Source organism: Pseudomonas sp. BT76 TE3572 (assembly GCF_050435365.1).
Lineage (GTDB): Bacteria > Pseudomonadota > Gammaproteobacteria > Pseudomonadales > Pseudomonadaceae > Aquipseudomonas > Aquipseudomonas fluorescens_W.
Map to the genome: position 1 here is coordinate 2,450,935 of NZ_JBNDKE010000001.1, position 57,671 is coordinate 2,508,605.

Annotated in this window: 27 protein-coding genes and 1 pseudogene (2 of these 28 only partly in view); 13 read left to right on the plus strand and 15 right to left on the minus strand. The window is 61.6% G+C overall.

The features are described 5' to 3' along the window. The 3 genes from ABH912_RS11345 to ABH912_RS11355 all read right to left on the minus strand — a co-directional run. On the minus strand, positions 1-299 hold the beginning of the coding sequence (locus ABH912_RS11345) for a mechanosensitive ion channel domain-containing protein (protein WP_429510689.1). The gene continues 1,144 nt to the left of window position 1, outside the view; the window shows 299 of its 1,443 coding nt (coding positions 1-299); it begins with the start codon at positions 297-299; the stop codon falls past the left edge of the window. Positions 300-480: 181 nt separating this feature from the next. Further along, a complete protein-coding gene (ycaC, locus tag ABH912_RS11350) occupies positions 481-1,107 on the minus strand; it encodes an isochorismate family cysteine hydrolase YcaC (RefSeq protein ID WP_033061120.1) in 627 nt (208 codons plus the stop codon). A gap of 131 nt (positions 1,108-1,238) precedes the next feature. After that, positions 1,239-2,102: a pirin family protein gene (locus tag ABH912_RS11355; RefSeq protein WP_429510690.1), complete on the minus strand. Its 864-nt coding sequence runs from the start codon at positions 2,100-2,102 to the stop codon at positions 1,239-1,241. Between the two features lie 104 nt (positions 2,103-2,206). Here ABH912_RS11355 and ABH912_RS11360 point away from each other — a divergent pair, with 104 nt between their 5' ends. The 3 genes from ABH912_RS11360 (at position 2,207) to dkgB (ending at position 4,914) form a co-directional block, all read left to right on the plus strand. Further along, positions 2,207-3,115: a LysR family transcriptional regulator gene (locus ABH912_RS11360; RefSeq protein WP_429510691.1), complete on the plus strand. Its 909-nt coding sequence runs from the start codon at positions 2,207-2,209 to the stop codon at positions 3,113-3,115. Positions 3,116-3,362: 247 nt separating this feature from the next. Continuing rightward, positions 3,363-3,902: a PaaI family thioesterase gene (locus ABH912_RS11365; protein WP_033061124.1), complete on the plus strand. Its 540-nt coding sequence runs from the start codon at positions 3,363-3,365 to the stop codon at positions 3,900-3,902. Positions 3,903-4,110: 208 nt separating this feature from the next. Then, positions 4,111-4,914: a 2,5-didehydrogluconate reductase DkgB gene (gene dkgB, locus ABH912_RS11370; RefSeq protein WP_429510692.1), complete on the plus strand. Its 804-nt coding sequence runs from the start codon at positions 4,111-4,113 to the stop codon at positions 4,912-4,914. Here the strand turns inward: dkgB and ABH912_RS11375 are convergent. From ABH912_RS11375 to ABH912_RS11400, 6 genes are all read right to left on the minus strand, one after another. Continuing rightward, on the minus strand, positions 4,911-8,135 hold the full coding sequence (locus ABH912_RS11375) for a transporter substrate-binding domain-containing protein (RefSeq protein WP_429510693.1): 3,225 nt from the start codon (positions 8,133-8,135) through the stop codon (positions 4,911-4,913). The genes dkgB and ABH912_RS11375 overlap by 4 nt on opposite strands. A 12-nt stretch (positions 8,136-8,147) precedes the next feature. Next, entirely contained in the window at positions 8,148-8,774 is a 627-nt protein-coding gene (locus ABH912_RS11380; RefSeq protein WP_033061130.1) for a response regulator transcription factor, read from the minus strand. A 108-nt stretch (positions 8,775-8,882) separates the two neighbouring features. Further along, positions 8,883-9,296, minus strand: a complete 414-nt coding sequence (locus ABH912_RS11385; protein ID WP_429510694.1) for a response regulator — start codon at positions 9,294-9,296, stop codon at positions 8,883-8,885. Positions 9,297-9,390: 94 nt separating this feature from the next. Continuing rightward, positions 9,391-12,093 (minus strand): magnesium-translocating P-type ATPase, encoded by a 2,703-nt coding sequence (gene mgtA, locus ABH912_RS11390; protein ID WP_429510695.1) that lies wholly within the window; start codon positions 12,091-12,093, stop codon positions 9,391-9,393. Between the two features lie 520 nt (positions 12,094-12,613). Continuing rightward, positions 12,614-13,951, minus strand: coding sequence for a lysine N(6)-hydroxylase/L-ornithine N(5)-oxygenase family protein (locus tag ABH912_RS11395; protein ID WP_033061133.1), 1,338 nt, complete (start codon positions 13,949-13,951; stop codon positions 12,614-12,616). 145 nt (positions 13,952-14,096) lie between these two features. After that, positions 14,097-14,579 (minus strand): sigma-70 family RNA polymerase sigma factor, encoded by a 483-nt coding sequence (locus ABH912_RS11400; protein ID WP_429510696.1) that lies wholly within the window; start codon positions 14,577-14,579, stop codon positions 14,097-14,099. A gap of 292 nt (positions 14,580-14,871) precedes the next feature. Between ABH912_RS11400 and ABH912_RS11405 the strand changes: the two genes are divergently transcribed. Genes ABH912_RS11405 through ABH912_RS11415 form a run of 3 tightly spaced genes read left to right on the plus strand, consistent with a single transcriptional unit; the run spans position 14,872 to position 19,420 of the window. Beyond that, complete coding sequence (locus tag ABH912_RS11405) at positions 14,872-16,044, plus strand: efflux RND transporter periplasmic adaptor subunit (RefSeq protein WP_429510697.1); 1,173 nt, start codon at positions 14,872-14,874, stop codon at positions 16,042-16,044. Continuing rightward, a complete protein-coding gene (locus tag ABH912_RS11410; protein ID WP_429510698.1) occupies positions 16,045-18,018 on the plus strand; it encodes a MacB family efflux pump subunit in 1,974 nt (657 codons plus the stop codon). 7 nt (positions 18,019-18,025) lie between these two features. Then, entirely contained in the window at positions 18,026-19,420 is a 1,395-nt protein-coding gene (locus ABH912_RS11415; RefSeq protein ID WP_033061139.1) for an efflux transporter outer membrane subunit, read from the plus strand. 113 nt (positions 19,421-19,533) lie between these two features. On the opposite strand, the gene ABH912_RS11420 is transcribed toward ABH912_RS11415, so the two are convergent. Then, positions 19,534-21,153, minus strand: coding sequence for a hypothetical protein (locus tag ABH912_RS11420; RefSeq protein ID WP_033061140.1), 1,620 nt, complete (start codon positions 21,151-21,153; stop codon positions 19,534-19,536). Positions 21,154-21,420: 267 nt separating this feature from the next. Between ABH912_RS11420 and pvdM the strand changes: the two genes are divergently transcribed. The 5 genes from pvdM (at position 21,421) to ABH912_RS11445 (ending at position 29,605) form a co-directional block, all read left to right on the plus strand. Then, positions 21,421-22,770, plus strand: a complete 1,350-nt coding sequence (gene pvdM / locus ABH912_RS11425; RefSeq protein ID WP_033061142.1) for a pyoverdine-tailoring dipeptidase-like protein PvdM — start codon at positions 21,421-21,423, stop codon at positions 22,768-22,770. A gap of 30 nt (positions 22,771-22,800) precedes the next feature. After that, on the plus strand, positions 22,801-24,081 hold the full coding sequence (locus tag ABH912_RS11430) for an aminotransferase class V-fold PLP-dependent enzyme (RefSeq protein WP_033061144.1): 1,281 nt from the start codon (positions 22,801-22,803) through the stop codon (positions 24,079-24,081). Positions 24,082-24,226: 145 nt separating this feature from the next. Further along, positions 24,227-25,105, plus strand: a complete 879-nt coding sequence (locus ABH912_RS11435) for a formylglycine-generating enzyme family protein (RefSeq protein WP_429510699.1) — start codon at positions 24,227-24,229, stop codon at positions 25,103-25,105. Between the two features lie 105 nt (positions 25,106-25,210). Continuing rightward, positions 25,211-26,860: a cyclic peptide export ABC transporter gene (locus ABH912_RS11440; RefSeq protein ID WP_033061147.1), complete on the plus strand. Its 1,650-nt coding sequence runs from the start codon at positions 25,211-25,213 to the stop codon at positions 26,858-26,860. Positions 26,861-27,127: 267 nt separating this feature from the next. Beyond that, the gene (locus ABH912_RS11445; RefSeq protein WP_429510700.1) at positions 27,128-29,605 is read left to right on the plus strand and encodes a TonB-dependent siderophore receptor; all 2,478 of its coding nucleotides are present in this window, start codon (positions 27,128-27,130) and stop codon (positions 29,603-29,605) included. A gap of 55 nt (positions 29,606-29,660) precedes the next feature. Here the strand turns inward: ABH912_RS11445 and ABH912_RS11450 are convergent, their stop codons facing one another. The 5 genes from ABH912_RS11450 to ABH912_RS11470 form a co-directional block, all read right to left on the minus strand. Continuing rightward, complete coding sequence (locus ABH912_RS11450; RefSeq protein ID WP_429510701.1) at positions 29,661-30,617, minus strand: alpha/beta hydrolase; 957 nt, start codon at positions 30,615-30,617, stop codon at positions 29,661-29,663. A gap of 168 nt (positions 30,618-30,785) precedes the next feature. Continuing rightward, entirely contained in the window at positions 30,786-42,548 is an 11,763-nt protein-coding gene (locus ABH912_RS11455; RefSeq protein ID WP_429510702.1) for an amino acid adenylation domain-containing protein, read from the minus strand. Continuing rightward, positions 42,548-53,521 carry an amino acid adenylation domain-containing protein gene (locus ABH912_RS11460; protein ID WP_429510703.1) on the minus strand — a complete coding sequence of 3,658 codons (10,974 nt, stop codon included), beginning with the start codon at positions 53,519-53,521 and terminating at the stop codon, positions 42,548-42,550. The genes ABH912_RS11455 and ABH912_RS11460 overlap by 1 nt, the downstream gene beginning before the upstream one ends. Before the next feature lie 254 nt (positions 53,522-53,775). After that, positions 53,776-54,510: a thioesterase II family protein gene (locus ABH912_RS11465; RefSeq protein WP_429510704.1), complete on the minus strand. Its 735-nt coding sequence runs from the start codon at positions 54,508-54,510 to the stop codon at positions 53,776-53,778. 81 nt (positions 54,511-54,591) lie between these two features. Continuing rightward, positions 54,592-55,764, minus strand: a complete 1,173-nt coding sequence (locus tag ABH912_RS11470; protein WP_429510705.1) for an MFS transporter — start codon at positions 55,762-55,764, stop codon at positions 54,592-54,594. A 129-nt stretch (positions 55,765-55,893) separates the two neighbouring features. Here ABH912_RS11470 and ABH912_RS11475 point away from each other — a divergent pair, with 129 nt between their 5' ends. Both ABH912_RS11475 and ABH912_RS11480 read left to right on the plus strand, forming a co-directional pair. Further along, entirely contained in the window at positions 55,894-56,028 is a 135-nt protein-coding gene (locus ABH912_RS11475; RefSeq protein ID WP_269434510.1) for a hypothetical protein, read from the plus strand. Continuing rightward, positions 56,021-57,671: pseudogene (locus ABH912_RS11480) on the plus strand (glycoside hydrolase family 15 protein); it runs 175 nt beyond the window's last position. The gene ABH912_RS11475 and the pseudogene ABH912_RS11480 overlap by 8 nt, the downstream one beginning before the upstream one ends.

Sequence of the window (57,671 nt, forward strand, 5' to 3'; positions counted from 1 at the left end):
ACCCGTTGCATCATCACCGCGCCGATCAGCACCGTCAGGGTGCGCGCGCCGAACAGCCACCAGCCGATCTGCAATCCTGTCGCCGCCAGGTGCAGCGGGACGTTGTCGGCCCATGGCGCCGTCTCCATGGGGTTCAGGCCTTCGTTGAACAGCAGGACACTGAACAACGAAAAAATCACCAACCGCACAAACAGTTTCCAGTTGCTGCCATTGGCACTGAGCAGGCGCCACAGCCCCAGGTCGATAAGGATCAAAGCCATCGCGCAGATCAATGGGTGATCGGTAAGCAGTGACAGCATCAAGCAACTCCAGCCATGTACGGATGGGCACAGTGTAGGAGCAATTGGTGGCCTGAGAACAACACAAAACACTGTGGGAGCGGGCTTGCCCGCGATGGCGGCCTTTCAGTCAACATTGCAGTGACTGATCGATCGCTATCGCGGGCAAGCCCGCTCCCACAGGTGATGTGTGTTGTCAGGGTTACTTGCTGTTAGTCAGCGCGTTGTAGCTGGTAAACAGGTTGCGGTAGTCCGGGATGTGGTTGGAGAACAAGGTGCCCAAGCCTTCCACATCGTTGCGCCAGTCGCGATGCAGCTCACAGGCCAGGCCGAACCAGGTCATCAACTGTGCGCCGGAGGCCGACATGCGGTCCCAGGCCGATTGACGGGTCAGTTCGTTGAAGGTGCCGGAAGCGTCAGTCACCACGAACACCTCGAAGCCTTCAGCCAGTGCCGACAGCGCCGGGAACGCCACGCACACTTCGGTTACCACGCCGGCGATGATCAGTTGTTTCTTGCCGGTGGCCTTGATCGCCTTGACGAAATCTTCGTTGTCCCAGGCATTGATCTGGCCAGGACGAGCGATGTACGGCGCGTCCGGGAACAGCGCCTTGAGCTCGGGCACCAGCGGACCGTTAGGGCCGGTTTCGAAACTGGTGGTGAGGATGGTCGGCAACTTGAAGTACTTGGCCAGGTCAGCCAGGGCCAACACGTTGTTCTTGAAACGGTCCGGCTCGATGTCGCGCACCAGAGAAAGCAGACCCGCCTGGTGATCAACCAACAGAACGGCGGCGTTATCCTTGTCGAGACGTTTGTAAGAGGTAGTCATGGGAGTAATCCTCGCTTTTTATCGATGCCGAACGGGCCGGCGTGAGAGAAACCTGATAGTTCGTTAAAACGCGGCCAAGCAAGGGTAGTCGCCCACACCCGACACGCCACAGCGTTACAACAATGAGTTCATCAGCTCATCCGACCAAACCGGCCTGACTGGAAGTCAGCGAAGGCCTGGTGGATTTCCTGCTCGTTGTTCATCACGAACGGACCGTGACCGACGATGGGTTCGTCGATCGGCTCGCCACTGAGCAGCAACACGACGGCATCGTTATTGGCTTCCAGGCTGAGCTGCTGGCCATTGCGTTCGAACAACGCCAACTGCCCTTCGCGCACCAGTTCCACACCGTTGACCTGAACCGTGCCTCGCAACACTACCAGTGCCGTGTTACGACCTTCGTGCAGGTCCAGGGTCAGCAACTTGCCGCCGTTGAGGCGCAGGTCCCAGACGTCAATCGGGGTAAACGTACGCGCCGGGCCGGTGTGGCCATCGAACTCACCGGCGATCAAGCGCAGGCTGCCGGCCTGGTCCTTGAGCGGGATGCTCGGGATGTCGCCATCGAGAATCGTCTGGTAACCGGCGTCGGCCATTTTGTCCTTGGCCGGCAGGTTGACCCACAGCTGCACCATTTCCAGGGTGCCGCCGGTTTTGGCGAAACCTTCCGAGTGGAACTCTTCGTGGAGAATCCCGGAGGCTGCGGTCATCCATTGCACGTCGCCTGGGCCGATCTTGCCGCCGCTGCCGGTGGAGTCGCGGTGCTCCAGTTCGCCCTTATAAACGATAGTCACGGTTTCGAAACCGCGGTGTGGATGCTGACCAACGCCACGACGCTCGGTGGTCGGGGTGAATTCAGCGGGACCGGCGTGATCGAGCAGCAAGAACGGGCTGATGTGCTTGCCCAGGTTGTCGTAGGAAAACAGCGTGCGAACCGGAAAACCGTCGCCGACCCAATGGGTCCGTGGGCTGGTGTAGATGCCGATGATACTTTTCATTCCGCCTCCGAATCTGGTGTGTGACGCGATGGACAAAGCTTAAAACTGAACCCTTTGATGCACTAGACTGCAAAAATCAGCCTTAGCGTTCTATATGGAGAACGATGGTGGAAGACCTCAACACCCTCTACTACTTCACCCAAGTGGTGGAACACCACGGTTTCGCCCCGGCCGGTCGGGCGCTGGACATGCCCAAATCGAAGCTCAGCCGGCGGATTGCCGAGCTCGAAGAGCGCCTCGGTGTACGCCTGCTGCACCGCACCAGCCGGCACTGTTCACTGACGGAAATCGGCCAGGCCTATTACCAGCGTTGCCTGGCGATGCGCGTGGAAGCGGAAAGCGCTGCCGAACTGATCGAACGCAACCGCTCCGAACCCCAGGGCCTGGTGCGCATCAGTTGCCCGACCGCGCTGCTCAACTCCTGGGTCGGGCCGATGCTGACCCGCTACATGCTCAAGTATCCGCTGGTGGAGTTGTTCATCGAGAGCACCAACCGCCGGGTCGACTTGATCCACGAGGGGTTCGACATCGCCCTGCGGGTGCGCTTTCCGCCACTGGAAAACACCGACATGGTGATGAAGGTACTGGGCAACAGCACCCAGTGCCTGGTGGGCAGTCCGGCCTTCGTGTCGCGCCTGTCATCACCGGCCTCCCCGGCCGACCTCAGCGGGTTGCCGAGCCTGCATTGGGGCGCGGCGCAGCGTGAATATCAGTGGGAATTGTTTGGGCCCGATGGCGCCAGCGCGGTGATCCGGCATGCGCCACGAATGGTCACCGATGACCTGTTGGCGTTGCGTCACGCCGTGGTGGCCGGAATCGGCATCGCTCACCTGCCCAGCGTGGTGGTGCGCGATGACATTGCCGCGGGCCGGCTGGTGGAACTGGTGCCGGGTTGGGCACCGAAATGCGGGATCGTGCATGCCATCTTCCCTTCACGCCGTGGGCTGCTGCCGTCGGTGCGCGCATTGATCGACTTTCTGGGTGAGGAATTCAGCCACAGCGATATTGCTTAGAAGCCCGTACACACTCCATGTAGCAGCTGGCGAAGCCTGCGTTCGGCTGCGCAGCAGTCGTAAATCCGGAGCACGCGGTGTGCCTGATACAACGCGCTGTCTGATTTTACGACTGCTGCGCAGCCGAACGCAGGCTTCGCCAGCTGCTACAAGTCCCGTAACGACAGGGGTAGCGGAGTTTTTATTTCGGACATAATATTGTCCGGGATTACAACCATAATATCCATTCCAGCCCGAGGACATGCCCATGCAAAGCCCGAACCGCGAAGCCACGCTCGCCCAATGGATCGCCCAGGAACAAGCTATGCGCGATCGCCTCGCCGGCCCGGGCAGTCTGTCCATGGCCGAGGTCAGCGCCCTGTCACCCGCCGAGTTTTTCGAAGGCATCGGCAACGGTGAACTGCCCTCCCCACCTATCGGCACGCTGATGGACTTCATCCCGATCGAATGGTCCGCCGGAATGTTCATCTTTCAGGGCACGCCGGATTCGCGGCATTACAACCCGTTGGGCAGCGTGCATGGCGGCTATGCCGCGACTTTGCTGGATTCGTGCATGGGCTGTGCGATTCATACGCAACTGAAAAAGGGTCAGGGTTACACGACGCTGGATTTGCGGATCAGCTATGTTCGTGCGTTGAACCATGCCAGCGGACCGGTGCGGGCCGAGGGCAAGATTATTCATCTGGGGCGTTCGACGGCGTTGGCCGAGGGGCGGATTTATGACGTGGATGGGCGGTTGTATGCGACGGGGTCGACCACCTGCATGATTCTTGAGAATCGGGGATAGCGCTCAAGATCACAAAATCGCAGCCTCGTTTCACTCGACAGCTGCTACAGGGGATTGCGTACGCTGTAGCAGCTGTCGAGTGAAACGAGGCTGCGATCTTTCGATTCATGACTTGCGGTAAACATTGCTTTGCCGATCCAGCGGTTTTTCTCATGGGTGCGGGCGCGGATACTCCTGCCCATTCCCACTGCAACCCCTGGAGTCATTGATGTCTATTCCCGCATTCGGCCTTGGTACGTTTCGCTTGCAAGGCCAGGTGGTCATCGATTCGGTGAGCACTGGCCTGGAACTGGGCTATCGAGTCATCGATACCGCGCAAATCTACGAGAACGAAGCCGAGGTCGGCGAGGCCATTGCCGCCAGCGGCATTGCCCGTGACGAGTTGTTCATCACCAGCAAGATCTGGGTCGCCAACTTCGCCGGGGACCGCCTGATCGACAGCCTCAAGGAAAGCCTGCAAAAGTTGCAAACCGACTACCTGGACCTGACGCTGATCCATTGGCCGTCCCCGGAAGATCAGGTGCCGGTCGAGGAATTCATGGGCGCCCTGCTCGAAGCCAAACAACTGGGCCTGACCCGGCAGATCGGTGTGTCCAACTTCACCGTCGACCTGATGAAACAGGCGATCGCCGCGGTCGGTGCCGAACACATCGCAACCAACCAGATCGAATTGCACCCCTACCTGCAAAACCGCAAGGTCGTCGAATTCGCGCAGAGCCAGGGCATCCAGATCACCTCGTACATGACCCTCGCGTACGGCGAAGTGCTGAAAGACCCGGTGATCCAGCAGATCGCCGATCGCCTTCAAGCGACACCGGCACACGTCACCCTGGCCTGGGCCATGCAACTGGGTTACGCCGTGATCCCTTCATCGACCAAACGCGCCAACCTCGCCAGCAACCTGAAAGCTTGCGCCATGACCTTGAGCGACGCCGACATGGCGCTGATCGCGGGTCTGGATCGTGGTCATCGTCTGACCAGCCCCAAAGGCATCGCGCCCCGCTGGGATTAAGCTTCGCCTTTCTGGAGGAGCAGATCCAGGCGTGCCATGGCGTGCTGCAATTGATCGACGGCCTCGTCGATCAACGCCGCGCGCCCCTCGGCGCAGGCACGCTCCAGATGTTCGCAGCACTCGATCAAACGTTTTGCACGAACCATCCGCGCGCCCCCTTTGATGCGGTGCGCCAGGTCTTGCAGCCGGTGGCGATTGCCACTGATGTGCGCTGCAAGCAGATCATCGCGATCGTAGAGGTTGGTTACGGCCAGTTCGCGCAACAACTGATTGATCAGCGTCCGGTCTTCACCGACGTAGAGCTCCAGGCCGGTCAAGTCGATCTCGGACGTTGCTTGCTCTTCAACCGGCGCTGGCGGCTCATTCACAAATCGGGACGCCAGCCAGGCACTCAGATCTGCCAACCGGATCGGTTTGAACAGACAGTCGTCCATGCCCGCTTCAAGGCAACGGATCTTTTCCTCCGGCTGCGCATTGGCGCTAAACCCAAGAATCAGCGTGGGTGGCAAGCCATTAGCGCGCTCTTCATCGCGTATCGCACCCGCCAATTCATAACCATTGACCACCGGCATGTTGCAATCGGTGATGACCAGATCGAGCTCATGCTCGCGCCACGTCACAAGACCACGCTCACCATTCTCAACCTCCCGCACCTGATGCCCCAGGTAGCTCAGCTGCCGTGAGAGCAACAATCGATTGGCCGGGTAATCGTCGACCACCAGAATCGTCAGCAGCCGAGTGGCCACCGGCAATCCGCTATCGGCCCACTCGCCGCAGGTCAACGGTTGCAACGCAATCAGATCAAAACTGATGTCGACCTGCGTACCCAGTCCGAGGACGCTATCGAACTGCAATCGGCCGCCCATCATTTCGCACAGCGTGCGGCTGATCACCAGTCCCAGGCCGGAGCCCGTGTGGCCTGACTGCTGGCTGTTACCGGCCTGCACAAACGGGCTGAACAGACGTTGCTGATCGGCCACACTGACACCGATGCCGCTGTCCTCGATACGTACACTGACGGCCAGATGCCCCGACATACCGGGCTCTACTCGCAGTGTCAGACTCACTTCACCTTCACGGGTGAACTTGATCGCGTTGCTCAGCAGATTGGACAGCACCTGCTTGAAGCGCGTGGGGTCGACTAACACGTCACGATCGCTGTGTTCGGCCAATTCGACCCGCCAGTGCAAGTTCTTCTGCCGTGCCAGGCCTTCGAAAACCCGGCACACCGACTCCACCAGCGTGCGTAGATTGGCCCGCTCAGGGGTCAGCGACAAATGCCCGGACTCGATGCGCGCGATGTCCAGGATGTCGCCGATCAACGCCAGCAATTGTTGCGCGGCATTGGAGGCCACTTCGATGGCGGAGCGATCAGTGAAGCCCTCTTCCGCTCGCTTCAGCGCCAGTTCGAGCATGCCGATCAGGGCATTCATCGGTGTGCGGATTTCATGGCTCATGGTCGCCAGAAAGGTGGTTTTGGCACGGTTGGCATCGTCGGCGGCGTTCTTGGCCTCCTGCAATTGCCCGAGCAGTTGTTGGCGTTGAGTGATCTGCCGACGCTGCCAGGCAATCCAGGCCAGTGCGAGCAACAGCAAAGCGCCCGCAGCGGCAAACGCCTGGAGAATGCCTTGGCGATGACGCAGCCAGTAGCTGTCATCGACCACCACGTCATTGCTCCAGCGGGCTAACAGCTCATCCATCTCCCGAGGCGAAATGCTCAGCAGTGCCTTGTTCAGAATCGAGTGCAACTCCAGCGCACCACGACTGGTGGCCAGAGCGATACGCGCCGGTTCATCGCCCACGGTGCTGCTGATGCGCAGACGCTCGCGGTATTGCCGGGTGATCAGATACCGAGCCACGATCAATGAGCTGACGGCCCCGTCGGCCTGGCCCTTGATCACCCATTCCATACCCTGCGCCGGACTCTGCACTTCGACCAGACGTACATTGGGCGCCCGAGCGCGAATGAACCCGAGCAACGGATGACCGCGATAAATCGCCAGGCGTTTACCGGCCATGTCCTCCAGGGTCCTGGGGCTTCCCGGGGTGGTCGCACTGACCAGTACAAACGGATTGTTCAAGTAGGCCCGAGTGAAACGCAGATCGACTTCGCGTTCGATACCGGGCGTGACCACAGGCAACACGTCGATCTTGCCGTCCTTGAGTTGCTGGATCTGCTGATCGAGGGAGTTACCCCGCTGCACTTTGAAGGTCAAGCCGCTGCGCTGGCTGATCAGCGTCAGCAATTGCGCGGTCAACCCGCTGAGTTGTCCCTGCGCATCGTAAAAAGTCAGCGGTGCAAAGTTTTCGACGGCTCCCACTTCCACCGTCGGATGTTGATCCAGCCAACGTTGTTCACTGGCGCTCAAACGTACCCGCTCTTGACCCGCCATGTTGGCTCTTCCGGCACTCCAGCGCTGCTCGATGGCCGTGCGCTGATCCATGGGAATCGCCGCCAGCGTCCTATCGACAATGCTCTTCAAACGAGGGTTGCCCCGGCTGAAAGCAAAGCCGAACGGATTGGCGTCCAGGCCGGAAGGCCCCACCAGGCGTACGTTACTGAGGTAGTTGTTATTGATGAGGTAATTGGCGCTGATGAAGTCCCCGAGGTACACATCATCCTGCCCGAACGCCACCGCCCCGATCGCGTCGAGTGCCGAGGGGTAGCGTTGCAAGCTCGCATCGGGATAGAAGGCTTCGACAGTCTGCGCCTGCAGGTAGTCATCGACCATGGCGATGCGCTTGCCCGCGAGATCGACGGGCATCCCGTCGTCCAGGCGGGTCACCAGCATCGGCTGATCTTCGGCATAGGCGCTGGATCGGGTCAGTTCGGGGTCAGCCGCCTCGAAGTTGTTGGACGTGCCGAGCAGGTCCAGATCATCGCGTTTGAGCGCATCCATGGCCGCCTCGCGCGTGCGATAACGAAGCACGTCGATTTTCACGTGCAGCAATTGCCCCAGCAGTGCGGCATAGTCGGCGGTGATGCCTTCCAGCTCATCAACGTTGCGCGTGATCTCGAACGGCGGGTAATCCGGCCCCGACACCCCGAGGCGCAAGACTCGTTTGTCACGCAACCATTCCCAGTCTTTTTCATCCAGCTGGACCTGATAACCCTCCACCGCGGAATGCCCCAGCACATGCAAAAGCTTTGGTTCATCGGCCGCCGTCACCGGTCCTCCCAGTACCCAGAACAGCAACAGAGCCCACAAACAATCGCGCATGACCGGGCTCACTCAGATCAGATGATTACGCTTGGCAAAATCCCTCAGGTACACCGCTGATTCCACGTTGAGTTTTCCAACCAGACGGGTCTTGTAGGTGCTGACGGTCTTGTGACTCAAGTGCATGACTTCAGCGATCGCCTTGTTACTGATGCCCCGGGCCAGATGCTGAAAGATCGTCAGTTCCCGGTCGGAAAGTTTATCGATCATCTGTTTTTCACTCAGTTGTATCGAGTTCAGCGACACCGACGCCGAGGGTAGCTGGGCGAAATAGGTGTAACCGGCCATCACGGCGTGCACGGCTCTGTGCAAGTGCTGCAGGTCATTGGACTTGGCGACATAGCCTGCGGCGCCGGCGTGCATGCAACGATCCTGATAAAACATGGGTTCCTGGGACGTGAAGACCAGTACTCGGCAGGGCACCCCACTGGTCTTGATCCGCGCCAGTACATCCAGCCCGTCGAGCGAGGGCATCACCAGGTCCAGTACCACCAGATCAGGCTTGTGTTCGCGGATCTTCGGCAAAACCTCACTACCACTCGCCGCTTCGTGTACTCGCTTGAAACCCTCCTGCACCAGTACGATTTTGACTGCGGCGCGAACCACCGGATGATCGTCCACAATCAGCACTGACTTCATGGCAACTCCCTGCAAAAAACACGACGATTGAGCAATCAATGCCCATGAGCCCGCCCCGGTTGAACGCAGCGACTGCGCAAAGACTCTTGCATGGAAAACCGGGCGCAACTACCTGACAGAAATGACAGTGCCGACGAACGGTAGACGAGGGTCGATGATCGCCATCAGCCGCTGAATGCACGCCTGATCAGGCAGCATTGCGTGGCTCACCTCAACCGTCTGTTGAACACACGCAGGAATGGGCGGCAGTTGCGCCTGCTGACCGTCATAGATCAAGGCGTGATGAACCTGTTGGTTATCAAGGAAAAAATCGAACAGGTTCAACGCCCCGCCCGCCAGCGAGGCGTTGATGACCACCAGATCAAATGGCTCGCAACCGTATTCGATCAGGGTCAACAGCTCTTCAAGGCTGTGTACCGGTGCTATCCGGTAGTAGTCGAGTTGATTGAACAGTCGCTCGACCTTCATGCGGTGAAAATGCAACTCGTCGGCGATCAGGATACGTAAGGCTTTGTTCGACAACGTGGGCCCCCAGGAGAGTGTCAGATTCGTGAGGGCGCAAGGCTACGGAAGACCCGTCGAGCTTTCTGTAGGACTTTTCCTAAATATGCACGCTTTATTGCCAGCCAAACCGGCGGATATAGAACCCTTTCACCGCCTGAGTCAGCGCCATGTATGCCAGCAGAATCACCGGCAGGAACACGAAGTACAGTGACGGCAGCGCCTGTAATTTGAAGTAGTGCGCCAGCGGTCCCATCGGCAGGAAGATGCCGACAGCCATGATGATTCCAGTCATCACCATCAGCGGCATCGCTGCGCGGCTTTGCAGGAACGGGATTTTCGGCGTGCGGATCATGTGCACGATCAGCGTTTGGGTCAGCAGCCCGACCACGAACCAGCCGGACTGGAACAGGGTTTGATGGTCCGGGGTATTGGCGTCGAAGACGTACCACATCAAGGCAAACGTGGTGATGTCGAAGATCGAGCTGATCGGTCCGAAAAACAGCATGAAACGCCCGACGTCCGCAGGCTGCCAGCGTTGTGGTGTTTTCAGCATGTCCTCGTCGACGTTATCGAACGGGATGGCGATCTGCGAAATGTCATAGAGCAGGTTCTGCACCAGCAGGTGCATCGGCAGCATTGGCAGGAACGGGATGAACGCACTGGCCACCAGCACCGAGAACACGTTGCCGAAGTTCGAGCTGGCGGTCATTTTGATGTACTTGAGCATGTTGGCGAAGGTCCGACGCCCTTCCAGCACGCCCTCCTCCAGCACCATCAGGCTTTTCTCCAGCAGGATGATGTCCGCCGCTTCCTTGGCGATGTCGACGGCGCTGTCCACCGAAATGCCGATGTCGGCGGTGCGCAGCGCGGGCGCGTCGTTGATGCCATCGCCCATGAAACCGACCACATGGCCGTTGCCCTTGAGCAAACGCACGATGCGTTCCTTGTGCGACGGGGTGAGTTTGGCGAAGACGTTGGTGGTCTCCACCGCTACCGCCAGTTCGGCGTCGCTCATGCGCTCGATGTCGTTGCCCATCAGCAGGCCTTGTTGCTCCAGGCCGACTTCGCGGCAAATCTTCGCGGTCACCAATTCGTTGTCGCCGGTCAGCACTTTTACGGCCACGCCGTGAGCGGCCAATGCCTTGAGGGCTGGTGCGGTGCTTTCCTTGGGTGGGTCGAGAAACGCCACGTAACCGATCAGCGTCAGCGCCTGTTCATCCGCCAGGCTGTAGGTATCGCGCCCTTCAATTATCGGCCGCGCTGCAACCGCTACCACGCGCAAGCCTTCGGCATTGAACGTGGCAGTGACCTGACGAATCCGCGCCAGCAATTCATCGCTCAGCGCTTCATCGACCTCGCCGTGACGCACCCGCGTGCACACCGCCAGCACTTCTTCCACCGCGCCTTTGCAGATCAGCAGGTGCGAATGATCACGCTCGGCGACCACCACCGACATCCGCCGACGGGTGAAGTCGAACGGGATCTCGTCGACCTTGCGAAACGCGGTGCCGACTTTCAGTTCACGGTGGATTTCCACGTGTTCGAGCACCGCCACGTCCAGCAGGTTTTTCAGGCCGGTCTGGTAGTAGCTGTTGAGGTAGGCCATTTCCAGAACGTCATCGGAATCGTTGCCCCAGACATCGACATTGCGCGCCAGGAAGATCTTGTCCTGAGTCAGGGTGCCGGTCTTGTCGGTGCACAGCACGTCCATGGCGCCAAAGTTCTGGATCGCGTCGAGGCGTTTGACGATGACTTTTTTACGCGACAGGAACACCGCGCCCTTGGCCAGGGTGGAGGTGACGATCATCGGCAACATTTCCGGGGTCAGGCCCACGGCAATCGACAGCGCAAACAGCAGTGCTTCGGTCCAGTCGCCCTTGGTGAAGCCGTTGATGAACAGCACCAACGGCGCCATCACGAACATGAACCGGATGAGCAGCCAGCTGACTTTGTTGACCCCGGTCTGGAACGAGGTGGGTGCGCGATCCGTAGCGCCAACCCGCTGGGCGAGTGCACCGAAATAGGTGTTGTTGCCGGTGGTGAGAATCACCGCCATGGCCGTGCCGGACACCACGTTGGTGCCCATGAACAGAATGTTGTCCAGGTCCAGCGGGTTGCGAGTGTCACTGTCCTGCTGACGACGGAATTTTTCCACCGGCATCGATTCGCCGGTCATCGCGGCCTGGCTGACGAACAAATCCTTGGCGCCGATCACCCGGCAATCGGCAGGAATCATGTCGCCGGCCGAGAGCACGATCAGGTCGCCTGGCACCAGTTGCTTGATCGGCAGTTCGGTACGTTGCGCATCCCGGCGCAATACCGTGGCGGTGTTGCTGACCATCGCTTTGAGCGCGTCGGCGGCCTGGTTGGATTTGGTTTCCTGCCAGAAGCGCAGCAAGGTCGAGAGCACCACCATGGAGAAAATCACGATGGCGGCTTTCATGTCTTCGGTCAGCCAGGAGATGACCGCGAGCAAGGTCAGCAGCAGGTTGAACGGGTTTTTGTAGCAGTGCCACAAGTGTGTCCACCACGGCAACGGCTGTTCGTGCTCGACTTCGTTGAGGCCGTACTGCACGCGCAGTGCATCGGCTTCGAGTTCACTCAAGCCATCGGTGTGGCTGCCGAGGTTGTTCAGCAGTTGGCCGGTGTCGCTGTTGGCAGCGCTCACCAGGGTTTGCGCCAGGGTGGGCGGCACCTCGCGGCTGACCGTGGTGTCGGTGAAGTTTTCCAGCAGCGCCAGGCGACGGAAGTGTCGGGCGATGTGGCGCGTGCGCAGGAATCCGGCGAAGAATTCTTTGAGCAGGGTCAGGTTCATGGCAGTTCCCCCAGGGTCAGCCGGGAAACCGTCGAGCAGGCGTGTCGATACGCCGCGATGACGACACAAAGTCGAACATCACGCACGGTTCAGCGTCGATGAGAGGGACGTCGGGACACGGACCAGGACTGGCCGCGATCGGGATGCCGCTGCTCGCTTTTCGGCGAGACAACGGCACAAACAGTGGCGCGTTATCTTGCCGGGAAGGTGCCGGTTATCGAAACCGGCCGACTACTGTCACTCGAACAAGTACCCACTGTGGGTCTCCGCTATTGATTGAAAACGCGCAAAGCTTACGCCCCGATTTCTGCAGAGTAAACGAAGCAAAGGCGTGTGACGGGGGAATCGCGGGGTTCTTCAGGAAGGGTTCAGCTTTCAACATTTGTGGTGCCTGTGAGGGCTCTATCCCGAGCAGGCTCGCTCCCACCTTTGGTCTCTGTCATACACAAAATCTGTGTTCACTGAAGATCCACTGTGGGAGCGAGCCTGCTCGCGATGACGGCCTTACAAACTCCGCAAATTAGCTGGCAGTCGCCAACAGTAAATCCATCACCGACCGACCATGCCCACGAGCCTTGCCATGGTCATACAACGAACCGGCAATTTCATCAGCGCGAATCGGCAGGATCGACAACAGCGTGTCGCTCAAGCCATGGCTGGCCTGGCAGAAGCCCTGCATATAGATGCCGGCCTTGCAGCGCTCGTCGGTGATCAGTTTGTAATTACGGTCGACCTCGAAATCGCCCAGGTACTGCTCCAGCGGCGCCAGCAGCTTGCGGTGCATCTGACGCTCGTAACCGGTGGCCAACACCACGGCGTCGTAATGACGGACGCTGACTTCACCCGTGGCGTTGTTGCGCACGGCCAACTCGATGCCGCGCTCGGTGGCGGTGGCTTTTTCGATAGTGGTCAGGGTACGGAATGCATGGCGCGCGATGCCCGAGACTTTTTGGCGATAGAAGATGCCGTAGATGCGCTCGATCAGGTCGATGTCCACCACCGAATAGTTGGTGTTGTGGTACTCGTTGACCAGACGCTCGCGCTCGCTGCTCGCCTGCTGGAACACCAGATCAGTGAACTCCGGCGAGAACACTTCGTTGACGAACGGGCTATCGTCCGCCGGCTTCAGGGCCGAGCCCCGCAGGATCATGTCCACCTGCACCGACGGGAAGCTGTCGTTCAAATCGATGAACGCTTCCGCCGCACTCTGCCCGCCACCGATGATCGCGATGCTCATCGGCTGGTTGTTCACGCACGGCTGCTTGGCCATCTGCGCCAGGTACTGGGAGTGGTGGAACACCCGGCTGTCCCCCTTGAGCGCCTTGAACGCTTCGGGAATACGCGGTGTGCCGCCGGCACTGACCACCACCGAACGGGCGGTGCGAACGTGCTGCTGACCGTGGGTATCGCGCGAGATCACCCGCAGCGCTTCGACCTGTTGATTGTGCAGCACCGGTTCGATGGTCAGCACTTCTTCGCCGTAGCGGCTCTGCGCTTCGAATTGCCCGGCGACCCAACGCAGGTAATCGTTGTACTCCATGCGGCACGGATAAAAGGTGCCCAGGTTGATGAAGTCCACCAGACGACCGTGGTGCTTGAGGTAGTTGACGAAGGAGTACGGGCTGGTCGGGTTGCGCAGGGTCACCAGGTCCTTGAGGAAGGAAATCTGCAACTCGCTCTGGGTCACCAGGGTGTTGCCGTGCCAGCGGTAGTCGGCCTGCTTGTCGAGAAACAGAACATCCAGCTCGCCCTGACTCGGCCCGCGCTCTTGCAGAGCGATGGCCAGCGCCAGGTTCGAAGGGCCGAAACCGACGCCGATCAGGTCGTGAACGATGGGCGATGCAATTGCCTGTGTCATTTCCAGTGTCCTCTGGATGAACCCCCGAAGCAGCGGGAGTAAGCCTAAGTGACCTGACCGGCCTTGAGCAGGACAGCAGATCGTCTGTTGAAGGGAACGAGGACAATGAAAAAAAATTTAATGCAGCTTGATTGATCGGGTCGGATCAGTGCGCATCCCATTGCCGCATCCGCACCCGGCAATGCTTCATCGCATTGACGATGTGTTTCTCCACCAGGGCCCGGGAAATGCCCAGGTGTTCGGCGATCTCTGGGTGCGACAGGCCATCGATCTTGCGCAGCAGGAAACTCTCGCGGCACAGCCGTGGCAATTCCGCCAATGCGCGCTGGAGCATTTCCAGGCGTTGACCGTGATCGAGGCTGTGATGAGGGGATGGGGTGAAGTAGCGCTCTTCGTTGTCGAGCACTTCCAGCGATTCGACCTGGCGCAGGGCATTGCGCCGATGGTCGTCGATCACCAGGTTGAGCGCGGTGCGATACAGAAACGCCCGAGGCTGCTCGATCGGCGTGTCGCTGGAGCGCTCCAATACCCGCAGATAAGCGTCATGCACCACATCCTCGGCCACCTGACGGTTGCCCAGCCTGGCGTTCAAAAAACACACCAGCTCGCGATAGTAGTTTTCCAACATGACTCCCGACCGCAGGGGTGCGGTTTCTGTCCTTGAGCCAGACCGGCAACCGCCGAAACAGGCAGTGGCACGATAGTGGCAGTTCAAGGTGCGTAATTTATAGTAATTCTCATATAGATTTAAAGTATTGCTTCACCTTGCCCGACAAATAGTCCTGCTCGAGTACCTGCCCCCCCCTTCACCTGTGTTGCGCCATATGTCCCCGGCTAAATTCCCCGCCACTTTCATCGTTTACAGGACAGCTCCCCGTCCCTTTGAACGACGGGCCGATATTCATAGGCCGGAACCCTGCATGAAACGTCCCCGACAGACCCGACGCGCCCTGCTTGTAGCACTTTGCCTGATCCCCGTTATCGCCATGGCCGCCTGGCAGATCATCCCGCCCGGCCGCGACCAGTTCGCCACCGTTCAGGTCACCCGCGCCGACATCGAAAGCAGCGTCACGGCCTTGGGCACCCTGCAACCTCGACGTTATGTCGACGTCGGTGCCCAGGCGTCCGGGCAGATCCACAAGATCCACGTGGAAGTCGGCGATGGGGTGAAGGAAGGCCAGTTGCTGGTGGAGATCGATCCGTCCACGCAACAGGCCAAACTCGACGCCGGGCGTTTCTCCATCGAAAACCTCAAGGCGCAGCTGCAGGAGCAACGGGCGCAGCACGACCTCGCCCGGCAGAAATTCCAGCGTCAGCAAAACCTCAAGGCCGGTGGCGCCACCCGCGAAGAAGACGTGCAGACCGCCGAGGCCGAACTGCGTGCCACCCAGGCCCGCATCGACATGTTCCAGGCGCAGATCCGCCAGGCCCAGGCCAGCCTGCGCAGTGATCAGGCGGAACTGGGTTACACCCGCATCTATGCGCCCATGAGCGGAACCGTCGTCGCACTTGACGCCCGGGAAGGCCAGACCCTCAACGCCCAGCAACAAACGCCCCTGATTCTGCGCATCGCCAAGTTGTCGCCGATGACCGTCTGGGCCGAGGTGTCGGAAGCCGACATCGGTCACGTCAAACCCGGCATGACGGCCTGGTTCACCACCCTCAGCGGCGGCAACCGTCGCTGGAACAGCACGGTGCGACAGATTCTGCCGGTGCCGCCCAAGCCGCTGGACCAGACCAGCCAGGGTGGCGGCAGCCCGGCCAGTTCGAGCAAAAGCGGCAGCGCTCGCGTGGTGCTGTACACCGTACTGCTCGACGTCGACAACGCCGACAACGCGCTGATGGCGGAAATGACCACGCAAGTCTTCTTCGTCGCCGAGCAGGCGAAAAACGTCCTCACCGCACCTATCGCAGCCCTGCAAGCCGGCACTGGAGCGGACAATCAGACCGCGCAAGTCGTCGCCAAAAACGGCCGCATCGAGCCGCGTGACGTGCGCACCGGCATCAGCGATCGCCTGCGGGTGCAGATCCTCGACGGCTTGCAGGAAGGCGATCACCTGCTGATCGGCCCGACTGATGGGAGTGGCGGCTGAATGCTGACGCCCCTGATCGACCTGCACGACATCCGCAAAGCCTACGGCGGCGGCGATTCACCGGAAGTCCACGTGTTGCGCGGTATCGACCTGTCGATCCATGCCGGGGAGTTCGTGGCGATCGTCGGTGCCTCCGGCTCCGGCAAGTCGACGCTGATGAACATCCTCGGCTGCCTTGACCGTCCGACCTCAGGCGAATATCGCTTCGCCGGGGAAAACGTCGCCGCACTCGACAGCGACGAACTGGCCTGGCTGCGCCGCGAAGCCTTCGGCTTTGTGTTCCAGGGTTATCACCTGATCCCGTCCGGTTCGGCCCAGGAAAACGTCGAGATGCCGGCCATCTACGCAGGCTTGCCGGCCACCGAACGCCACGCCCGCGCCGCCGCCCTGCTCGATCGCCTCGGCCTGGCCTCGCGCACCGGCAACCGTCCGCACCAGCTCTCCGGCGGCCAGCAACAACGAGTGTCGATCGCCCGCGCCTTGATGAACGGCGGCCACATCATCCTCGCCGACGAACCCACCGGCGCCCTCGACAGCCACAGCGGTGCCGAGGTCATGACCCTGCTCGACGAACTGGCGAGCCAGGGCCACGTGGTGATCCTCATCACCCACGACCGCGAAGTCGCGGCCCGGGCCAAACGCATCATCGAAATTCGCGACGGACTGATCATCAGCGACAGCGCCCAGGACAATCCCGAAGCACAGTCCTCGGCCAACCCTGGCGCGCTGCAAGCGGTGGACTTACGCAAGCGCCTGACCGAAGGCGCCGAAGCCACCGGGGCCTGGAAAGGCGAACTGGTCGATGCGGTGCAAGCCGCATGGCGGGTGATGTGGATCAACCGCTTTCGAACCGCACTGACGTTGCTCGGAATCATTATCGGCGTGGCGTCGGTGGTGGTCATGCTGGCCGTCGGTGAAGGCAGCAAGCGCCAGGTCATGGCGCAAATGGGCGCGTTCGGCTCCAACATCATTTACCTCAGTGGCTCGTCGCCAAACCCGCGTACGCCGCTGGGCATAGTCACCCTGGATGACGTCGCGGCGGTGGGAAGCCTGCCACAAGTGACACGGATCATGCCAGTCAACGGCCAGGAGGCCGGGGTGCGTTTCGGCAATCTCGACCACTTGAGCTACGTCGGCGGCAACGACACCAACTTCCCGGCGATCTTCAACTGGCCGGTGGTGGAAGGCAGCTATTTCACCCAGGACGATGAACGCAACGCGGCGGCAGTCGCGGTAATCGGCCACAAGGTGCGGACCAAGTTGCTCAAGGACGTCGCCAACCCGATCGGCCAATACATCCTGATCGAGAACGTGCCGTTCCAGGTGGTCGGCGTACTCGCGGAAAAAGGCGCCAGCTCCGGCGATTCCGACAGCGACGACCGCATCGCTATCCCCTACTCCGCTGCGAGTGTGCGGTTGTTTGGCACCCACAACCCCGAATACGTGGCCATCGCCGCCGCCGATGCGCGCAAGGTCAAGGAGACTGAAAAAGCCATCGAACAGTTGATGCTGCGCCTGCACAACGGCAAGAAGGATTTCGAACTGACCAACAACGCGGCGATGATCCAGGCCGAGGCACGCACGCAAAATACCCTGTCGCTGATGCTCGGCTCGATTGCCGCGATTTCATTGCTGGTGGGCGGCATCGGTGTGATGAACATCATGCTCATGACCGTGCGCGAACGCACCCGCGAGATCGGTATCCGCATGGCCACCGGCGCCCGTCAACGCGACATCCTGCGCCAGTTCCTCACCGAAGCGGTGATGCTCTCGGTGGTCGGCGGGCTTGCCGGGATCGCCCTTGCACTGATCGTCGGCGGCGTGCTGATCCTCAGCGAAGTCGCCGTCGCGTACTCCTTGATAGCGGTACTCGGCGCCTTCGGCTGCGCCCTGGTCACCGGTGTTGTCTTCGGCTTCATGCCGGCCCGCAAAGCTGCCCGACTCGACCCGGTCACGGCCCTTACCAGTGAATGATCGATCTATGAAGCCGCCACTCAGCCTGCTGACCCTCTGCCTGTTGCTCGGTGCCTGCGGCAGTCCCGCCCAGCGCCCGGACAGCGGCCTCCAGCCGCCCGCCGCCTGGCAATCGCCACACACTCAAAGCGCTACTCGCAGCCACCTGCAATGGTGGACGCAGTTCGGCAGCCCGCAGCTTGATCAGTTGATCGAACAGGCGCGGGTCGGCAGTTACGACCTGGCCGCCTCCATCGCTCGGGTGCGCCAAGCGCAAGCCGACACCGTGATTGCCGGCGGCTCGCTGCTGCCGGAGGTCAAGGCCGGCCTGAACGCCAATCGGCAGAAACTGTTGCGCGGCAACGGCTACAGCCAGCTTGATGCCGACGGCGATAACAAGGCCGTCGATTACTTTAACGCCAACCTCACCGCCACTTACGAAGTCGACTTCTGGGGCGGCCAACGCGCTTCCCGCGACAGTGCGCAATTCGGCTTGCAGGCCAGCGAATTCGATCAGGCGACAGTGGAGTTGACGCTGCTCAGCGGCGTGGCCAACAGCTACGCGCAAAGCTTGTCGTTGCGTGAGCAAAGTCGCATCGCAGCGCTGAATCTGACGAACGCGCAGAATGTTTTGAAACTGGTGCAGACGCGTTTTGACTCAGGCTCGGCGACGGCGTTGGAACTGGCGCAGCAGAAGAGTCTCGTCGCCGCGCAACAGCGACAATTACCGCTGGTGCAGCAACAGGCTCAGGACGCACAGATCAGCCTGGCCGCCCTGCTCGGCCGGCCGGTGCAGGAGTTGTCTTTGGGTCAGGAGCGCTTTGATCAACTGTCATGGCCAACCATTGGCGCTGGCCTGCCCAGCGAGCTGATCAGCCGTCGCCCGGACATCGCCCGCGCCGAAGCGCAATTGGCCGCCGCACAAGCCGACGTCACCGTCGCCCGCGCCGCCCTGTTGCCGGCGGTGACCCTCAGCGCAGAAATCGGCTCTGGTGCCGACCGCGCCGCCGACGTCCTGCGCAATCCCTTCTACAACCTCACCGCCGGACTGCTCGCGCCGGTCTTCAACAATGGTCGCCTGAGCGCCGAGCGTGACAAAGCCACGGCCCGTCAGGAAGAACTGCTGGAGACGTATCGCGGGGCGATCATCAATGGCTTCGCCGATGTGGAAAAAGCGTTGAACAGCATTCGCGGACTGGACGAACAGCGGCAGTGGCAAGGTGAAGAGCTGAACCAGGCGCAGACGGCCTTCAACATTGCGCAAAGCCGTTATCAGGCCGGGGCCGAGGATTTGCTCACGGTGCTGGAGACACAGCGTACCCTGTATGCGGCGCAGGATCTGAATGTGCAACTGCGGTTGTCGCGGTTGCAGGCGAGTATTGCGCTGTACAAAGCGCTCGGCGGCGGGTGGCAGGTTTTATAATTTTCTTTGTCATTAAGGGCCTCTTCGCGGGCAAGCCTCGCTCCTACAGGTATGAATGATGCCCCTGTAGGAGCGAGGCTTGCCCGCGAAGAACGATAACGCGGTCTCCCGGTTTAACTCGTAATCGGTTTAGCCTTCAAATGCCTTGCATACCAAGGCCGTTGCGGCACCTTGCGGAACAGATCCGCCAGTTTCTTCCCGTCATCACCAAAGGTAATCCGCAACGCCAGCTTCATGGTTTCCGGGTCCATTTCCACCGATTTGCCGGTCTGCAACCCAGGCGTGGTGCTGCAACCATGGGTGCTAGGGCCGAGCCACGGGTCGTCGATCTCGACCCAACGCCCAGGCGCAAACCACGCCACGCCATTGACCTCAAGCCGACTGACCTCCCCCGGATGAAAGCGCTCGTGCGCACGGAACCAGTCTTCCAGTCGATCATCGATCCAGCCATGGAAATGCCAGAACACCGGGTTTACATGAGACGAAAACGGGTCGCCGAGAAAGTCGTTTTCCGGCGCATACCAGCGCGCGGAAAAGTCCGCCGGATCCCGGGCAAACGGCACGGGATGACCGTTGGACGGATCACGCGGGACCGAAGCCCAGCGCATGTGCAGCCAGTCGTGCAGCCCCAATTCGACCTCTGAACCAAACTGACCCAAGGTCAATTTCGACAGGTAACGCGGATCGCGGTACTGCGATTCCCAGACCTGGAAATTGCTGTGGTAGGTCTCGGCGGTCTTGATGTCACTGACCCATTGCGAGTACTCGGCATCGTCGTCAGCCAGCCAGGTCGGCGGCAGCGCGGTGCCGTCATGGTTGTCAAAATAATGGGCGAAACCAACGCGATCACGCGCCAGTTCCGGCTGCGGCAATGGGAAGTGTTGCCAGGATGGCAAGTCCTGCAGGGAGCGCGCCTTGCCGAGCATGTGCCGGTGCATGAAGAAAAAGTCCACGCCCGAGCCGTTACGATCCTTGCGCGCGCCACGGGCATCACGCTCCTTGTCTCGCGGACCAGGCTGCCAGCCAATGCCACGCAGGGCACCGCGCTTGTCTTCGGACAGGGTGTGCCATTTGTCCCGGGAGGCATGCCAGAGCTGGTGAAACAGCCGATGTTCAGGCGACACCAGCCAGGCCAGCAACGACGGATTGAGACCGGTGCGCTCTCGGGCTTCGGGGAACACACGCTTGACGGCAATGAAGCGGTTGTCCTGCGCCGTCAACATCAGCGGACGGTCCAGATTCACCACCCGACCACTGAGGGTGCCGCTGCCAGCATTGCCGAAACCGGCCCAGACTTCGTCCAGCAACAGGCTGAATTCATAATCCGCTGTGCCACTGGCGCTGAGCAGTCGCCAGCTCAACTGCGCCGGTTTCGCGCCGGCCAGGTCGCCGAGCACTCGGTAACGCGGCGTTTCGCTCGAACGCAAACGCTCGGCGGTGTCGAGGAACCCGCTCAAGCCGCGACCTTTGTGGCCGATGTCGAGAAACACCTCCAGCCCGTCCCGTGGCAGGCCTTCGATGCCGGCGTCATGACCTTCGAAACGAATCTGCCAGACACCGCGCAAGGTGTTCGCCAAGTGCTGGCCGGCAACATCCGCCACATCGAATGAAGCTTCGCCGGGGGTGATCGTCGGATCCGGTTTGGTCCATTCACGATGCCCATAAAAAGCCGCAGGCACGGCGGCACCGGTCAGCGCCAGGCCTGCCATGAACCATCGTCGAGAAATCGTCATTGCCCTACCTGTGTCAGCCATGAAGCAGGCTTTATCCAAGCTAGAACGTTTGTTGAGTCTGGAAATTTAAGAGCTTCGCGGGCAAGCCTCGCTCCTACAGGTTTTGTGGTTACCGCATGATTTGGGTACGACACAACACCTGTAGGAGCGAGGCTTGCCCGCGAAGAGGCCATCTACCCCACTAAATTTCTAACTGGGCCACTCGTTCTTCCCAGATAGCAAAGGCCCCTGCGCCTGCCCCCAACGGCGAACCTGACTGAGACGGCAATGACAAAACCACGTTCGAAAAAGGCTCTTTACATCGGCCTGCCGCTGGCCCTGGCGATCAGCGCCGGTGCAGGCTTTGCGGTCTGGGATTACGGGTTCAAGGACAATCCCGGTTACCCGGTCAAGGTGATGAAACAGGCCGATGAACTGCACGAGCGAATCCTCTCCTTCGACAGCCACGTCACCGTCCCGTTGGACTTCGGCACCGCCGGCAATGAAGCGGACAAGGATGGCACCGGGCAGTTCGACCTGGTCAAGACCGGGCGCGGACGCCTGTCCGGCGCGGCGCTGACGATTTTCGGCTGGCCGGAAATCTGGAACGGCGCCAACGCCCCGCACCGCCCCACCGCCGGTTTCGTCGACGAAGCACGGTTCGAGCAGGAAACCCGCTACAAAATCATCAGCACCCTGGTTCGCGACTTCCCCAATCAGGTCGCCATCGCCTACACCCCCGACGATTTCCGCCGCCTGCACGGCGAAGGCAAGTTCGCGATCTTCATGAGCATGCTCAACGCCTATCCGCTGGGCAACGACCTCAACGCTTTGGACAAGTGGGCGGCGCGCGGCATGCGCATGTTCGGCTTCAGCTACGTGGGCAACAACGCCTGGGCTGATTCGTCCCGGCCGTTGCCGTTTTTCAACGATTCCCGCGACGCCCTCGGCGGCCTCTCGGAGATCGGCAAGCAGGCCGTGCACCGACTCAACGACCTCGGCGTGATCATCGACGTTTCTCAGATGTCGACCAAGGCGCTGGAGCAAGTCGCCCAGTTGAGCCGTGCGCCGATGGTCGCGTCCCACTCGGCGCCGCGAGGGTTGGTAGACATCCCGCGCAACCTCAGCGATCAGGAAATGCAGCTGATCAAGAACAGCGGCGGCGTGGTGCAGATTGTCGGCTTCCCGACCTACATCCGCCCGCTGAGCCAGGCCACCCAGGACAAACTCAACGCCCTGCGCGCACGCTTCGACCTGCAACCGTTGCAAGGTCTGGAGATGGCGCTGATGCCGGGCGACCCGGTGATCACCGTCTGGTCCGAGCAACGCTTCGGCGAGTACGCCAGTCAGCTCTATGCCATCGTCGACGAGGAACCCAAGGCCACACTCAAGGACTACGGCGACGCGATCGACTACGCGGTGAAGAAAATCGGCATCGACCACGTCGGCATCAGTTCCGACTTCAACGACGGCGGCGGTCTGGACGGCTGGAAAGACGTCAGCGAGGCCCGCAACGTGACGGCCGAGCTGATCAGTCGCGGCTACAGCGAAGCCGATATCGCCAAACTCTGGGGCGGCAACTTCCTGCGGGTCTGGGACCAGGTGCAGAAGTCTTCCAAACCTGTGGCGAAAAACTGATTCTCTCTTTTGCAGAAGCGAACCGAGCTCATGACCAACCGTCGTTCATTCCTCAAGCAGGCCGGTATTCTCGCGGCCGGCCTGCCCTTGGGCGCAGCCGTGAACCTGCCGGCGCTGGCCGCCAATCCGGCGCCGCTGCCGAAGGATAAGTGGGCGCAACTACGCCAGATGTTCAATCAGGACCCGGATTACCTGCACTTCGCCAACTTTCTGGTGACCTCACACCCAAGACCGGTGCGTGAAGCGATCGACATGCACCGCGCCAACCTCGACCGCAACCCCGGCCGGGCCATGGATTGGGACCTGGGGGAAACCGAAAAACGCGAGCAGGAAGTACGCATCTGGGCCGGTCGCTACCTCAAGGCCAAGCCCGAGCAAATCGCCCTCACCGGCAGCACCACCGAAGGCCTTTCACTGATCTACGGCGGCATTCATGTGCGCCCCGATCAGGAAATTCTCACCAGCGAACACGAACATTACGCGACGAACTATGCCTTGGCTTACCGCCAGCAAAAGGACGGGGTCAAGGTTCGCAAGCTCAAGCTGTTCGAGCACAGTCACAGCATTTCCGTGGACGAAGTGCTGGGCTCGATTGCCAAAGGCATTCGCCCCGAAACCCGAGTGCTCGGCATGACGTGGGTGCAATCGGGCAGCGGCGTGAAACTGCCAATCGGCGAGATCGGCAAACTGGTGGACGAACAGAACCGCAACCGCGCAGAAAAGGACCGCATCCTGTATGTGGTTGACGGCGTCCACGGCTTCGGCGTCGAGGACCTCGACTTCCCCGACATGCACTGCGATTTCTTCATTGCCGGCACCCACAAATGGATGTTCGGCCCGCGCGGTACCGGGATCATTTGCGCGCGTTCGGCCGAACTCAAGGACGTGACGCCGACCATCCCGACATTCTCCGAAGCCACCACCTTCTCGACCATCATGACCCCCGGCGGCTATCACAGCTTCGAACATCGCTGGGCCCTGAACGAAGCCTTCAAGCTGCACCTGGACCTGGGCAAGGCCGAGGTCCAGGCGCGCATCCACGCGCTCAATACCTATGCGAAAAACCGCTTGCTGGAGCACCCGCAGATCGAACTGGTGACGCCAAAGAGCCCGGACCTGTCGGCTGGTTTTACCTTCTTCCGGATCAAGGATCGCGACTGCGAAAAAGTCGCCGTCCAGTTGATGGAGAACCGCGTGGTCTGCGACTCGGTGGACCGTGACGTCGGCCCGGTGATCCGCATCGCCCCTGGCCTGCTCAACACTGAAGAGCAGATCGACCGCTTCATGGCCTTGCTGAGCAAGATCGCCTAACGCAGAACCCTGTAGGAGCGAGCCTGCTCGCGATAGCGGTGTATCAGTCGACATCGACTTCGCCTGATACACCGCTATCGCGAGCAGGCTCACTCCTACATTGGACCTTACAAGACTCCAGTTTTTTCTTTGAACGAGACACCTCATGAACAGTAATCCACTAACACTGCCGTTCAAGGCACTCGCCTTGTCCGCCCTCCTCGCTGGCCTGCTGCCGGCTGCCGCGCAAGCCGCGGCAACGACGCAACCGGGCAAGGTGTTCAAAGACTGTCGGGACTGCCCGGAAATGGTCGTGCTGCCCGCCGGCACCTTCACCATGGGCACCCCGGACGATGAAGTCGGTCGCGAACCCGATGAAGGTCCGATGCATGACGTGACCTTTGCCAAACCGTTCGCCATGAGCCGCTTCCAGGTCACCGCCGGTGAATGGGACAGCTACGTGCGCGAGAGTGGCGTGACCATCGCCAACGGCGACACCCGGCCGGGTCGCGAGTGCGTCGCCAGCAAGCCGCGCTATCCGCAAAGCCCGCGTCAGCCGGCGGTGTGCATGAACTTCGACGACGTGAAAAACTACGTCGCCTGGCTGTCGAAAAAAACCGGGCAGACGTACCACATGGTCAGCGAAGCCCAACGCGAATATGCCGCGCGCGGCGGCAGCAAAGGGCCGTTCCCCTTCCCGTTCGATGTGGGCAAGGAATACAGCATCAGCAAACACGCCAACACCTATGGCCCGGCGGACGGTTACAGCTACAGCTCACCAGTGGGCAGCTACCCGCCGAACGCCTTCGGCCTGTACGACATGCACGGCAACGTTTACGAATGGGTCGAGGACTGCGAACACCCTGATTACGTCGGTGCGCCCACTGATGGCAGCGCCTGGGTCGAGCCCAAATGCGAAGCCGTACGGATTCGTGGCAACGACTGGGGTGAAGCGCCGGTGTTCTCGCGCTCCGGCAACCGCAACAGCCAGTACCCGCAAGAGCGTGGCGACTGGATGGGGTTCCGCATCGTGCGCGACCTGTAAGCCGTCACCCCAACCGGTCGCCGCCAGTCGGCGGCCGGCTAAATTAAGCCTTCCACCAGACGTTCTACTGGGTATCTGCCTTCACGACCCAAGGAACTGTCTTCCATGACCCAGCCTACCCGTGGCGCCATCGGCGAATTGTTCGCCCTGTTGAAACCCTTTCGGCTCATCGTCGCCGCGTCCATTTTCCTGGGCATGGTCGGCGGCCTGAGCGTCACGGTATTGCTGGCGACCATCAACAACGCCCTGCATTCGGACACCGGCCTGACCCAAGGCGTCGTCGCCCTGTTCGCCGGCCTGTGCCTGCTGGCGCTGGCCAGTTCGATCTGCTCGGACATCGGCACCAACTACGTCGGCCAGCACATCATCGCCAAGCTGCGTAAACAGCTGGGCGAGAAAGTCCTGTCGGCCCCGATCGAGCAGATCGAACGCTATCGCAGCCACCGCCTGATCCCGGTACTGACCCACGACGTCGACACCATCAGCGACTTCGCCTTCGCCTTCGCGCCGCTGGCCATTTCCGTCACCGTGACCCTCGGTTGCATGGGCTACCTGGCCATTCTGTCGTGGCCGATGTTCCTGATCATGGTCGCCGCCATTCTGATCGGCACGGCGATTCAGGCCTACGCCCAGAGCAAAGGTGTTCAGGGTTTCATGGCCGCACGAGAGGCCGAAGATGAACTGCAAAAGCACTACAACGCGATTGCCGAAGGCGCCAAGGAACTGCGCATTCATCGTCCACGCCGCCAGCGCATGTTCGTCTCGGGCATCAAGGCTACGGCCGAGTTCATCTGCAACACCCAGGTGCGTTCCATCAACACTTTCGTGATCGCCAAGACGTTTGGTTCGATGCTGTTCTTCGTGGTCATCGGCCTGGCCCTGGCCTTGCAAACCTTCTGGCCGAGCGCCGACAAAACCGTGATGAGCGGCTTCGTGCTGGTGCTGCTTTATATGAAAGGCCCGCTGGAGCATTTGATCAGCACCTTGCCGATTGTCAGCCGCGCGCAGATCGCCTTCCGCCGCATCGCCGAACTGTCGGAGCAATTTTCCACCCCGGAACCACATCTGCTGCTCAGCGATAAAGGCAACGTCAAACAAGCGGTGCACGAACTGAAACTGGCCGATGTACGTTTCAGCTTCCCCGCTGCCGAAGGTGCTGCGCCCTTCCAGCTCGGGCCGGTGAACCTGACGATCAAGCAAGGCGACATCACCTTTATTGTCGGCGAGAACGGTTGCGGCAAGACCACGCTGATCAAACTGCTGCTGGGCCTGTACACGCCGCAGCAGGGTGCAATCCACGTCAATGGCGAAGTGATCGACGCCGCCAACCGCGATGACTATCGCCAGTTGTTCACCACGATTTTTGCCGACTATTACCTGTTCGACGACGTGGTCCAGGGTGATACGCACATCCCCGAAGACGCCAACAAATACCTGCAACGGCTGGAGATCGCGCACAAGGTCAGCGTCAAGGACGGCAACTTCACCACCACCGACCTCTCCACCGGCCAGCGCAAACGCCTGGCCCTGGTCAATGCGTGGCTGGAGGAACGTCCGGTGCTGGTGTTCGATGAATGGGCGGCCGACCAGGACCCGACCTTCCGCCGGATTTTCTATACCGAGCTGCTGCCGGACCTTAAGCGTCTGGGCAAGACCATCATCGTGATCTCCCACGATGACCGTTACTTCGACGTGGCGGACCAACTGGTGCGCATGGAAAGCGGACGGGTCGTCACTGAGTTCGCTCCCGCCTGATCGCTGAACACATCTTTGTGGCGAGGGAGCTTGCTCCCGCTGGGTCGCGAAGCGGCCCCAAAAAATGGGACTGCTACGCAGTCCAGCGGGACGGTGCGGCGTTCCGACAAGCTCCCTCGCCACAGGACCGCGAAAAACCTAACTCCTTCCACCTTTCGGAATTTTATTTTCCCGGTTTCTTTCCGGTTTCTCGTTCGTGCCGCGTCTAATAATCATTCTTACTAACAAAAACTCTGCACAACACTTTTTCAGGAGCTCAGGTAAGTAATGCGACCTCATACACGCCGCACACCTCTCGCGCTGGCCGTACAGCGCCCGACTTTGCATCGCACCCTGTTCACTAGCGTACTGCTGACCGCCACCTTGCTGGGGAGCTCGATGGCCAATGCTGCACCTGTAAAAGTGAATATTGCAGGTCAATCGCTTTCCAACGCGCTGACCGAACTGGGCATGCAGACCAATCTGCAAATCCTCTACAGCCCGGATCAGGTTGCAGGGATCAAGTCTCGCGCAGTGTCCGGCTCGCTGGAACCGTCCGACGCCCTCGCCGCCCTGCTGAAAGGCACTGGCATTTCGTTCCAGATCAGCGGCAATACCGTCACGCTGGTGTCCGGCGGCGGCTCGAGCCTGCAACTGGGTGCGACCACCATTTCCGGGCAGGCCCTGGGCCTGACCACTGAAGACACCCATTCCTACACCACCGGCGCCACCACCACCGCGACCAAGCTGCCGTTGACCCTGCGTGAAACGCCGCAATCGGTGACCGTGGTGACGCGTCAGCAAATGGACGATCGCGGTGTCACCAGCGTCGCCGACGCGTTGCGCAACACCCCCGGCGTTACGACACAGAAGTACGACAGTGACCGTACCGAGTTTTCCGCCCGAGGGTTTGCCATCACCAACTTTCAGTACGACGGCGTCAACATCCCCTACGACGGCGTTTATGGTGAAAACCCTAACAACAGCGACGACGCGGCCAGCCTCGATCACATCGAAGTCATCAAAGGCGCGACCGGCCTGATGACCGGCGCGGGCGACCCGTCCGCCACCGTCAACCTGATCCGCAAGAAACCGACCAAGGACTTCAAGGCGTCGGTCAGCGCCACCGCCGGTTACTGGGACAACTACCGCACCGAAGGCGACATCTCCGGCTCGCTGAACGATACCGGCAGCGTGCGCGGCCGTTTTGTGGGTGCCTACCAGGACAAAGATTCGTACATCGATCACTACAGCCAGAAGAAAGACCTGTACTACGGCATCCTCGAAGCTGACCTGACCGATGACACCCTGTTGACCCTGGGCGTCGACAAGTCCAGTGCCACCCCGCGCGGCAGTTCCTGGACCGGTAACGCGCCGTACTTCACCGACGGCGGCCGCACCAACTTCTCTCGCAGTTTCAACCCGGGTGCCGACTGGAGCCGTCGTGATTTCGACAGCATCACTTACTTCGCGTCGCTGGAACAAGCACTGGCCAATGACTGGAAATTCAAGGCCAGCTTCGACCAGAAAACCACCGATCACGACACCCAACTGGCCTCGGCCAGCGGCGGCAGCCCGGACCGCGCCACCGGCGAAGGCATGTTCTTTTACTGGGGTCGCTGGGAAGGCCATCGCGTGCAGAATACGGCTGACGTGAACGTCTCGGGCCCGTTCAGCCTGGGCGGTCGCGAGCATGAACTGGTGGCAGGTTTCATGGCCTCCCACTCCCGTCAGACCGGTTCGACCTTCGACAGCAGCGCCTTCGGACAGGTGACGGGCAACATCTTTGACTGGGAAGGCCATCTGGCGAAACAGGATTTCCCGAAAAACGGCAAGTACGAGCGCACCCAGAGCCAGAACGGCGCTTACCTGGCCACGCGCCTGCGTCCGACGGACGACCTGTCGTTCATCCTTGGCGGCCGTTTGAGCACCTACAAGTACAACGAGGATTACGCCTACTATCCAGGCACCGGCCAGACCGACACCCACGCCAGCTACAAGGAACATGGCGTCGTTACGCCTTATGCCGGTGTGGTCTATGACCTGGACGATACCTACTCGGTCTACGGCAGCTACACCAGTATCTACCAGCCACAAATCTACCAGGACGCCAGCGGCAAAACCCTGGAGCCGGTTGAAGGCAACAGCTACGAGACCGGCCTGAAGGCGGCCTACTTCGAAGGCCGGCTGAACGCCAGCCTGGCCTTGTTCCGCATTGAACAGGACAACGTCGCCCAATACGTCACCACCAACACGGACACCGGCCGCGACGTCTACAAAGCAATCGCCGGCGCCACCACCAACGGTGTGGAACTGGAACTGGCCGGCGAACTGGCTCAGGACTGGAACGTGTCTGCCGGCTACACCTACGCCCGCACCCGTGACAAGGACGAACAGCGCATCTTCGGTTTCCCGCTGGCCACCAGCAAACCGGAGCACGTGATTCGTACGTTCACCACCTACCGTCTGCCCGACGCGCTGGACCAGTTCACCGTCGGTGGCGGCATCAGCTGGCAGAGCGCCTTTTACGGCCAGAGCTACAGCCCTAACGTGGGTAATGGCGAAGGCGGCAGCACCATGCTCAAGCAAGGTGGCTACACCCTCGTGGACCTGATGACCCGTTTTCAATACGACGAGCACCTGAGCTTCACCGCCAATGCCAACAACGTCTTCGACAAGAAGTACCTGACCGGCCTGGGCAACTTCGGCACCACGTTCTACGGCGAGCCGCGTAACCTGCAGATCACTGCGAAGTATGATTTCTGAGTGGCTGAGCTGAAATGAAAAATGCCCGTATCGCGAGATACGGGCATTTGATCGTTCAAAGCCGCGAACGCAGCCACTCCGCCACTTCCGCATGAATCCCCTCAACCTCCCCCAACAACCCCGCCATACGCAAAAAGTCATGGGTCATGCCAGGCTGTTCCAGCAGCGTCACCTCATTCCCCGCAGCACGCAACCGATCCGCATACGCCAACCCTTCGTCATGCAACGGATCATGCCCGGCCAGGTACACCAGCGCCGGCGCCACACCCGACAGATCCTCCGCCAGCAACGGCGAGCACCGCCAATCCGCCAGATCCTGCGGCGTGCGCCCGTAATGCGCGTAGAACCAATCCAGCGTCGGCGTCTCCAGCAAGTAACCCTCGGCAAAATCCCGATGCGACGCACGCTGGGTCGTGGCATCCGTCACCGGGTACACCAACAATTGTGCCTTGGGTTTCAACGCCAGTTCCTCAGGCTCACGCACGGCCATGATCGACAACACCGTCGCCAGCGTCGCCCCCACGCTGTCACCAGCCACGGCCACTCGCGTTGCGTCCAGACCATGCGTCGCGCCCTCGCGCACCAGCCAGTTCCCCGCATCGCAGGCATCCTGCACCGGCGTCGGGAACCGCCATTCCGGCGCCAGACGATAATCCACCGTCAACAAGGCAAAACCGCCCTGCGAGGCCAGCCGCCGACACAGCGCATCATGGGAATCGAGACTGCCGACCACATACCCGCCGCCATGGAAATACAACACCACCGGTTGCAGCCCATCGACCGATTGCCCGTTGCGATACACCCTGGCCGGCAGGCTGTGGCCATCTCGCGCGACGAGGGTGAAGTCCTCGCAGGCAACGCTGTCCAGCGGCACATCGAGAAACCCCGACGACGCTTCGAAATCGAGCCGCGCCTGTTGCGGCGACTGTTCATGCATCGCACGACTTTTGCCGGTCATCCGGCCGAACTCGGCGAGTTCTAGAAAAGCTTCAAGTTCTGGCAACACGGCCATGGAAAAATCCTTCTACACAAAAGGGTCAGTAATCAGGCAACACACAATCTTCAAATCAGCGAGAACCCTGTGGCGAGGGAGCTTGCTCCCGCTGGACTGCGCAGCAGTCCCTCTTTTGGGGGCCGCCTCGCGACCCAGCGGGAGCAAGCTCCCTCGCCACAGTTGTTTTTATGCAGTGACCATGTGGTGTTCCAACAAGTCTTCAAGCTCATCCAGCAACTCATCACCGCGCAGCACCTCGTAGTGCCCGCCCGCCAACAAGCGATCAACGCCGTGGCTGCCGACCTGGGCCTCGAACACCCGACGTTCGTCGTCGCGCTCGGCCACCCACCAGCGATGCGCCGTGACCTGGATCGCCGGCAGTTGCCGATGCGCCAGCGCCAGTTGCTTGAGGCGTGAGCCGGTGGCGAAGATCTGCGTGAGTTCCCCCGCGCCCAACGCGGCTTGCTCATTGGAACCGTGCATCGCCGCCTCGATCACCGCCGTGGAACCCTCGCGCTCATTCAAATCAGCGGCTTTCAGCGCAATCAGCGCTTGAGCCTCATCGGCCGGCAGACCGAGCACAAACGTCAGGAAATCGCCCAGGTCCTCGCGCCAGTCCCCCGCTTCTGCGGTGCCCGCCACGTAGCTGTCGACCAGCCCGGCAAACGCGACCGTTTCACCCTGGGTTTCCAATTCGTGAGCGACCAATTGCGTCAACGCCCCGCCCAATGACCAACCCAGCAAGTAATACGGCCCCTTGGCCTGCTGACTGCGAATCCGTTGCGCATAGGCGTGAGCCATCGCCAACAGCGACTCGTCCTGCCACTGCGGGTCAAGCAACATCCGGCATTGCAGGCCATACACCGTGCGCCGTCCTTCCAGTCGACGGGCCAGCGGTTCGTAGTCGAACACCGTGCCGAAACCGGCGTGCAGGCAGAACAGCGCCGGCACGTTGGGGATCCGCGCATTCAGCGCCAGCAACGGGTCCGGTGCAGACGCCGTCTCAGCAGCCTGATAGCCACTGAGTTCGGCGATGCACGGTTTCTGCATCAGGTCGCGCAGTTTCAATTCGAAGCCCAGTTGCGGCTGGCTGCGCACCCGCGAGATGACTTTCAGCACCTGCAACGAGTCGCCGCCCAGTTCGAAGAAGTTGTCGTCGATGCCCACTTGCGGTACGCCGAGCACCTCTTGCCAGATCGCGGTCAGCGCCGTTTCCAGTGCGTTGCGCGGCGCGCGATAGCCGCCGAGCGCCCATTCCGGCGTCGGCAGTGCGCGACGGTCGAGCTTGCCGTTGGCCGACAGCGGGAAACGCTCCAGCACCATGATTCGCGCCGGCACCATGTAATCCGGCAGTTGCGCTTGCAGTTCAGACTTCAAGCGGCGATCAAGCCCAACAGCACCGGCCGCCACCACATAACCGACCAATTGCTTGCCAGTCGGCGTGTCGTGCACCACCACGGCGGCATCCTGCACCTCGGCGCAGTCGCGCAGGCGGGCTTCGATTTCGCCCGGTTCAATGCGGAAACCACGGATCTTCACTTGCTGGTCGAGACGCCCCAGGTAGTCGATCAACCCGCATTCACGCTGGCGCACCAGGTCGCCGGTGCGGTACATGCGGCCTCCGGCCTCGAACGGATCGGGGATGAAACGCTCGGCGCTCATGCCGGGACGCTGGTGATAACCGCGCGCCAGGCATTCGCCGCCCAGGTACAACTCGCCGCTGACACCGACCGGCAACGGATTGAGGTCGGCATCCAGCACGTACAAGCCACGCCCGGCCACACCACGACCAATCGGCGCATACGCCGCGTCGCAGGTTTCGCTGACCTCGGCACGCCACAACAAAGGCGTGACCACGGTTTCAGTCGGGCCGTAACCGTTGACCAGTCGCTGCGGACGCAGCGCCCGTTTGACCTGCTCGAAACTGGCCTCCGGCACCGCATCACCGCCAAAGCAATACACCTCGACCGCCGGTGGATTGCCCAAACGTTCAGCCACTTCGGCCATCTGTTGCAGGTACGCCGGCGGGAAGCAGGCCACGGTGACGGCGTGACGCTGCAACATTTCCAGGGTTTGCTCCGGGGTCCACAAACTGTCATCGCGGATCACCAGGCTGCCGCCGGCCAACAGCACGCTCAGCCAACGCTCCTGGGCACCGTCGAAAGCGAACGACATGAAGTGCAACTCGCGGCTGCGCGGTGCCAGTTCGTAGAGCCCAATGATGCCGCGGCAATGCCGGGCAATCGGTCCGCGCGCCACGGCCACGCCTTTCGGTTGGCCGGTGGAACCGGAGGTGTAAATCAGGTACGCGAGGTGCCCCGGCAGCGGTCGGGAAACCGGGCACTCGGCGTTGTCGGCAACGCTCAACTGATCGAGCAGCAGACGTGGCGGGCTGGCGGCCAGGGTCAGGCGCTCGCCCAGATTGCTGTCGCACAGCAACAGGCTGGCCGCCGAATCGCTCAACATATAAGCCAGTCGCTCGGCCGGGTACGCCAAGTCCAGCGGCAGATAAGCCGCCCCGGCCTTGAGCACCGCAAGGAACGCAACGATGGTGCGTTCGGAACGCGGCAGCGCCACTGCCACCAGTGTTTCCGGCCCGATGCCGCGACCGATCAGTTGCTGCGCCAACCCATTGGCCTGCGCCTCAAGCTGTGCATAACTGACTTGCCGATCCTCGCAGATCAAGGCGATTTTCTGCGGTTGCGTGCGGACATGCCGATTGAACGCGTGTAGCAAATCGGCATTGTCGTCGGACACCTGCGGCAGACTTAAACGTGCCTCAGGCAAGCCAATGTTGCCGAGCAGACAAGCCGCATCCTCAGGCAGCACACGCAGCAACCCTTCAAGCTGCGCACGAATCCGCTCTACTTCCACTTCACTGAAGCGGTCACGCAGGAACAGGTACTCAACTTCCAGGCCTTCTTCGTTGGCGCTGACCATCAAGTCCATCGGGAAGTTGGTCACCCCGCCGCTGCCGACTTCGGCAAAGCGCAATTCACCTTCCTCGCCTCCTTTCAAGGCGCGGTCCACCGGATGGTTTTCGAACACGATGATGCTGTCGAACAAGCCCTGACCACCCTGCCCGGCCCAGCGCTGAATGTCCGACAACGGCGTGTGCTCGTAGTCGCGCACCATCAGGTTGTAATCCTGCAAGTCGCGCAGCCACTCGCCCAACGGCTGTTGCGGATCGAGGGTCTGGATCACCGGCAAGGTGTTGATGAACAGGCCAAGCATGTCCTGCGCGCCGGCCAACCCGGTCGGACGCCCCGCCACCGTGGCGCCGAACGCGACACTGCGTTGGCCGCTGTGGCGTTGCAGCAGCAACAACCACGCGCCTTGGACCAGCGTGTTTAATGTCACGCGCTGACGCTTGGCGAAGCTGTGCAATTTGCGCGTCACCTCGGCGTCGAGGTTGCTGTACATCACGCCGTGACCGGAACCCGCAGCCCCCGAAGCCTTGGCCAGAATGGTCGGTTCCTCGAGCAACGCCAGGCGCTCGCGCCAGAACCCTTCCGCCTGCGCACCGTCCTGACGTTGCTGCCAGGCGATGTAGTCGGCGTAACGACCGGTCAGGGTCGGCAGAGTGTCGTTGTGGTACAGGCGCAACATGTCGCCCAACAGGCGCGAGGCGCTCCAGCCGTCCAGCAACAGGTGATGGTAGATCCAGATCATCTGGTTACGGTCATCACCCAAGCGCACCAGGATGAAACGCATCAGCGGCGGGCAGCTCAGGTCGAAGCCCTTGGCCTGTTCCGCAGCCGCCAGTTCACTCAACGCCTGTTCAGTGTCGGTGCGGTCACGCCAGTCGAGCTCTTCGATCGGCAGCTCGACATCGGCGAACACCGCTTGCAGCGGATCGGCCAGGCCATCACGCCAGCGGAACGCCGCGCGCAGCACTTCGTGACGCTCGACCAGGGTTTGCCAAGCGGCACGGAAACGCGGCACCTGCAAACCGTCGACCGCCACGCTCAACTGGTTGACGTACGGGTTCAGCTCTGGCGAATCGAGGCAATGGAAGAGCATGCCTTGCTGCATCGGCGACAGCGGATACAGGTCTTGCAACCCTTCACGGGCTGCGATGTCGATGTGCGGCACCAGCGCAAAAGCAGGGACTTTCGGCGCTTCAACCAACGCTGCTTCACGGCTGGTCGCCACTACAGCGAGTGCCCGAATGGTCTGTTGCTCAAAGAGTTGCTTCGGACTGAACACCAGCCCGCGCTGCCCGGCACGACTCACCGCTTGCAGGGAAATGATCGAGTCACCGCCCAGTTCGAAGAAGTTCTCGGTGACGCCCACCGACTCCAGCCCCAGCAGTTCCTGCCAGATCTCCACCAGCAACGTTTCGGCCGGCGACGCGGCGGCCACTTGATCGTGGTTCTGTCGAGTGGCTTCCGGCGCTGGCAGGCCTTGACGATCAAGCTTGCCGTTCGGCGTCAGCGGCAACGCGGCCAGGCACATCAAATGCGCCGGCAGCATGTGCGCCGGCAATCGACTGCGCAGGTGCAAGGTCAGCGCTTCACGCAAATCCTGCTCGTCGGCGAGCGGATCGCGGGGCACCACGTAGCCAACCAACTGGCGACTGACCGGGCCTTCGCGATCGATCACGAACGCTTCACGCACGCCTTCGTGTTCCAGCAGGCAGGCTTCGATTTCGCCGAGCTCGATACGGAACCCGCGAATCTTCACTTGCTGGTCGATACGGCCGAGGTATTCAACGACGCCGTCGGCGCGGAACCGCGCGAGGTCGCCGCTGCGGTACAAACGCGCACCCGGCACGAACGGATCCGGCACGAAGCGTTCAGCCGTCAGGTCCGGACGTTGATGGTAACCACGGGCGACGCCCTCGCCGCCCAGGTACAACTCGCCCGCCACGCCAACCGGCAACGGCTGCAAGCCGCCGTCCAGAATATAGGCGCTGCGGTTGCCGACTGGCCGGCCAATCGGCATGAACGCCGAGTCGAACTCAGTGTCCGGATACGCCAGCCAGATCAGTGGCGTGATCACCGTTTCGGTCGGGCCATAGCCGTTGATCAGGCGCTTGGGCTGCAGCACTTGCTGCACTTCATCGAACGCGTGCTTGGCCATGCCTTCGCCGCACGGGGTGTAGGAACGGATCGGCAGATCACGCCCCGCTTCGCCCATGAAATCGGCGATCTGCGACAGATAGGTCGGGGTGAAGCAGGCGATGGTGATGCCGTGCTTTTCGATCTCGGCGCACGTGCGCTCCACGCTCCACAACTCGTCGTCACGCGGCATCACCGCCGAGCCGAACACCAGCGGCGTCAGCCAGCGCTCGTGGGCGCCGTCGAAGCTGATCGAAGCGAATTGCAACTCGCGATCATCCGGGGTCATGCCGTACAACTCGCCAATCGACAGGCAATGCATGGCCAGCGGACCGTGGGCCACGCTGACGCCTTTCGGCCGGCCCGTGGAACCCGAGGTGTAAATCAGGTACGCGAGGTTTTCGCCGCAGGTCAGGTTGACCGGGTTTGTTTCAGCCATCGAGTCCAGCGGCTCGCGGTCGATTTCCAGGACCGACAGGCCTTCCGGCAACGGCAGTTTTTCCCGCAGCCACGATTGGCTGATCAGCAGCGATATACCGCTGTCTTCCATCAGATAGCGCAGGCGTTCGGCCGGGTACGCTGGGTCCAGCGGCACGTAAGCGCCGCCGGCCTTGAGGATTGCCAGCAGGCCAATGATCATCTCCGGCGAACGCTGCATCGCCAGGCCGACCCGCACTTCCGGGCCGATGCCCAGTGCGCGCAAGCGGTGGGCTAATTGGTTGGCGCGACGATTGAGTTGGTCGAAGCTCAGTTCCAGGTCGTTGAAGATCAACGCCGTGGCGTCCGGTCGGACGACGGCCTGCGCCTCGATCAATTGGTGCACGCAGAGCGGGTTTTCCGTCGCGGTAAATGCCGGGTTCCACTCGACCAATTGTTGCGCACGTTCCGGCGCGGTCAGCAGGTCCAGTTCACTCAATGCAGCGTGTGGCGCGGCGACCATCGCCGCCAGCAGCGCGGCCAAATGCTCGCTCATACGGGCAATCGCCTCGCCGCTGAAGTGGGCGCACTGGTAGCTCCAGTTGAGGCTGAGCTGGCTTTCGGCGGTGGCCGCCAGCGTCAGCGGGAAGTTGGTGCGTTCATGGTTCTGCGGGATCGAGAAGCTCAAACCGGCCGGCGCGCCCTGTTGTAGCGCTTCGGCCACCGGGAAGTTTTCAAACACTAGCAGGCTGTCGAACAGCGGTTCACCGGCACGCCCGGCCCAGCGCTGAATGTCGCCGAGGGCGGTGAATTCATGCTCACGCAATTCCAGGTTCTGCGCCTGCAAGCGGGTCAGCCACTGGCCGACGCTTTCGACGGCGTCCGGGCTGCTGATCACCGGCAAGGTGTTGATGAACAGGCCCAGTTGGCTTTCAGCACCCGGCAAGTCCACCGGACGCCCCGCCACGGTCGCGCCAAACGCGACGCTGCGTTGACCGCTGTAGCGTTGCAGCAGCAATGCCCAGGCACCTTGGACCAAGGTGTTGAGCGTCACTTTTTGCTGACGGGCAAAGTCGCCGAAGCGTTTGCTGGTGGCGACATCGAAGGTCTGTCGGTGGTCGGCGAACTCTGTCGTCGACAGGTTTTTATTGTCGCCATGGGCCAGGCTCTGCCCCAACAGGGTCGGGTTGTCGAGGGTCGCCAGTTGCTCGCGCCAGAACAGTTCATCAGCCTGCGCATCCTGACGTTGCAGCCAGCCGATGTAATCGGCGAAACGCCCGGTTGGCGCTTGCACGTCTTGCCCGGCATAACGCTGCAGGACTTCGCTCAACAGCAGCGAGTTACTCCAACCATCGAGCAACAAGTGATGGTGGGTGTAGATCAGTTGCTGACGCTCATCGTCGAGTCGCACCAGGGTCAAACGCATCAACGGTGCACGGGTCGAATCGAGTTGCAGGCGTTCGCTGTCGATCAGTTGAACCAACGCTTCGGCCTGATCGCTGCGGTTGCGCCAGTCGAGGCAAGTCATCGGCAATTGCAGGTGACGATGGACCAACTGCACCGGCGCTTCGAAGCCGTCGGGGAAGTGGAAACTGCTGCGCAGGATCGGATGAGTGTCGAGCACCGCTTGCCACGCGCGGCCGAGCCGTTCGGCATCAAGGCCGCGGGCTTCGACGCTGAGCTGGTTCACGTAGGCGCCGGACTCCGACTCGTACAAGCTGTGGAACAGCAAACCGGCCTGCATTGGCGACAGCGGATACAGGTCCTCGATCTGCGCCGGTGGCACCGGCAGGCCATCGAGTTGCGACTGGGTCAGGCGTGCCAACGGGAAGTCCGCCGGGGTCACGCCGCCCGCGCCATCGCTCAGGCAATGGGCGATCAGCGCCAGCAACTCGCGTTGGTAATCCGCGGCGAGCGCTTCAATCTCGCGCTGGTCGAAGCATTCGCGGCTGAAGGTCCAGTCGAGTTTCAGTTCACCGCCATAGACCTGGCCGTCCACCGACAACCAGTTCGGCAACGGTGCGTCTGCCGATTGCGCGGCGCCGCTGGATTCCCGGGCCGGAGTGAACAACGCGTCTTCGGCAAAGCTCTGGTCGAACTGGCCGAGGTAGTTGAAGGTCACGCGCGCTTGCGGCAACGCAGCCAATGCCGCTTGGGTCGACGCATCGCCCATGTAACGCAACAGGCCGTAGCCCATGCCTTTTCCGGGGATGTCGCGCAGTTGCTGCTTGATCGCCTTGATCGAACCCGCCAGGTCGGCGGTCGGCGTCAGGCACACCGGGAACAGGCTGGAGAACCAGCCGACGGTGCGGGTCAGGTCGATATCGTCGAACAGCTCTTCGCGGCCATGGCCTTCGAGCTGAATCAGCGCCGATGCGTGGCCGGTCCAGCGGCTGAGGGTGCGGGCCAGTGCGGTCAGCAGCAGGTCGTTGACTTGGGTGCGGTAGATCGCTGGTGCCTGTTGCAACAACTGGCGGGTCTGCTCACGGTCCAGACCGATGCTGACGCCTTGGCGCAGATGCCCGGCCTGACTGGCTTGGGCGTTGGCCGCCGGCAGCGAATCATTCGCCTCGCCCAGTTGCGCCTGCCACCAGCTCAATTCGCTGGCGGCAGTTTCGGAGCGCGCATAGGCATCGAGTTTGTCTGCCCAGACCTGAAAGGCGCTGGTCTTCGGCGACAGCTCTTGCCCTTGGTACGCAGCCTGCAAATCTTCCAGCAACACCCGCCAGGACACACCGTCCACCGCCAAGTGATGGATCACCAACAGCAACCGCTGCGAGCCATCGGCCTGAGCGATCAACGCCACGCGCAGCAGCGGGCCGTCTTGCAGGCTGAGGCTGCGCTGGGCTTCGTCGCACACCGATTCCAGTGAAGCATCGCTGGCTACGCGGGCGGTCCAGAGCATGTCGATCACGTCGGCGCTGTCGGCCCCGACATAACGCGCCGACCATTGGCCGTCGACCTGACTGAAGCGCAAACGCAGGGCATCGTGCTGCTTGAGCAGGCGTTGCAGCGCGGCTTGCAGACGCGGCAATTCGAGGGTTTCGCGCGGCACCAGCAGCACCGCCTGGTTCCAGTGCGCGCGTTGCGGGATCGGTTCATCGAAGAACCAGCGCTGGATCGGCGTGAGTTTCTGTACTCCGTCCACCGGTCCTTGTTGCGCCAGCGGTGCCGCCTGCTCTTTAACCACAGCGGCCAGCGCTTGCAAGGTTTGCTGCTGGAACAGGTCGCGCGGTTGCAGGCTCAGGCCGGCACGACGGGCACGGCTGACCACTTGAATCGAAATGATCGAGTCGCCGCCCAGTTCAAAGAAATTGTCCTGACGCCTGACTTGCTCCACGCCCAACACGTCCTGCCAGATCTGCGCCAGCACTTGTTCGTGTTCGCTACGTGGCGCTTCGAAGGCGCGTTGGCTGACGTGTGCGGTCGGCGCGGGCAGGCGTTTGCGGTCGAGTTTGCCGTTCGGACTCAGCGGCATTTGTTCGATCAGCACGGTCTGCGCCGGTACCATGTAGTCCGGCAGGCTCGCCAGCAAATGACTTTTCAGGGTTTCGCGCCATGCGCCTTGCTGCTCGGCATCGGCGCCGACCAAGGCTCGATCTTGCGGCACGATGTACGCAACCAGTTGCTTGCCACTCGGGCCGTCGAGGGCCAGCACTGCGGCTTCCTGCACGTCCGCATGTTCTTGCAGACGTGCTTCAATTTCGCCCAGTTCGATGCGCAAACCGCGAATCTTCACTTGATGGTCGATACGCCCGCAGTAGTCGATGGCGCCATCAGCGCGGTAACGCGCCAGGTCACCGGTGCGGTACAGGCGCTCGCCGCTGCCGAACGGGTCGACCACAAAACGCTCGGCGGTCAGCGCGCCACGACGGTGATAACCGCGCGCCAGACCGACGCCACCGAGGTACAACTCGCCCACCGCGCCCAGCGGCAACGGTTGCAGTTCGCTGTCGAGGATGCAGGTGCGCAGGTTGGCGATCGGCCGACCGATCGGCACGCTGTCGCGGCCCTCTTCCACGCAAGTCCAGTGGGTCACGTCGATGGCCGCTTCGGTCGGGCCGTAGAGGTTGTAGAGATTGGCTTGCGGCAGGCTGCGCAGGGTCTGGCGTTGCAACTCCATCGGCAATGCTTCGCCGCTGCAAATGATCCGTTGCAACGACGTGCAGGCCAGCGCCTCGTCGGCAGCGATAAACGCCGAAAGCATCGACGGCACGAAGTGCAGCGTGGTGATCGCCTGTTCGACGATCAACGCAGCAAGGCGTTGCGGGTCGCGGTGCTCGCCCGGCGCGGCGATGACCAGCGTGGCGCCCTTCATCAGCGGCCAGAAAAACTCCCACACCGACACGTCGAAACTGAACGGCGTTTTTTGCAGCACGCGGTCGCTCGGCAGCAGGATGTAGGCTTGCTGCATCCACTCCAGACGGTTATGCAACGCCACATGGCGGTTGCCCGCGCCTTTCGGTTTGCCGGTGGAACCGGAGGTGTAAATCACATAGGCGAGGTTTTCTGCGACAGCAAGGTTCGCAAGATCAGTGCCCGGCAAGTCGCTCAACCAATCGGCCTCGGCATGCAGGCACAGGGTGCGCACGTTGTCCGGCGTCGGCAATTGCGCCAGCAGATGTTCCTGGGTCAGCAACAGCGAAATGCCGCTGTCTTCGATCATGTAGCTCAGGCGATCAAGCGGGTATTCCGGGTCCAGCGGCACATACGCACCGCCGGCCTTGAGAATCGCCAGCAGGCCGACGACCATTTCAAACGAGCGGTCGCAGGCAATCCCCACCAGCACTTCCGGGCCAACACCTTGGGCGCGCAAGTGATGGGCCAAACGGTTGGCGCGCACATTCAGCTCGGCGTAACTCAGGCGCTGGCCCTGGAACACCAGCGCTGTCGCCTCACCGTTTTCAGCCACGCGCGCTTCGAAATGGCGCTGCACGCAGACTTCGCCTGGATAGGCCTGAGCGGTGTTGTTCAGGTCATCGAGGATGCGCAGACGCTCGTCGGCATCCAGCAATGGCAACTCGGCGAGCGGGCATTGCGGGTTCGCCAGCACGCCGGCCAACAGGTTGCGCCAGTGGCGAGCAAGGTGCTCGATGCGCTCGGCGTCGAACAGATCGGTGGCATAGGTCAGGCTGGCGAACAGCTTGTCGCCCTCTTCCTGCGTGTCCAGTTGCAAATCGAATTGGGTGGTGTGAGCCGTGGCGTTCAGTGCTTCGACGCGCAACCCGGCGAGCAAACCGCTGACCGCCGCCGGTTTGGCTTGCTGGTGGTTGAACATCACCTGGAACAACGGGCTGTGGCTCAGGCTGCGTTCACCTTGCAGCGCTTGCACCAGACGTTCGAACGGCAAGTCCTGATAATCCTGGGCATTGAGCGACGTGGTGCGGGTCTGATCGAGCAGCTGACTGAACGGCAGACGCCCGTCCAGCTCGGCACGCATCACTTGGGTGTTGACGAAAAAGCCGATCAGGCCACGGGTTTCCGCACGATTGCGGTTGGCAATCGGCACGCCGACCCGCAGGTCGGACTGGCCGCTGTAGCGATAGAGCAATGCCTGGAAACTCGCCAGCAACAGCATGAACGGCGTGACGCCACGCTGTTTGGCCAGGCTCATCAGACCGCTGGCCAAGGTCGCATCGAGGGCGAAATCCAGACGCGCACCGCGCTGGCTCGGTTGTGCCGGGCGTGGGCGATCAGTCGGCAATTCCAGCAGCGGTTGCTCGTTGCCCAGTGTTTCACGCCACCAGTTGAGTTGACGCTCCAGTTCCCCCGCTTCCATCCAGCGGCGCTGCCACAGGGCGTAGTCGGAATACTGAATCGGCAGCGCCTCCAGTGCAGCGTTCTGCCCTTGGCAATGCGCGGCGTAGAGTCGGGAAAACTCCTCCACCAACACACCCATCGACCAACCATCGGTGACGATGTGGTGCAGGGTGAGCAACAGCACATGGTCTTCGGCGTCGAGCTGCAACAGGCTGACTCGCAGCAACGGACCGTGCTGAAGATCGAATGTCCGGGCGATGTCCTGCTCGACCGCTTTCATGGCCAGATCGAGGCGCTGTTCCTGAAGTTCATCGCGCAGGTCGATCTGTTCGATCGGCAGCGAGGTGAACCCGGCCAGTGTCTGCACCACCTGACCGTCATCCTCGACGAATCGGCTGCGCAGGCTCTGATGACGCTCCAGCAGCACGTCGAAACTCTGCTGCAACGCCGCGACATTCAGCGGCCCGTGCAAGCGCAGGGCGGCCGGAATGTTGTACGCCGAACTTTGCGGATCAAGCTGCCAGAGGAACCATTGGCGCTGCTGCGCATAGGACAATTCGAAGGTCGCTTGCGGTTCGGCGGCGGGCGGAATCGGCAGTTGGCCGAAGCTCACGCCCTGCTCTTGCATGCGTTGCAGAAACTCGCGGCGCTTGTCAGCCGGCAGGCCGGCGAAGCGAGTGGCGATACGCTGGGCAGTGGTGTGTTCCATCAGTTGATCTCCATCTCGTCGAGAAGCGACTCAAGCGCATCAAGACGTGCATCGTTGTCAGCCGGGGCGTGTTGCCCGGCCATGGCGGCATAAGCCTGAAGGTCGGTGGATTCGAACAGCGCGCGCAGCGGCAGCTCGATGCCCAGCTCCAGTTCCACACGGGCACTGGCCTGGGCGGCGAGCAACGAATGCCCGCCCAATTCAAAGAAGTTGTCGCGTCGGCCGATCTGCGCCACGCCCAACACGTCGGCCCAAATGGCCGCCAGTTGCTGTTCGAGGTCGCCCTCGGGGGCTTCGAACGGGCGTTGCCATTCCTGAGCGTCGGGCACCGGCAAGGCCTTGCGGTCGAGCTTGCCGTTACCGGTCAGCGGCATGGCATCCAGCAGCAACCAGTGGCTCGGCACCATGTAATCCGGCAGATCGACCTTGAGCGCGGCGCGCAGGTTGTCGCGCCAGGCGATCGGGTCGTGCGGGGTTTGCTCGGCCACCACGTAGGCACACAGTTGTGGGCAGCCGTCGCCGGCATGCACGCTCAACACCGCTTGGCGCACGCCCGGTTGGGCCAGCAGTGCGGCTTCGATTTCACCCAGTTCGATACGGAAGCCGCGGATCTTCACTTGCTGGTCGATCCGGCCGAGGTAATCGATGCTGCCGTCGGCACGCTGGCGGGCCAGGTCGCCACTGCGATAAAGGCGTTGCGACGCATCGAATGGGCTCGGCACGAAGCGCTCGGCAGTCAGGCCGAAACGGCCGTGATAACCGCGCGCCAGACCAGCGCCGGCGATGTACAACTCGCCCGCCACGCCCACCGGCACCGGCTGCAACTGGCTGTCGAGCAAGTACCAGCGAAGGTCGCGGATCGGCAAGCCGATCGGACTCTGGGCCTTGCCGTCGAGATCGGCCAGGCGGATGGCGCGGTAGGTCACGTGCACCGTGGTTTCGGTGATGCCATACATGTTGACCAGGGTTGGCTGTTGGTCGCCGAAACGCTCGAACCATGGACGCAGGCTCGCGACTTCCAGGGCTTCGCCGCCGAAAATCACCTGACGCAGCGCCAGGTTTCGCTCGCTGGCGCAGGCAATCGGCAACAACTGGCGGAACGCGGTCGGGGTCTGGTTCAACACCGTCACGCCTTCATCACAGAGCAAGCGATGGAATTCTTGCGGCTCGCGGCTGATGTAAAACGGCACGATCACCAGACGCCCGCCAGTGCAAAGCGCGCCAAACAGCTCCCACACCGAGAAGTCGAAGGCGTAGGAATGAAACAGCGTCCAGACATCGTCCGGGCCGAATTTGAACTCGGCAGCGGTGGCCGTGAGCAGACGCCCGACGTTGCCATGGCTGAGCAATGCGCCCTTCGGCCGGCCAGTGGAACCGGAGGTGTAGATCACGTAAGCGAGGTTGTCCGGGGTTGCCAGCGCTGGCAGGTTGTCGGCGCTGAAGGCATCCAGTTGCAACGACTCCAGGCTCAGCACTTGTACGCCGTCGCGGGCCGGCAAACCGTCGATCAGGTGTTGTTGAGTCAGCAGCAACGTGATGCCGCTGTCTTCGATCATGTAGCTCAGGCGCTCGGCCGGGTATTGCGGATCGAGTGGCACATAGGCGCCACCGGCCTTGAGAATCGCCAGCAACCCAACCACCAGCGGCATCGCCCGTTCGGTGGCAATGCCGACCCGTACCTCTGGGCCGACGCCCTGTTCACGCAGTTTGCGCGCCAGCCGATTGGCCTGAGCATTGAGCGCGGCGTAGGTCAGGTGCTCGCCTTCGTAGACCAGCGCGATTGCGTTCGGCCGTTGTGCGGCTTGAACTTCGAACACGTGGTGCAAGGTTGGCGACGGCGGTTGCGCCTGGAACGCGGGATTCCAGTGCTGCACCAAGGCATCGCGCTGCGACTCGTCAATGAGTGGCAGTTCGGCAACCCGTTGCAGTGGATCGCTGACTACCGCGCGCAGCAGATTCAGCCACTGCTCGGCCAGGCGGTTCATCGACGCCTCGTCGTACAAATCAGTGGCGTAGGTCAGGCTGGCGTCCAGCGTTTCGCCCTGCTCCTGAGTATCCAGCACCAGATCGAACTGCGTGGTGTGTTGCTGCCAGTGCAGACGCTCGACCTGCAAGCCGGCGACGCTGCGCTCGACGCTCGCACCCAACTGCTGCTGATGGTTGTAGAGCACCTGGAACAATGGGCTGTGGTTGAGGCTGCGGTCCGGCTGCAAGGCGTCGACCAACTGCTCGAACGGCAAATCCTGATTGGCCTGAGCGCCCAATGCCACGCGCTTGACCTGTTGCAGCAAGGTGCTGAAGGACTGCTGACCATCGATCTCGGCACGCAGCACTTGGGTGTTGATGAAGAAGCCAATCAGGCCTTCGGTTTCCAGGCGCGAACGCCCGGCGCTCGGCACGCCGACGCTGATGCTCGACTGCCCGCTCTGGCGATGCAGCAAGGTCTGGAAACTCGCCAGCAACAGCATGAACAAGGTCACCTGCTGTTCCTGGGCACGTTGACGCAAACCGGCGAGCAATTCGCGATCAACGTTCAGCACCAGGCTGGCGCCGCGCTCGGTGCGACGGGCCGGACGGGTCAGTTCGCTCGGCAATTCAAGCGGTGCCTGGCCGCCATCCAGTTGCTCCCGCCACCACGCCAGTTGGCGTGCGCCCTCCCCGGCCTCCAGCCAGTCACGCTGCCAACGGGCGTAGTCGCTGTAGTTCACCGGCAAGCTATTCAGATCGGCAGAGCGACCTTCGACGGCAGCTTGATACAGCGCGCTGAACTCATCGACCATGACCTGCATCGACCAGCCATCGGCGGCGATGTGATGCACGGTGAGCACCAGCACGTGTTCGTCGGTGTTCACTTGCAGCAGCAACACGCGCCACAGCGGGCCGTTGCGCAGGTCGAACGGCCGGGCAATTTCTTCGGCTACGGCATTGTCGATCGACGACTGATCGAGCGTGCGTTCATCCAGTTGCAGCGCCAGGCTGTCGTGCAGCACCGGACGCGCCTGCTGGCCGTCCTGCTCAAAGGTTGTGCGCAAGGTTTGGTGACGGGCCTGCAATTGCACAAAGGCTTCACGCAGGGCTTCGCGGTTCAGCGAGCCCTTGAGACGCAGTGCGGCGGGAATGTTGTAGGCCGAACTTTGTGGGTCCAGCTGCCAGAGAATCCATTGGCGCTGTTGGGCGTAAGACAGGATCTGCGGCTGATCGACCGTTGCACGTTGCAGCGCCGGTTGGCCGCTGACGTTCGCCAGCGCGGCACGCTCGGCAAATTCCGCCAGATTCATCGCGGAGAACAGACTGCTTATAGACAGTTCGAGTTGCAACTGCTGACGCACCCGAGAGATCACCTGAAGCACCAGCAACGAGTGCCCGCCCAGCTCGAAGAAGTTGTCGTCACGGCCCACGCGCTCGACCTGCAACACGTTCTGCCAGATCAGCGCCAGTTGCGTTTCCAGCCCTTCGTCCGGGGTCACGAATGGGCGTTGCGCATCGCCCGCCTCAGCACGCGGCAGGGCTTTGCGGTCAAGTTTGCCGTTGTTGTTGAACGGCAGTTTCGGCAGCAGGACCAGGTGATTCGGCACCATGTATTCCGGCAACGACTGGCGTAAAACCGCTTTGAGTTCTTCCAGATAATCAGCCTGAGAAATCACCGCGCCGTTGGCTACGACATACGCCACCAGTTGCGAACCGTCCTGAGCGATGACCGCCGCTTCGCGCACGTCCTCCCGGGCTTGCAGGCACGCTTCGATCTCGCCCATTTCAATGCGGAAACCGCGAATCTTCACTTGATGATCGATGCGGCCGACGTATTCCAGATTCCCGTCAGCGTTGTAGCGCGCCAGATCGCCGCTGCGGTACAGCCGCGCACCCGGTTCTCGGGCGAACGGGTCCGGCAGGAAGCGTTCGGCGGTAAGCGCCGGGCGGTCGAAGTAGCTCTGAGCGAGGCTGGCCGGGGCACCGATGCACAACTCACCGACGCCTCCGTTGGGCAACAACTGACCGGCAGCGTCCAGCACATACAGGGCCCGACCGGCGATAGCGCGACCAATCGGAATGCCAAACGCATCGCTGGCATCGTCGAGACGGCATTCATGAACGCTGGACACCACGGTCGCCTCAGTCGGGCCGTAGGTGTTGAGCAAACGCACATGGCTCAAACCTGCTTGATGCCACAAGCGCAGACCTTCGACCGACATCGCTTCGCCGCCGACGTGAACCTGACGCAAATCACCCAGATTGCGCACCACACCGCTCGCACATTCCCGGGCCAGCAAGTACCAGTAAGCCGCCGGCAAATCCGCCACAGTCACGCCTTGCTGGATGACTTCGGCAGCAAGGCGGCCGGCATCCCACACATCATCGCCGCGCATGATCAACGCCGCGCCGACGCATAACGCCGGGAAACACTGCTCTACAAAGCCATCGAAACTGAAAGTCGCAAACTGCAACACGCGGTCCGACGCCGACAGCAGCGAATAGTCGGCGGCGGTCTGGCAGAACTCGCGCAACGCGGCATGGGCGATGGCCACGCCTTTGGGTTGGCCGGTGGAGCCGGAGGTGTAGATGATGTAGGCCAGGTCGTCGGCGAGCGCGAGGTTTTGCGGATCGCTGTCGGAGTAGCCGACGTTGTCTTCAAGGCTGAGACGTAGCACGCCTGGCACGTCTTCCAGCAGACCGGACTCGCACAGCAGCATGTCGAGGCGGCTGTCGTCGATCATGTAGGCCAGGCGTTCAGCCGGGTATTTCGGGTCCAAAGGCACATAAGCCGCGCCGGTTTTGAGCACCGCCAGCAGGCTGACGATCAGTTGCGGACCACGGTTCAGCGCCAGACCGACACGCGAGCCTGGACCGGCGCCGTTGTCGATCAGGCGATGAGCCAGTCGGTTGGCCTGCGTGTTCAATTGGCCGTAGCTCAGGGATTGACCGTCGATCTGTAACGCCATCGCGTCTGGGGTAGCGGCGGCCTGAGCCGCGATTTGTTCGTGCGCCAAAAGTGCTGTGGATAACTCAACGGCCGCCGGTTGGCTGACAGTGAGCACCGCATTTTTTCCGGCCTCATCGAGTAACTCCAGCGTGCCCAATGCCGCGTCCGGCAGCGCTACCAATTGCGCCAACAGGTGCTGCAGATTCGCCGACAACTCAGCCACCTGAGCCGCACTGAACCGCGCCGCGTCGTAGCTAAAGTCCAGGCTCAGGCCTTCGCCGAGTTCGATGCCCAAGGTCAGCGGATAGTGCGTGCGTTCGTGGTTGTGCAGGTTGCCAAACGACAACCCGGCCGGGGCGCCCTGTTTCAGCGCCTCGGCCACCGGGAAGTTTTCGAACACCAGCAGGCTGTCGAACAGCGCCGAGCCCTGCTGCCCCGCCCAACCCTGAATGTCGAAAAGCGGCACATGCTCGAACTCGCGCATGGCCAGGTTCAGCCCCTGCAACTCGCCCAGCCATTGGCTGACGGTTTGATCCGGCTTCATCGCGCACACCAGCGGCAGCGTGTTGATGAACAGCCCGAGCTGCTCTTCGATCCCCGGCAGCGGCGCCGAACGCCCGGCCACGGTGGCGCCGAATACGACGCAATCCTGACCTGTGTAACGTTGCAGCAAAAGACTCCAGGCCGCTTGCAGCAAGGTGTTAAGGGTGATTTTCTGCTGACGGGCGAACTCGGCCAGACGCTGGGTCGCGCGGCTGTCGAGGGCGACGCGGTATTCCTCGCTGCCCTCGGCACCCACCGGCGGCCGCAAGGCTTCGGCCAGCAACGTCGGCGCTTCGAGCGGCGCCAATGCCGCTTTCCAGAACTGCTCGCCCGCGGTGGCCGATTGCTGCTGCAACCAGCCCAGGTAATCGCGATATTGCCCGGTCGGTGCCGGCAGCGATGGCCCGGCGGCGTAGTGCTGGATCACTTCGGCCAGCAACTGTGCGTTGCTCCAGCCGTCCATCAAAATGTGGTGGCTGGTGTAGATCAGGTGCCAGTCATGGGCGCCCCTGCGGACCAGTTTCAAACGAAACAGCGGCGCGCTGCCCAGTGCAAAACCCTGGGTGCGTTCGGCGTCGGCCAGCGCATCAGTGTCGGTCGCTTCAAGCACTTCAAGCGGCAACGCGACCTGGCGGACAATTGCCTGATGCGCAGTGTCGAGGCCTTGCCAGTGGAAGCTACTGCGCAGGATGTCGTGACGCTCCAGCGCGGTTTGCCAGGCCTGAGTAAATCGCTGCGGATCGAGGCCTTGAATGTCGAGGCGCAGCTGGCTGATGTAGGCGCCGACTTCAGGTTCGTACAGAGTGTGAAACAGCATGCCCTGCTGCATCGGCGACAGTGGGTAAAGGTCTTCGAGGGTCGAAACAGCAACCGGCAGTGCATCGAGTTGCGCCTGACTGATGCGCGCCAGCGGGAAGTCCGACGGTGTGGCTTGCGGCGCTTCAACGGCGCAGCAGTGATCGATCAACGCGTTGAGTTCCAGCGCGTAATCGTCGGCCAGACGCTGGATGGTCGCGGTGTCGAACATCTCGCGGCTGAAGCCCCAGCTCAGCGACAACTCACCGCCGTAGACCTGGCCTTCGACCGTCAACCAGTTGCCCAACGGTGCCGATGGATCTTGCGCGATGCCGTTGCCTTCAGTGGACGGGACAAACATTGCCGCATCGTCGAACTGACGGTCGAACTGCCCCAGATAGTTGAAGGTGATGCGTGGTTGCGGCAACGCCGCCAGTTCAGCGCGAATTGCCGGGGTGCCGAGGTAACGAAGTGCGCCGTAGCCGAGGCCTTTATCCGGCACGGCGCGCAGTTGTTCCTTGATGGATTTGATCGACGCGCCGAGATCGCCGGAAGGCATCAGATTGACCGGGAACAGGCTGGTAAACCAACCGACCGTGCGGGTCAGGTCGATGTCGTCGAACAGGTCTTCGCGACCATGGCCTTCGAGCTGGATCAGCGTGCTGCCCTGTCCGGTCCAGCGGCAAACCGCGCGTGCCAGTGCGGTCAGCAGCAGGTCATTGACCTGGGTGCGATAGGCCGCCGGAGCCTGTTGCAGCAGTTTGCGGGTTTGCTCGGCGTCGAGTTTGAGTTCGAGTTTCTGTTCGAAGCGGTTTTCCAGCGCGCCGGTTGGGCGATCGCAGGGCAGATCGTTCGGTGCGTCGCGCAGCTGGGATTGCCAATGACCGAGGCTGTTTTCAAAGGCTGGAAGATGAGCTTGCAAACGGACGACCCAGCGTTGATAGCTACTGGTTTTCGCCATCGATGCATGGCTGCCGCTGTAGAACTGCTGAAGGTCTTCCAGCAACACGCGCCAGGACACGCCGTCCACCGCCAAGTGGTGAATGACCAGCAGCAAACGTTGAGTGCCGTCGGCCATCGAGACCAGCAGCGCTCGCATCAGCGGGCCGTTTTGCACATCGAGACTGCGCTGGGCTTCGTCGCACAGAGCGGTGAGTTCTTCGAGCGATTGCGCGTGACGCTGCCACAACACTGATGCAGTGGTCGGCACGGCGTAGGTTTGTTGCCAACCTTCGGCGGTCTGCTCATAACGCAGGCGCAGGCTGTCGTGATGGGTCAGCAATTGCTCAAGAGCGCGATCCAGCGTCTCGACGTTCAACGCTTCACGCGGCACCAGCAGCAGCGACTGGTTCCAGTGCTGACGCTCGGGGATGGCTTGTTCGAAGAACCACTGTTGCACCGGCGCCAACGCCACCGCGCCCACCGCTGGGCCTTGATCGATCAACGATTGCTCACCGCAGCGGGCAGCCTGGGCCAGGCTGCGGATGGTCTGGTGCTGGAACAAGTCTTTGGGGCTCAACACGATCCCGGCCTGACGCGCACGGCTGACCACTTGCATGGACACAATGGAGTCGCCGCCGAGTTCGAAAAAGTTGTCTTCCAGTCCTACGTTTTCGATGGCCAACACGTCCTGCCAAATCGCCGCGAGGGATTTTTCCATCGCTGTGCGCGGTGCGACGTGTTCGCGCTGTTGCTCAGTGCCGTCAATCGCCGGCAGGGCCTTGCGGTCGAGTTTGCCGTTGGGGGTCAGTGGCAGGCGTTCGAGGAACAGCAGGAACGCCGGAACCATGTAGTCCGGCAGGTATTGGCGCAGCGCGGCTTTCAAGGTTTCACGCTGGGTCGCTTGAGCGTCGATGTCGTCCAGTAACGCTGGATCGGCCGGAACGATATAGGCGACCAGTTGTTGGCCGTTGACGCCGTCCTGCGCCAGCACCGCCAACTCACGCACGGCGTCCTGCTGCAACAGCCGTGCTTCGATTTCACCGAGTTCGATACGGAAACCACGGACCTTGACCTGATGGTCGATGCGACCGACGTATTGCAACGCGCCGTCGGCCTGATAACGGGTCAGGTCGCCGGTGCGGTACAGGCGTTCGCCGTTGCTGGCGAACGGGTTCGGTACGTATTTTTCGGCGGTCATGCCTGGTCGAGCCAGGTAACCGCGGGTAATGCCGGCGCCTGACAGGAACAGCTCGGCGGACACGCCTTGCGGCACCGGTTGCAGTTCGGCGTCCAACAAATAGCTGGCGGTGTGCTTGAGTGGCCGGCCGATGTTCGCGCGGCCACCAGCCTCGCGGCGGGTCCAGGTCGAATACGTGGTGTCTTCGGACGGACCGTACAAATCGTAGACATGCTCAACGGTCAACTGCTGATACAACGCCTCCACCAGTCTCTGCTTCAACGGTTCGCCGGCGAGGTTGATGATGCGTACGCTCGGCGGGATCTGCCCGTCGCGCTGCAACGCATTGATCGCCGACGGCACGGTGTTGATCAGGCGCACCTGATCCCGGGCTGGCAGCTGCGGCAATTCCAGGGCATTGCGGGCGATGATCACCGAGCCACCATTGGCCAGGGTGACAAACAGTTCCCACACCGACAGGTCGAAGCACACCGACGTCGAGGCCAATACGCCTTGAATGTCTTCACGGCTGTAGACCGATTTCGACCAGTCGATCAGCGCCAGCACGTTGCGGTGGGCGATGGCTACGCCTTTGGGTTTACCGGTGGAGCCGGAGGTGTAGATCACGTAGGCGAGGTTGTCCGGTGTGACGCGAGTCACCGGTGCGTTGCTTGGGTAAGCGGCCCACGCCGTATTGTCCATCAGCAACACTTGGGTGTCGGCGGTGACGGTCAATGTTGCGGCGACAGCGTGCTCGGTCAGCAGCACCAAAGCGCGGCTGTCTTCGAGCATGTAGGCCACGCGTTCGGCCGGGTAATCCGGGTCCAGCGGCACGTAGGCGCCGCCAGCCTTGAGCACCGCGAGCAATGCGACCAACAAGCTGTCGGAACGCTGCATCGCCACGCCGACACGGATTTCCGGGCCCACGCCCAGTTCGATCAGTTTGTGGGCCAGGCGATTTGCCTGAGTGTCGAGTTCGCTGTAAGTCAGCTGTTTGGTCGCGAAGGTCACTGCCAGTGCATCCGGGCTGGCCACTGCTTGCTGGCTGATCAGTTCATGAATGCACAGGTCTTGCGGAAAGCTTTCGTCAGCACGATTCCAGTCATGCACGATCCGCTGGTATTCGGCGTTCTCCAGCAGCGACAAATCACTGATGCGCTGCTGCGAATCACCGACCATGCCCTGCAACAAATGCGTCCAGTGCTGGGCCATGCGCGCGATGGTCGCGGCGTCGAACAGGTCGTTGGCGTAGGTCAGCGCGGCGTGCAGCTTGCCGCCCTTTTCATAGGTGTCGAGAGTCAAGTCAAACTGGGTGGTGCGCCCTTCCCACTCGATCACGCCCAGCGCCAGACCCGACGCGGTGCTGACCGTGGAAATGTCCGCGACCTGCGGCTGGTGGTTGTACATCACGTGGAACAGCGGCGTGTGGCTGAGGCTGCGCTCCAGTTTCAGCGCTTCGACCAGGCGTTCGAACGGCAAGTCCTGATGGGCCTGGGCACCGAGGGCGGTTTCCTTGATGGCACGCAGCAAATCGTCGGCGCGGGTCTGGCCATCGAGCTGGGTCCGCAGCACCTGGGTGTTGACGAAGAAACCGATCAGGCCTTCGATTTCGGCGCGGTTGCGGTTGGCGATTGGCACGCCGACGCGAATGTCGGTCTGCCCGGTGTAACGGTGCAGCAACACGTTGAAGGCGCCAAGCAACAGCATGAACAGGGTGATGTTGTGTTTCTGCGCCGTGGCCCGCAGCTGCTCGGCCAGTTGGCCATCGACCGCGAACTCGTAACGGGTGCCGCGATAGCTCGGCATCGCCGGGCGCGGATGATCGGTGGGCAGTTCCAGCACCGGATGCTCGTCGCCCAGTTGCGCCTGCCAGTAGTCGAGTTGACGCGCCTGCTCGCCGGCCTCCAGCCAGCGACGTTGCCACAACGCATAGTCGCTGTACTGGATCGGCAAGGGCGCGAGTTGTGGCTGTGCGCCCGCCTCAAAGGCGTCGTAGCAGCGGATGAATTCGTCAATCAGCACGTTCATCGACCAGCCGTCGGAAACGATGTGGTGCAGGGTCAGCAGCAGGACATGTTCCTGCTCGGCGAGTTTGAGCACGGTGACGCGCAACAGCGGGCCGTTTGCCAGATCAAACGGCAGCACGGATTGCTGCTCGGCCGCTTGGGCAACGGACCTTTCGCGCTCCGTGGCCGGTAATGCGCTGAAATCCACCTGATCAATCACCAACGACGCACTGGTTGGCACTTGCAGCAAGGTGTCATCGGCCTGGCGCTGGAACACCGTGCGCAAGGTTTCGTGGCGTTCAACGAGGCTGGCGAAGGCTTGCTCCAGCGCGGACAGGTTCAACTGTCCGGTCAGACGCACCGCGCCCGGCAGGTTGTACGCGCCGCTTTGCGGGTCCAGTTGCCAGAGAAACCACATGCGCTGCTGGGCGTACGACAACGCCTGGCGATCTTCAGCTTCGACGCCGGCAGGAATCGGAAACCGAGCGAAATCAACGCCTTCCTTTTGCAAGGCCGCAAGGAACATCTGGCGCTTTTCCAGGGGCAACCCGATAAACCGGCGAGCAAGTTTCAAGGAGTCTTCAGCATTCATTTCTAAGCATCCGGATCAGTGGCGGGAAGCACAAAGGCACGTCGTCCCTATAAAACGAATGCAGACCGGAAAAATTAGCGAATGAGAACAAGTATCAGAAAGGAGGTAGAACGCGGAGTGTCAGTGAGTCAAAAATCATTGTAGGAGTGAGCCTGCTCGCGATAGCGGCGTGTCAGGTTTAGAAACGTCGACTGACACACTGCTTTCGCGAGCAAGCTCGCTCCCACAGGTTTTGGGTGATGCTCCAGAATGGTTTAGCTGACAGCCATCAACCCATGCCGCCGATGGTGAACGTCCAGCTGATCCTTGATCACCCGCAACACCTTGGCTTCGTGCTCGTGGATAAAAAAGTGTCCACCCGCAAGCATGTCCACCGAAAAACTACCGTGGGTTTCCTTGCTCCAGCCGATCAGTTGCTCAGTGGTTGCACGGTCAGCCTTGCCGCCAAGCACATGAATCGGGCACTTGAGCAACGGACGCTGCTGCGGTTCGAAACGTCCGCACAACAGAAAGTCCGCGCGCAGCACCGGCAGCGTCAGGCTCATCAGCTCTTCGTTGGCCAGCACCTCTTCACTGGTGCCGTTGAGGGTGCGCAATTGCTCGATCAATTCGGCATCGGTTTTGGGCTCGGCGAAGCCCCGGTCGTAGTCGGCACGCAGCGTCGGTGCGGCGGTGCCCGAAGCGAACAGCGCCACCGGTTCCGGGCAGCCCAGCGAGCGAAACGCATGGGCCATCTCACAGGCCAGCAGCGCACCAAGGCTATGACCGAACAGCGCATACGGCGTCTTGAGCGTGGCTTTTTGTTCCTGCGCGAGTTGCAGCGCCAGGCGTCGCATGTCGGTGTGCAACGGCTCGCCAAACCGGGCGCCACGACCCGGCAGTTCCACGGGTTGCAGCTTGAGCCACTCCGGCAGTTTGCGCCGCCAGCGGCTATAGACCATGGCACTCGCGCCCGAATAGGGCAGGCAGAGCAATGTCAGCTGGGTCACCGGGCTTACCTCAAAAAGTTGTCTGTTAAGAGAACGGATGAGCGCCGAGGGGAATTAGTAGAGCACCGGACTGTGTTTGATTTACTTGAGGTGGCGGAAGCTTTGGACCGCCGAACCGAGCACCACCGCGCCAGCCGCAATCGCCACCCAGAACCCGCTACGCGCCCCAAACGCATCCACCAGCCACCCGGAACTTGCCGCGCCAATCGCCACGCCGATGCTCAACCCGGTCACCAGCCAGGTCAGGCCTTCGGTGAGTTTGGCCGGCGGCACGATGCGCTCCACCAACGCCATCGCAACAATCAGCGTCGGCGCAAAGAACAGCCCGGCGATGAACACCGCCAGCGACAACCCGAGAATGTTCGTCGCCAGCAGCAACGGCAGCGTGGTCACCGCCGTCGCCACCCCGCCGTACAGGAACAGGCGCGGCAATGGCAGTTTCGAGCGCAACGCCCCGAACGCCAGCCCGGCCATGCACGAGCCGATGGCATACACCGACAACACAATGCTCGCCGCCGCCGGCTGGCCCTGCTGCTGGGCGAACGCCACGCTGACCACATCCACCACGCCGACGATGGTGCCCATGGCGACCATCAACAACATCAGCAACTGAATCTCGCTGGAACGAATGATCGAGCCTTGATGATGGTCTTCATGCGGATGAATCGCCGGCTCGGTGTCACGTTGCAGCACAAACGCCGTCACCCCGATCGCCAGCATCAGCAACGCCGCCAACGGCCCCGCCTCGGGAAACGCCACCACGCACAAACCCACCGACAGTGGCGGCCCGACAATAAAACAGACCTCGTCCAGCACCGACTCCAGTGCATAAGCGGTTTGCAGCTCAGGCTGGCCGCGATACACCTCGGTCCAGCGCGCCCGCACCATCGCCGACATGCTCGGCATGCAACCGGCCAGCGCGGCAAACACAAACAACGTCCACTGCGGCGCCTGCAAGCGGGTGCAAAGCAACACCAGCAACAACGCCCCGCCACCGATCAGCGCCGACACCGGCAAGATCCGACGCTGCCCGAAACGGTCCACCAGCCGCGAGACCAGCGGCGCGCAAAACGCCGTGGCCAGGGCAAACGTCGCCGCCACAGCGCCAGCCAGTCCGTAGCCACCCTGCAATTGCGAGAGCATGGTGATCAGGCCGATGCCGGTCATGGAAATCGGCATGCGCGCGATCATCCCGGCCAGCACAAAAGCGCTGCTGCCTGGGGCTTTGAACAGCTCGCGGTAAGGGTTTGCCATGGGTGCGTGTCTCAACTAGGGCCTGCAAGTTGCCACAAAGGCTGATCAAGGGGAAAGCAGCTAATTGTTGGTTGAATGTGAAGGGCTGCCCCGTGACCTGATCGCGAACAGTCAGGTGACGAAACTTTCATGGTTCGGCGTGAACTCTCATCATCGCCCGCCAGTCAGCTGATAAGGCCTTCAACTCAAAGCGCTGACGTCGGCACTACCCTGTTCATCGTCGGCGGCATGAGCCTTTATCCGGAGTTTCGCGGCAATGGCTGATCATCATCCCGAACGACAAAGCGCTATCGATGCCCATGGCATCATCGGCGACATGCGCAGCGCGGCACTGGTCAACGACAAGGGCAGTGTGGACTTTTTCTGCTGGCCGGAATTCGACAGCCCGTCGATCTTCTGCTCGCTACTGGACACGCCCGAGGCCGGGATTTTCCAACTGTCCCCCGATTTACCCGACGCGCGCCGCGAGCAGATTTACCTGCCCGACACCAATGTGCTGCAAACCCGTTGGCTCAGCGACCGCGCAGTCGTCGAAGTCACCGACCTGCTGCCCATCGGCGACAGCGAAGATGACACGCCGGTGCTGATGCGCCGGGTTCGTGTGGTCAGCGGCCAGGCGACGTTTCATATGCGCTGCGCCGTGCGTCATGACTACGCTCGTGCCAAGACCCGCGCACGCATGGATGAAGAAGACGTGACCTTCGAGGCCACCAATCAGCCGTCCCTGCGTCTGTCTTCGGATCAGGTTTTGCGTATAGACGGCCATGCGGCAGTCGCCGAATTCACCCTCGAACAGGACCAGACTGCCGAATTCATGCTGGGCGGTATCGATGACCCACGGTTCAAGGAAGGCGCCGCCGCGATCTGCCTGGCACGGACCCTGAAGTTCTGGCGCGACTGGATCGGCCAATCCAACTACCGCGGCCGCTGGCGGGAAATGGTCAACCGCTCGGCCCTGGCGTTGAAGCTGCTGACCTCGCGCAAGCATGGCGCAATCCTCGCCGCCGCGACCTTCGGTCTGCCAGAAACACCTGGCGGCGAGCGCAATTGGGACTACCGCTACACGTGGATCCGCGACGCGTCATTCACGGTATACGCGTTCATGCGCCTGGGCTTCGTTCAGGAAGCCAATGAATACATGCGCTGGCTGCGCGGGCGGGTCAGCGATTGCCACGGCAAGTCCATGAAACTCAACATCCTCTACGCCATCGATGGCCGTCAGGAACTGCCGGAAACCGAACTCTCGCACCTCTGCGGCCATGGCGGCGCAACACCGGTGCGCATTGGCAATCAGGCTTACGACCAGGTCCAGCTCGATATCTTTGGCGAATTGATGGACGCGGTGTATCTGGTCAACAAATACGGCGACGCCATCTCCCATGAAGGCTGGAAACACACGGTGGAAGTGGTCGATCAGGTCTGCGAAACCTGGGAGCAAAAAGACGTCGGCATCTGGGAAATGCGCGGCGAACAGCATCACTTCCTGCACTCGCGACTGATGTGCTGGGTGGCACTGGACCGGGCCATTCGCCTCGCCTCAAAACGCTCACTGCCCGCCCCGTTCGCCCGCTGGGACCAGACCCGACAGGCGATCTACGCGGACATCTGGGAAAACTTCTGGAACGAAGAACGCGGGCATTTCGTCCAGTACATCGGCGGCACCGCGCTTGATGGTTCGATGCTGCTGATGCCGCTGGTGCGCTTCGTCAGCGCCAAAGACCCGCGCTGGCTCGCGACCCTCGACGCCATCGAAAAGAATCTGGTGCGCGACGGCATGGTTTACCGCTATCGCAATGACGACACCCGAATCGACGGCCTCGACGGCACCGAAGGCGCCTTCGCCGCGTGCTCATTCTGGTACGTCGAATCCTGGCCCGCGCCGGCCGGGTGGAAAAGGCCCATCTGGA

Excerpts from the sequence above, each read along its gene's own strand:
- ABH912_RS11395 (WP_033061133.1), bottom strand. The coding sequence starts at position 13,951 with ATGACACAGGCAATTGCATCGCCCATCGTTCACGACCTGATCGGCGTC.
- ABH912_RS11360 (WP_429510691.1), top strand. The coding sequence starts at position 2,207 with ATGGTGGAAGACCTCAACACCCTCTACTACTTCACCCAAGTGGTGGAA.
- ABH912_RS11435 (WP_429510699.1), top strand. The coding sequence starts at position 24,227 with ATGAACAGTAATCCACTAACACTGCCGTTCAAGGCACTCGCCTTGTCC.
- ABH912_RS11355 (WP_429510690.1), bottom strand. The coding sequence starts at position 2,102 with ATGAAAAGTATCATCGGCATCTACACCAGCCCACGGACCCATTGGGTC.
- ABH912_RS11455 (WP_429510702.1), bottom strand. The coding sequence starts at position 42,548 with ATGGAACACACCACTGCCCAGCGTATCGCCACTCGCTTCGCCGGCCTG.
- ABH912_RS11460 (WP_429510703.1), bottom strand. The coding sequence starts at position 53,521 with ATGAATGCTGAAGACTCCTTGAAACTTGCTCGCCGGTTTATCGGGTTG.
- ABH912_RS11405 (WP_429510697.1), top strand. The coding sequence starts at position 14,872 with ATGAAACGTCCCCGACAGACCCGACGCGCCCTGCTTGTAGCACTTTGC.
- ABH912_RS11475 (WP_269434510.1), top strand. The coding sequence starts at position 55,894 with ATGGTTCGGCGTGAACTCTCATCATCGCCCGCCAGTCAGCTGATAAGG.
- pvdM (WP_033061142.1), top strand. The coding sequence starts at position 21,421 with ATGACAAAACCACGTTCGAAAAAGGCTCTTTACATCGGCCTGCCGCTG.
- ABH912_RS11410 (WP_429510698.1), top strand. The coding sequence starts at position 16,045 with ATGCTGACGCCCCTGATCGACCTGCACGACATCCGCAAAGCCTACGGC.
- ABH912_RS11440 (WP_033061147.1), top strand. The coding sequence starts at position 25,211 with ATGACCCAGCCTACCCGTGGCGCCATCGGCGAATTGTTCGCCCTGTTG.
- ABH912_RS11415 (WP_033061139.1), top strand. The coding sequence starts at position 18,026 with ATGAAGCCGCCACTCAGCCTGCTGACCCTCTGCCTGTTGCTCGGTGCC.
- ABH912_RS11470 (WP_429510705.1), bottom strand. The coding sequence starts at position 55,764 with ATGGCAAACCCTTACCGCGAGCTGTTCAAAGCCCCAGGCAGCAGCGCT.
- ABH912_RS11430 (WP_033061144.1), top strand. The coding sequence starts at position 22,801 with ATGACCAACCGTCGTTCATTCCTCAAGCAGGCCGGTATTCTCGCGGCC.
- mgtA (WP_429510695.1), bottom strand. The coding sequence starts at position 12,093 with ATGAACCTGACCCTGCTCAAAGAATTCTTCGCCGGATTCCTGCGCACG.
- ABH912_RS11450 (WP_429510701.1), bottom strand. The coding sequence starts at position 30,617 with ATGGCCGTGTTGCCAGAACTTGAAGCTTTTCTAGAACTCGCCGAGTTC.
- ycaC (WP_033061120.1), bottom strand. The coding sequence starts at position 1,107 with ATGACTACCTCTTACAAACGTCTCGACAAGGATAACGCCGCCGTTCTG.
- ABH912_RS11365 (WP_033061124.1), top strand. The coding sequence starts at position 3,363 with ATGCAAAGCCCGAACCGCGAAGCCACGCTCGCCCAATGGATCGCCCAG.
- dkgB (WP_429510692.1), top strand. The coding sequence starts at position 4,111 with ATGTCTATTCCCGCATTCGGCCTTGGTACGTTTCGCTTGCAAGGCCAG.
- ABH912_RS11380 (WP_033061130.1), bottom strand. The coding sequence starts at position 8,774 with ATGAAGTCAGTGCTGATTGTGGACGATCATCCGGTGGTTCGCGCCGCA.
- ABH912_RS11445 (WP_429510700.1), top strand. The coding sequence starts at position 27,128 with ATGCGACCTCATACACGCCGCACACCTCTCGCGCTGGCCGTACAGCGC.
- ABH912_RS11400 (WP_429510696.1), bottom strand. The coding sequence starts at position 14,579 with ATGTTGGAAAACTACTATCGCGAGCTGGTGTGTTTTTTGAACGCCAGG.
- ABH912_RS11375 (WP_429510693.1), bottom strand. The coding sequence starts at position 8,135 with ATGCGCGATTGTTTGTGGGCTCTGTTGCTGTTCTGGGTACTGGGAGGA.
- ABH912_RS11420 (WP_033061140.1), bottom strand. The coding sequence starts at position 21,153 with ATGACGATTTCTCGACGATGGTTCATGGCAGGCCTGGCGCTGACCGGT.